This window comes from Aeoliella sp., from assembly GCF_965227375.1.
Classification (GTDB): domain Bacteria; phylum Planctomycetota; class Planctomycetia; order Pirellulales; family Lacipirellulaceae; genus Aeoliella.
The window spans coordinates 2,357,455-2,414,222 of sequence record NZ_CBDDFX010000001.1 but is presented as its reverse complement, the minus strand read 5'-3'; the positions used below and the strand labels follow the sequence as shown (position 1 = coordinate 2,414,222).

Sequence of the window (56,768 nt, the reverse complement as noted above, 5' to 3'; positions counted from 1 at the left end):
GAGGCCGCGAATGCGGTACGGCGAGGTGAGCCACTTTCGCGCCTCGCCCACGCGGCCCAGGCTCACCAGGTCGCGGACCCGCGAGCTGCTGATCATCGAGCCGTCGGTTTCAATCGGTTCGACGATGTCGAGCGTCATCCCTTCGCTGGCGGCGAACTCCGCCAGCGTGTCGACGTTGCCCGCGCGATTCTTGCCGAAGAAGAAGTTGGGCCCCTCGACAATCGCTCTGGCGTCAAGCACTTCGACGATCACACGATCGAAGAATTCGCGCGGGGAGAGCGACAGCAGTCCCATGTCGGTGGGATAGGCCACTACCCAGTCGATACCCAGCTCGGCCAGCAGCTCCGCCTTCCGCTCCGTCCAAGTGAGCGGCAACGGGCAGGCCTCTGGCCTCAAGAGTCGCGCCGGGTGCGGATCGAACGTAAACACCACCGCCGGGCCGTTGACTTCGGCCGCGCGCTGCCGCAGTCGTTCGATCAAACACGCGTGGCCGCGATGCACCCCGTCGAAGTTGCCTATGCTCACTGCCCCACCTCGGGCGATGGGCGGCAGGTCGTGAACATGGCGGATAACGGGCACAGGCGGTTCTCGGCACTCTCGATGGTCGGGGAAACTACAGTATCGAACGCACTGCCAGGAAGGTCAACGCGGGGCGGATGCTTACTACCGGCGAAACCAGCAATTCGGTATCAAAGCTGCTCGAAAGCCACCGGCAGGAATTCGATCAGGTCGGGCGCGATCAGCGAAACCTGCCCCACTTGCTCGGCAGCCAGATCGCCCGCCAGGCCGTGGACGTGCACAGCGAGTCGCGCGGCTTGCCATGCTTCGAGCCCCTGCGCGGCGAGCGCGGCCACGATGCCGGTAAGCACGTCGCCCGTGCCGCCGGTCGCCATGCCGGGGTTGCCCGTAGAGTTCACCGCGTACTGCTGGTTGTTGGCCACCACGGTTCCCGCGCCTTTGAGCACCACGATGGTCTGCCCCGAAGGATCGCGCGTGGCGAGTTGTAGCGCGGCTTTCGATCGCGTTGATGGTCGGATGCCGACGCTATCCCCAGTTAGCCGGGCAAACTCTCCGGGGTGCGGAGTGAGGATCCGCACCGCCGGCGGCGCCGAGAGCACCGCAGGCGACTCGGCCACCGCGTTGAGTCCATCGGCGTCGACCACCATCGGCGCGGTCACTTCGCCGTACAGTCGCTTGACGATGTTCGTCACGGCCGGCGAACGCCCCAGTCCCGGCCCCAGCGCCACGACGTCTGCCTTGGAGGCCAGCTCGAGCAGCGGATCGATGGCCGGTGTGTCGAATGTGTCGTCGTTGTCCGCCAGGCCCACGGTCATGTAGGCCGGCGCGAAACTCGCCACCACCGATTGCACGCATCGCGGCGTGGCAATGGTCACCAGCCCTGCACCGGAGCGCAGCGCAGCCATCCCCGACAGCGAAATGCTGCCTGCCATGCCCCGCGAACCACCAATCAGCAGCACGCGACCATAGCTTCCCTTGTGACCATGGCGGTCGCGAGGCTCCAGCTTCGGCAGCGGTTGAGAGGAAACGTCTTGCATAGGTGCATTCTATCACATGGGGTGGGCCAAGCTGCAAGCGGCCGGCCGTTGCAACTCGACCACTGATGGTGCGATAACTAACCGTATGAACTCTCCACGTGCACTTAACCGACAGCAGTCTCGCGAAGTCGACCGCATCGCCATCGAGGAGTATGGCATGTCGGGACTGGTGTTGATGGAGAACGCCGGCCGCGGTTGCGTTGATCTCTTGGAGCGGCGCGGCGTGCGAGGTCCGGTCGCCATCGTGTGCGGCAAGGGCAACAACGGCGGCGACGGCTTCGTTATCGCCCGCCACTTGTGGATCCGTGGTTACGAGCCGCGGGTGCTGTTGGTACCGCCAGCCGAAGAACTCACCGGCGACGCGGCGGCGAATTTTGCGATCCTGCGCAAGGCGCACGCGCAGATCGTTTATCTTTCGGAGGAAGGCGGCCCCGCTTCGCTACCCGAGGCCTTGGACTTCGCCGCCGATGGCTGTAATTGGTTGGTCGATTGCCTGCTCGGCACCGGCGCAACCGGTGCGCCGCGCCCTCCGTACGATGCGATCATCGAGTGGATGAATGCGGAGAACGCCAAACGCTTGGCCATCGACGTACCGAGCGGGCTCGACTGCGACACCGGTCAGGCGTCTCCCACCACGGTCCGCGCCGACGTGACCGCCACGTTCGTCACCACCAAGATCGGCTACAAACAACCAGCTGCGCGCGACTTCGTTGGCGAAGTGGAAGTGGTCGACATCGGCATTCCGCCGGGCCTGGTAGATCGCATCGCGTAGCTTTGCTGTGCACGCAGCGTCATGCCACCGCCGGGCTGCTGATTTCCTGCAGCGGACCAAAGTACTCGTAGCGGATGCGGTCCGGGCTCACGTCGAGTTGCGTTAGCGCGGCGTGCACCTCGGTCATAAACGGAGGCGGTCCGCAAAAATAAAACTCCGCGTCGAGATACGGCGTCCACCCGCGCAGAAACTCAACGTCGACCCTACCGGTGCTGTCGCATCGCCCTCGTTCCACGTCGTCGGCGAGCGGCTCGTCGTAGCGAACATGCACGTGGAAGTTCTCTTTCGAGTCCAGCTCGCGCAGCTCATCGGCAAACGCCTGCACGCGACTGTTCCGCGCTGCGTGCAAAACATACACGGGCCGATCTGCATCCTGATGGGCCAGATGGCGGGCGATCGACATCAGCGGCGTGGCGCCAATGCCGCCGGCCAGCAGCACCACGGGACGCGCCGCGTCGGGCGAACCGCCCAGCGTGAACTCGCCGCACGGCGGTCCCGCTTCGATCTTGTCGCCCTCTTGCACGCTGTCGTGCAGGTAGTTGGAGATCAAACCGTCCGGTGCATCGGCTGTGGCGCTCGACTCGCGCTTCACGCTAATGCGGTAGTAGCCCGCGCCAGGGCGATCCGACAGGCTGTAGTTGCGCGGCGAGGTGGGCGTGGTCGGATGGTCGACGCGCACCGTAATATACTGCCCTGGCTGGTAGTCGGGCAGAGGTCGATCGTCGCTGGGCCGCAGGTAGAACGAAGTCACCAACTCGCTCTCCGGCACTTTGCGATCCACCACCAACTCGCGGTAACCATTCCAGCCGCCAGGCGCATCGCGCTGCTCTTGGTAAATGGCCGCTTCGCGGTCGATCAGCACCCCGGCCAGCACCTGATAGGCGTCCAGCACGGCGTCTTCCACCTCCGGCGTGACCGCATCGCCCAGCACCTCTTTGATGGCCGCCAACAGGTGCTTGCCGACAATGGGATAGTGCTCCGGCTGGATGCCGAGCGAGCAATGCTTCTGAGCGATCAACTCCACCGCGCCGGCGAGCTCGCCAAGATTGTCGATGTTGCTGAAGTAAGCGCAAATCGCACCTGCCAGGGCCCGCTGCTGACCGCCGGCGTGCTGATGGGCCGCATTGAAATACGCCTGAACTTCCGGGTTCTCCCGAAACATCCGCGTGTAGAACGCCTTGGTAATCGTCTCGGCCAACGGCGCGACTGCGGGGGTAATCTGCTTGACGATCTCGATGGTGGTTGGTTGAAGCATGAATTCCTCGCAACTTGGTGAGCTTTGGAAGTAGCCGGCCCTGGGCAAAATCGTGTACAATAAGGTACAGGATACATCCTGCACGTCAAGGTGCAGAATAGCCCTCGCACACGAGAAACGCGACCATGCTATCCAAAACTGCCGAGTACGCCCTGCGGGCAATGGCCTACATGGCGGCTGAGTCCGGCCAGCCTGCATCGGCCGACCTGCTGGCCAAGAAAACCCAAGTGCCGCGCCGATACTTGCATCGTGTGTTGCAAGACCTGGTGGCCGCCGAGTTGGTGCGTTCGCGTTCCGGCCCCGGTGGCGGCTACGAACTGGCCCTGCCGACCAACAAAGTGACGATTCTCGACATCGTCAACGCTGTCTCGCCCATCGAACGAATCCGCCAATGCCCGCTGGGCCTCGAATCGCACACCCAGCTCTGCCCGCTACACAAAGAACTGGACCGCGCCTACGCGGCCACCGAGGCCTCCTTCGGCCGCGTGACGCTGAAGAAGCTGTTGAGTTCGACTAGTCCGATCAAGCCGTTGTGCGAGGTGGAGTAACGGACCGACGAGGCGTAGCTCGTCGGCTATAGTCCCCAACGGGCTTACCCCGCGTTGAGTTCCACCTCGGGATTGTCGGCCACGTTCACCCAGCAGTGGACGTGCGGTGCGCCGCGGAAGTGCCAGACGAACGCAGGGCCTTCGAGTCGCCAGTTGTCCCATACGCGGTCTTTGCCCAGGTCGTCCTCTTCGTAGAACGCCAAATGGCACGCGTCGAGGCCGCCGAACTTGTCGAGGCACGCCACGACTTCGTCCTGGTCGCTTTGGCGGTAGGGCTCGATCAGCTTCTTCAGCACCTTCTGCATGTGCTCTTTCTGATCACTCGCCAGCTGCGCGATGGGAATGCCCTGCAGCTCCTTCGCGGCTTTCTCTCCCGTGCCCTCGAAGTACACATCGTCCTCGGCGGGCATTTTGGGGTTCCGCACCAGCGCGGCCTCTTGCTGCTCGCCGTCGAGCATTTGGTACAGCTTGTTGGCTGCCTTGGCTTGCGGCCAGAAGACGTTGCCCGGATGGTCCGGCTTCTCGTCAAAGCCCTGCGCGGCGTGGCCGTAGAAGATCGGTCCGCCGAACGCCACGTGCGGCGTGGTGTTGCCGTCGGCCCGCAAGGTCATGTGCCGGCCGGTGAGCACCAACTCGCACTTGTCCGAGCCCGGCTCGCCGAAGATGGCGATGCTGTTCTGCTTGCCGAACCCGCCTGAGTCGTCCTTCAGTTGCTTATAGATCCGCTCGTGCCACTCGGGCTGGATGATGCCTTCGAGAATGTGCCGCACGATCTCGCGCTGGTCGTCGGTGTAGAAGTCGCTGGCCAAGTACTGCTCGGTAATGTCCCAGTTGGCCGACACGTGCGTGCGGAGCAGCCCGCGACCGTCTTCGTGATCCCAATCGAAGCAAACCGCCTCGCGCTGCTTGGGCGAAAGCGACTCGTACAGCACCTTGGTAAGCGACTCGGGTGTCGACTCTTTCTGCTTGGCCTCCGCGCCGAGCAACCGCACGTTGGGCAACGTGGCAGCGAGCCCCGCCCCAAGGGCTAATTTGCCGGTTTGGCTAAGAAACTCGCGACGATTGGCATTCCGCCCGTTTGGCAGCAGCATGGCTCGACTCCTGGAGAGAGGAAGGTGGGACGCGAGGCATTGTACCAAACCGCACAACGGAATTCATTCGCTTTGCCCCGTAGTAACGGAAATTATTCCGTTAGGCAGCCGCCCATCAAATCATTGGGCTACGAATTGAATAGCCACGAAAAGGCACGAAGATGCACAGAGAGGAGAAGCCGGAACCCTGGGCGACTATTCAACCCTACTACTTTTCGTGACTTTTCTTCCTCTTCGTGGCTATCTTTGGCAACGGAATGAATTCCGTTCTACGTCGGTCGCTTGCGTTGACAAGCCGCGCAGAAGAACGTCGACCGCTGCGCCTGCACAATGCGCTTGATCGCCGCGCCGCATTGTGGGCAGGGTAAGCCTTCGCGGCCGTACACGCGGTGCAGGTTCTGGTAGCCGCCATCTTGATTGAGCGCGTTGCGGTAGGTTCCGTCGCCCAGGGTGGAGCCTTCGTAGCGGATGGCTTCTTCGAGCACCGCCACCGCGGCGTCGGCCATACGCCGCCACTGGTCGCGCGTGAGTCGGTGACACGCCTTCTCGGGATGGATCCCGGCGACGTGCAATAGCTCGGCCGCGTACAAATTGCCAATGCCCGCGACGACCTTCTGATCGAGCAGCGCGACTTTGATCGCGCGTTTACTCTTGCTAAGTCGCGCGCGATATTCTTCGGCGGTCATTACCAGGGCGTCGGGGCCGAGTTTCTCGGGGCCCAACTCTTTGGCAAACTCCGCAGGTGAGTATAAGCGAACTTTCCCCAGCCCGCGACGGTCCCAGTAGTAGAACGACTTATAGCGCTTCCCCGACACGTCGAACCGCAGCCGCAAGTACATCGGGTCGGGCGGATCGGCCACGAGCACGAGCCCCGTCATGCGGGGCTCGATCACCAACCGGTCGCCGCTCGCCAGGACCACCACCACACGCTTGCCCACGCGGTCAATCGCTTCAATCGTCTGCCCTACCATCCGGCGGCGTAAGCGATCGATGCGCGGCGTCACCGCAATCGGCTTCCGCGGGCAGGGCAGCTTCAACACGTCGACCACCTGCCGGCCCACGATGGGCAGCAGCCCGCGACGCATGGTTTCGACTTCAGGAAGTTCAGGCATGGCTAGGTTGGAAGACTTCTGTAGATGCGATACCCGGCCCAGCGCAACACGGCGGCAGCCACGACGACGCCTAATAGGGCTCCTAGAGATATCAGCAGGAAGGGAATATACATCTCCTCCCAAAAAAATCGCACCATCGTTTGCTGCGCCAAGACTGCAGCGGCCACCAGCCCGGTGATGGGGGCCGACAAGAAGGGGATGGCCACGCCCAGCGGTCGCGGACGTTCGAGTCGCAACAAATAGCCCGTCAACAGAACAGGTGGCAGCAACAGCACCAGGAAAGCGAACATCCAGGTGGCGATCCCGTCGAGGCTTTGCGACCAATCCTGGGCGCCGAAAGCCATCATCTTTCCCATACCCGCCAACAACGCTGCTACCGAAGTCCACAGAAACAGGTAACGCATGCCGTACGAGGTTGACTGCCCGCCTTCAAGGCAAGCGTGAGCCGCGGTGCCTAGACGAATTCTGAACTTCCACCGAACCACCGCCAGCACCGCAAGGAACATCAGGTGCATCACCAACATGCCCACCAATGGCCCGAGCACGTCGCCGTCGCCACCCATGGCCAATACCAGGAAGATGCTGACGGCAACACCTGCCGGAATCCGCCACACCCAAGCCTGAGCCCCCAACGCGCCCCACACGGCGCAGAGCGCCGGTTGCACCCACATGGTGCCGACGACAATAAACATCCAATAGGATTGCCAAAGATCTTCGTCAATCACACTGCCCAGCGGCGAAACCAAAAGGTTCCAGAACCCTCCAGCAAACACCAACCCCAACGGCGCCCACCGCTCGCGCAGCTTTCGAGAGTCGACTTCGTCATCCGGCGGCGGGGTTTCAGTCGATTCGGACATAGACAATACCGGAAGGAAGTGGGGGCGCTAGACTACCAATAAACCGCACCGGCGCGGCCGGTTCCACCCCTGAGGGCCCGAATCCTGAATCCTGCCTTCTTCTGCTCGCCCTTGAACCCTCGCCGCTGGCAGCCGACAATCAAAGGTCAAAGGAAACCAATCACCATGAGCAATACCCCCACCACTACCGCTGTGCCCGACGCTGCCGGGCGGTTTGGCACGTTTGGCGGCCGCTACGTGCCCGAGACGCTGGTCAAAGCGCTCGATCAGTTGACCGACGAATACGCCAAGGCGAAGGCCGACACCGCGTTTCAAGAAGAGTTGACACACTTGCTGCGCGACTTCGTGGGCCGCCCTTCTCCGCTGTACTACGCCAAGCGGCTGAGCCAGCAGTGCGGCGGCGCGCAGATTTATTTCAAACGCGAAGACGTCAATCACACCGGCGCGCACAAAATCAACAACACCATCGGCCAATGCCTGTTGACCATCCGCATGGGTAAGGGCCGCGTGATCGCCGAAACCGGCGCGGGGCAGCATGGTGTGGCCACGGCCACCGCGTGTGCCCACTTCGGCCTGCCGTGCGTGGTGTACATGGGCGAGGAAGACATTCGCCGCCAAAAGCCGAACGTGTTTTCGATGAAACTGCTCGGCGCCGAGGTCCGCCCGGTAACCAGCGGTTCACGCACTCTGCGCGACGCAATCAACGAGGCGATGCGCGACTGGATGAGTTCGGTGGACGACACGCATTACATCCTCGGCTCGGTCGTCGGCCCGCACCCGTTCCCGCAAATCGTCCGCGACTTCCAATCGGTGATCGGCCGCGAGACGATCGATCAGTGCCAAGAGCGACTCGAGCGACTGCCCGACGTGGTGGTCGCTTGCGTGGGTGGCGGCTCGAACGCGGCCGGCATGTTCTTTCCGTTCATCGAGCACACTGAAGTCGAATTGGTGGGCGTCGAAGCGGGCGGGCGGAGCGATAAGCCGGGCGACCACGCCTCGCCGCTCACGTACGGTCAGCCGGGCGTGCTGCATGGGTCGTTCAGCTACGTGATGCAGGACGAAGACGGCCAGACTTGCGACGTCCACTCGATGAGCGCCGGACTCGACTACCCAGGCGTCGGCCCCGAGCACAGCTATTGGAAAGACACCGGCCGCGTGCAGTACACCAGTTGCGGCGACACGACCGCGATGGACGCATTCGACGCCACGGCCGCCAGCGAAGGCATCATGCCGGCGCTCGAGTCGTCGCACGCGGTCGCCAAAGCAATGGAGATCGCCAAAGAGCGCAAGCCCGACGAAGTGGTGGTGGTCTGCCTCTCCGGGCGCGGCGACAAAGACGCCATGGAAATCGCACGGCTCAAGGGCGTGGACTTTGGGTAGTCCGACCTCGTCACCCAGGCGCCCGCATTGGACCCGGTTCAGTCTCCGCACCGTGTTGGTGGCGACGACGATTGCCTGCGTGTGGCTCGGCTACCGCGTGCATTTGGCCGGCGTCCAGCGAGCCGCCAGGGCGATGGTCGAACAACTCGGCGGCCGACTAACCTACGACTACGAAGTCGAACCCGGCGATCCCACCTTTACGCTGAAAAACAGCAACCCGCCTGGCCCTGCATGGCTCCGCGACACTCTGGGCGACGAGTACTTCACCAGTATCGTGCTGGTCAACATCGTGGAGAAGCCGCCGGCGGATCACGAGTCGCAGCAACTGTTCGCACGACTCGCTCGGCTGCCTTCGCTTCATTCGCTGGACCTCGACTGTGCCCATACCGAAGCCGAGACGCTCAAACAGGTCGGAAACCTGTCGGGCCTGCAGCGTCTGACGCTCTATCAAGTCAACGCCGAAGCAGAAAACCTGGCGCCGCTTGGCCAGTTGCGAGAGCTTCGCGAGTTAGATCTCCGTGGAAACATCGATGGCGATCCGGTAGCCCACCTCACTCAACTCAAGCATCTCGACTATCTCCGTCTCGATGGCGACTGGGTGGATGGGCGGGTACTCGCGTCGGTTGCTCAGTGCGAGAGCCTCACCCGACTTGCCATCGAGTGCGACGCGCTCTCCGATGAGCCGCTGACGGCAATCGGAGTGATGTCCGGATTGCAGTTCCTCTCGATCGAATCGACGGGAATCTCCAACGCGGCACTACAGCCACTGCAGGGTCTCGAGAATCTCACACGACTGGTGCTGGTCACGTCTGAAACCCGAGAGGATGGCAGCTCGAGACCAACCAACACCATCTCCGGCGACGGGTTTGTCCACCTCCGCAAGTTGCCGAAGTTGGAAAGTATGGAGCTACGGGGATTCGAAGTCGGCGCGCAGGCACTCTCGCATCTCCGACAGATCCCCAGCCTGACAAACCTCAGCATTCCCCTGGGCGACTTGCAGCTTGGTCCTGAGGAATTGCAGGAGCTGGAACGGTTCTCGCAACTCCAATTCCTCGAAGCCCCCATGGATGCGGCAACCGAGACGCAAATCCTCCAACACATCCCTAAGTTGTTCATCTATAATCCGTGAAAGCCAACTCAACAGGGCGTAGGCTGGCATTCGTTCAAGAATCTCGAAACCAGCCTCGCATTCGGCGTCGGGCTGGGCCATCCGCCGGCCAACCTGCGCAACGTAGCGTTCCACCCACATCGGCGAGTCCGAAAGCGACTCCCAGTCGCTGACCGGTGCGAAGCTGTCGCTACTGCTTTCGGACGAACTAGTGGACCTCGACCAAGCAGTCGAAATCGAGGTGAATGGCCGGCCGGTTGCGACGGTAACGCCGAGCCGCTCGGCGGCTACGATCGTCGCGTCGCTCGCCGCCCGACCCGATCCCGCGATGGCTGCTAGCTGCCGTGTGGAGGTCGAAGTTCCGTAGAGCGCGGCGGCCAGATTCTGATATACTCGGCGGAACGTCTGGCGACCTGCCAGACGACTCCAAGACCCACCTCCGCCACGGCGTCACGATGACCATTGGATTTGGTGAACTCGCAATCCTCGCCATGCTCGTCTGCGGAGTGTGCTGGATTCCCGCGCCAGCGTTTCTTTGGCATCACTCGGGCCGGTGGTTCGTGTTCAGCACGTCGCTCGCAGTGATGCTGTTCTGCCTGGTCGCACACGTCGCGCATTGGTGTTGGCGGTCGTCGGTCGTCAAGCCGCTACGGACCGCGGCCAACTTTCGCGGGTAATCAACAAAGGACTGTGGACTCGTCATGATCTGGCAGAAGCAAACGGACGTGGCGAGCACCAACGAAGTCCCTCGTCGACCAAAGCGAAGACACTGGCTCCAGTATGGCCTGCGAACGTTTCTGGTAGTGGTCACCCTGCTCTGCATCGCCGTGGGCACGCTGGCCGTTAAAGCGCGGCGGCAACGACAGTTGACTGCGGCTGTGACCAGTGTGGGTGGCGAGCTGCGCTTCGATTGGCAACCGAGTTATGCGGATAGGGTAGCTCAATTTGAGCAGTGGCGTCGAGCGATGAGGTCAGGAACTCCTCCTAAGGATCCCGAGCACCCGGAAGGTCCAACGTGGCTGAGGACGACTCTGGGCGACGAGTACTTTCAGGAGATTGAAGAGGTCAAACTCAGCTCGCCGCGCTGGTCTCGCTTCGAAGGAGGGAAGAAGCGATTGCTCCACCTCGTAGCCAACTCTCCTCATCTCACGGAGCTTTACATCTCCCGTTCCGATCTGAACGACGACGACCTTACTGTGCTAAGCAGGCTCGACTCGCTTCGCCGGCTGAGCATCAGCCAGTCGGAAATCTCCGATGACGGGCTACCGTTGCTCTACGGGATGAAGAATCTGGAATCGCTGGTTGTAACCGGTCCTAACATGACATTCGAAGGCGTAGTGGAACTATCGGCTCGGCTTCCGAAATGCCATGTGACGGGCCCCATCGAAGAGATCCATCTCCTCGCTGGCGAACTCCGTGGAGAACTAGGCGTCTTTGTGTTTCCCAACACTGTGACCATGGAACCATTTACGAAGTAAGTGCTTCTCGACATATCGGCCCGCTGGTGCAACGCTGGCTGGTTGCCTATCCTGTATCTTGACACTGCTTGCCCAAAGACTCCAATACTCCGCCATTGCGTCCCGCTACCATGTCCGCCATCGACGACCTGTTCACCCGCCTCCGCTCCGAAAACAAGAAGGCGCTGATGCCGTTCGTCACTGCGGGCGATCCCGACGTGGAGTTCACCGCGGCGGCGCTCGAGGAAATGGTCGGCCGTGGCGCGCACCTGTTCGAAGTGGGCATTCCCTACAGCGATCCCATCGCCGATGGCCCGGTGGTGCAGGCCAGCTACACGCGGGCGCTGGAGAAGAAGGTGAAGCTCGCGTCCATCCTCGAGATGCTCGGCCGAGTGACGCCCAAGCTCACCGCGCCTGTCGTGACGATGGTCAGCTACGCGATCATTTACCGCCACGGGCTCGAGCAGTACTGCGACGACGTAAAGGCCGCCGGAGTGCAAGGGCTGATCGTGCCCGACTTGCCGGTGGAGGAGTCGCCGCAACTGGCCAAGATCTGCGGCGCGCGCGACCTGTCGCTCATTCAACTGGTCACCCCCACCACGCCCCGCGAGCGGGCGCTAAAGATCTGCGAAACCTCCAGCGGCTTCGTCTACTACGTCTCGGTGACCGGCATCACCGGCGAACGAACCGAGCTGCCGCCGGAACTGGTGGAGAACGTGAGCTGGCTGCGAAGCCAAACCCCGCTGCCAATCTGCATCGGCTTCGGCATCAACAAGCCAGAGCACGTCAAGCTACTCGCGCCGGTGGCCGATGGACTGATCGTCGGCTCGGCCGTAGTGCGCCGGGTGGCCGAAGCCGCCCAGCGTCCCCGCGACGAAGTGCTCAAGGAAGTGGGCGACTACGTGTCGGAGTTGTTGGGGGCGTTTTAAGTAGCCTCGCTGGTGTCCACGTTCCTCTACTAGCCGGACCTCCACGAGGTCCGTAAGGTCGCGGAGGCAAGTGTGCCTCCGGCTGTGGGTTTCTGTTCGCAACGAATCTGTTCGGCTCGACTTGACCGCAAATCGCTGTTTTCCCACGCTTTAGCGTGCTGGAACCCGAATCCTCTTGTGCGAAAAGTTTGACCTCCCCAGTGGCCGCAAACTACTATTGATATAGTCGGCGACTATTTGATAAATGGTCGCTTGGCTAACCGTGTGTCCACAGGCGCGAGCTTGACGTTCAAGCTCATTAGCTTTCGTGAGGAGGCCTTTCGACATGCACGAGCATCGCCGCGGCGAACAGGTCCGTCGCTTTTTTGCCGGAGTTACCGAGTACGTCTTTCAAACTCGTCTTGGGGTCGCCGACCCTCCGCTAGTGGACTATATCAGCGAGCTGCTGGCTCGGTTCCTGCGGTCCGAAGACGTGTACGCGGTTCGCAGTCCGCGCGGGCAGCGGCTGACTCAAGTGGCCGACATGCTCGAAGAAGCCATGCATCGCCAGGGCCCCGCCAAGCGGCAACTGCATCGCCACATCGGCGACTTCACTTTGTTCTGGACCGGCGTCTACCCCGAGGTGGCCGATCGCATGCAGCGGACTGGCGGCAAGGACATGCTGCTGGACTACCGCGACCAGGGCAAACGCAACTACCTGATCGCCAGCAGCATTCCGGTCGAGCGCGAACAAGCCCCCAGCGAAGTGCTGCAACGGCTCAGCGACTGCTTCGACATCTGCACCTACGGCCTGCAAGAAGTCCGCAAGGCCTGGGAAGAAGAAGACGGCATCGCCGGACCAATCCTGCTGGATTGATCGATTCGACCAAGAACCGTCACTCCCCCAGTCGCTCGTGCGCTTCTTCCGCCCACGGGCTTTCCGGCGCGAGGTGCAGGAACGATTGCCAGTGCTCGCGGGCTTCGTCGGCGTGGCCCAGGCGCTCGAGCGTCGTGGCCAGGTGGTAGTGGGCGTCGGCCAGGTCGGGGTTGGCGGCCAGGGCGCCGCGGAAGGCAGCCGTGGCGTGTTCCACTTCGCCTAGTTCCAACAGCACGCAGCCCAGGTTCACGCGGGCTTCGTCGTATTCGTCGTCCAATTCGATGGCCATGAAGTATCGCTCGCGGGCGGCGGCCAGGTCGCCCATTTGGTAGAGCAAGTCGGCCACCAGGAAGTGATCCTCGGCGTCCGCTTCGCCGGAGAGCAACACGCCGCGATACAGCTCAAGCGCGGCGGCCGGCTCACCGCCGTCGGCCAGTTCCATGGCCGCGTCGCGCAGCTCGTCACTCGTCGGCGGCGCGTCGGCCATACCGGGGTTGGCTACTTCGGGCGGAGGTGCAACATCGCTGGGTGCGTCGAAGTCGATCAGCAACTGGCCGCTGGGCTCAGTGAGCTCGCTGCCGCGCCGCAAAAAGATCTTGCCTCCTTCGACCACGATCGACAGATCGGCCAACGGTCGCGCGACGTCCGGCGCGAGCCGCGCCAGCTCGGCCATCTGGCGGTCGATGCTCACCAGCGACACGCCGGCGTGCACCAACTCGGCCAGGCGGCGGGCAACACGCACCTCGGCGAAGTCGAAGTACGGCAGTTTGCGAACCTCGCACGCGGGGAGCAGGTAGCCGCGACGATGCCAGCGATGGATGGTCCGCGAGTCGACCTTCACCATCTCGGCGAGCAGCGCCGGCGTGTAGAGTCGGCTCACACCAACTTCTTCGTCCACCAGCCCGACGCGCCGCCAGAGCTGCGTCTCGTCGACCAGCGTCACCCGCCCGCTGGCGAGCAACTGCTGCACCACCTCCGCGAGCTCGGCCGCCACGTCGGCCATCGGCACTTCGTCGCCCTTGACCACCAGCGTGGTCGATTCATCCGCCTTTGATTGCAGCACTCCGCCATGCGCGGCGACCACCTTCACGGCCTCGGCCCGCGACATACTAGCCAGCCGCCCCGCCAGCGCAATCCGCTCGCCGGCGAGTTTCGGTTCGGTGGTGGTGGCGGGGGAATCGTCCATGACGTGCAGTGTAACAGCCGGCGGTAGGCGATGGGCAGGGGCAGCGCTGCTACCAAACCAAAGCCCCGAAGGGGCGAAATATGTTAGCCCGGGGCAAGCGCCGGCGAGGTACGAGCCAAGTGCCGCCCCGGGGCGAAGGAGCAAATAGTATCGCGGTCGAGGAGTAGATTCGCTATCAGCCGGAGCGCGACCGAGACCGCAATCGGGCCGCAGCGTGAATACTGAGTGTCCGTGCTTCATCGGTGTCTATCCGTGGCTGAAACTAGATACAGCGCTAACCTCCAACCAGGAACCAGAGCAAAAGCCACGAAGAGGACTACAAGGCGAAAAGACCACCAAGGTTCTATGTGGCAAACGTCGGTCCGATTGCGGTCTCGATCATTCTCCGACTAGTGGACAACGTACTGCTCGACCGCGATTAGGTTTGCCCTCAACACCCGGGGCGGCGCTTGGCTCGTTCCTCGCCGCTTGCCCCGGGCTAACATGTTGGGCCCCTTCGGGGCTGCTTTGGCGCGTCGAATCGCTCACTCTGATCCGCGAGCATCCGCCCAAATCCGCGCCGATCCGCGACTAATTCTCTCGTCCACCCAACAACCGCGTGAGCTTCTCGAGCTTCTCGGCCTCCGCGCGGCGGCCGAGTTTCATGAGCAATTCGATTCGCGCTCGCCGGGCGCGGTGCCAGCGGTCGGTGCCGCGGCGCGTAGCGGATTCGATCAGCGCGTACCGCGCGAGCGCGGCTTCGCGGTCGGCTACCATGTCGCTCTCGGCCAGCAGCTCGGCGTATTCTTCCTGGATGTCGCCGCGCTTGGGCAGCGTGGTGGTGAGCGACTCGTAGAGCTGCCGGGCTTCGGCCTGGTTGGCCACGGCGGCCAGCGCAGCTGCGCGGTAGCGGTCGGCGGGGAGTTTCCAGTTCGAGGAGCTGTCGCCGGCTGCTTTCAGTACCTCCAACAGCAGTTGCCCGAGCGCGGCCCGTTCGGTGCGGCGGGGCGTGGGGCTGCGGGCGTAGGTGGTGAGCTGCGCAGTGAGCCGATCGGCGAGCGGCTCGAGCGACGCACTCGCGCCGCCGCCGCGCAACAGGTCCATCGCCTCGGCCGTCTTGCCACCGGCCACCAGTGCCATGGCCAGCACCGGCGTCGCGCTGTCCTTGTACTCAGGCGGCGGCTCGGGAGGGTCGCTCAACGCTTTGCTCAGCAGCTTCTCGGCATTGCTCGCGTCGCCTGCGTCGAGCATCAACCTGGCGAGCTCCAGCGCGATGGTGCGCTGCGACTCGGTCCACGCGGTGGGCCAGCGCGTGGTGGAGCCTTGACCGACGATGGCCGGCAGCAGCCTGGTCCACGCGGTGCGGACCATCTGTTGCCGCTGGCTGTTGTCCGATAGCTGGCCAACTCGCTCGCGGTACGCGGTGGAGAGCAGCGCGGTCGCCGGCTCGTAGTAGGGCGACGAGCTGTCGACTTCTTCCAGCACGTCCAAGGTCGCCTGCCACTGCCCGCGAGCCGCCAGTGCGCTGGCGAGCCACCAACGCACTTCGGCGGCCGTTTGTCCGGAGGACCAATGACGCAGGTGCTCGCGGCACAGCTCCAGGTAGTTGGCCATCGCCTGATCGGCCTCGTCGCCCGACGCCTGGCGAGCGACTTCGGCGAGCGACAGGATGGCTTCGCGGTGATCGATGGAAGAGTCCTCGCGATCGACCGACGCCAGGGCGAGTCGGCGGAACCGAGTGGCCGCTTCGTCGAACACGCGTTGCCGCTGCATCACCGCGGCGGCCGCACGCTCGGCGGCGAACGCCCGCTCGCGATTTGCCTGCCTGCGGTACATCTCGGCCGCCTGATCGTACGCGGCGACAGCCGCGGTATAGTTGCCCGCGCGGTAGAAATGCTCGGCGGCCAGCACCTTGCCGCCGGCGGTGGTCATGTCGGCCGCGGACGCGAATTGCTCACCCACCATCGCTTCGGCCTGGCGGACGTACCGTGGCGCGTGGTTCGCGCGAACCACGCCCAACAGCGACTCGACGGTCGCCGCGTCGCGCTGGTCGGCGGACAATAGCAGTTCCAGCCGCGCCAGGTCCACCGCGGCCGAACCACCAGGAGGGGGCGTTGCGAGCTTCGCCAGCGCTTCGTCCGCGCGTCCGGCGGCCGCCAGCAACCGTGCTTCGGCGGCCAGCATCTCGCCGGCGAACTCGGCAGGCACGGTTTCGGTTTGCCAACTGGTAAGTAGCGCGAGGCCTTGCTCCGTTTGATTCAGTTCCGCCAGCGCGCGGGCCAGCGCCACGCGGGCGCGCCACACCAGCGCGTCGGCCGGAGTGCCTGCGGCCAAGCGGGTGAGCGACTCGGACGTCTGCTGCAGCGCGTTCACTCGATCGTCGGAGCCCGGCGGGTAGGTCAGCCCCTGCAACCGGTACGCGCGGGCGAGTTCGATGGCGATGCTCCGCGCGAGTCCTGCGAGTTCCGACTCGGTAAACTCGGCCGCCGTGCGCGACTGCCCCAGCGCCCGCTCGCGGCGGCGGCGCTCGAGTTCGTCGGCCACGCTGCGCAATAGGTCAATCGACTGCCGCAGCCGGGCTTGCAGTTGTTGGCGCTCGGTTGGGTCGTTGCGACCAGTGAGCTCCAAGTGCTCGAGCTCCGCTTCATCCAGCAGGTTCAATGCGTCCTGCAACTCGGCCAACAAACTGAAAGGCTGCTTCGCGGCGACCCACGGAGCAATCGCCTGGTGCGCGGCTTGCCAATGTCCCTTTCGCTCGACCGAAGGAACGTCGTACGCCCGAGCCACCTCCACCAGCGACAGCTCGATGGCCATCTCGACCTCGCCGCGGGGATCCAACTCGCCCGAGCCCAGCCGCCCGCGCGCGTAAACCTCCGCCAGGCGATACATCTGCCGCGCGCGCAGGTAGTCCATGTACCGCTGATCCGACGAAGCCGCGCGGGCGACGCCACCAGCGAGTAGTGCGAGCAACAACAGCAGGTGGAAGGTGGGATATTTCACAGCGTGTATCAGGGGAACGTTTCCCCCACTGTCGCCCGTAGAGGTGCCTCGTGTCCAGGGCAACCGCGCGGTTTGCAGGCCGAATTCGTAGGGTGGGTGGTTCCATCGGCGGTGCTGGAGTGAACCGGCAGGGCAATTGTATCGCCGATGGGTTCACCCACCATCCACGACCGCTCGGAACGGTGGGTGAACCTGCCGGTGGTGAGGGCACGCGAATGGCAAAGCGTCGTGCCGGCAGAACCACCCACCCTACTACTTGCCAACCAGCGCGCTCACTTTGTTGCGTCCTTACCACGTCCGCGCTCTTAGCTTGGGTAAGATGGGACGTTCTTGAGAGCCGCGAGCAAGCGAATCACGTGCCGCAAAGGGTGGAAAGCCGAGATACTGCTTGACTTTTGACCCCTGTGCGCGACAATGTCGCCAACGAGAGAGATGAACCTCTCCCTGCCCTGGTGCATTTTTGGTGACGGCTTCTATTTGGTATTGCATGCGATCGGCCCCGCGTCGATCGGCCACCGGGGCGACGACGCGACGAGATGACTGTCGGCCCTGCTGGGTTCTGGCCGAACTCCTCTTGGGTGGTGGCGAAGGGACTTGCGGATGCGGACACATCGCCACCATGCGCCTGCAATGAGAATCGTATCACTATGGCTAGGAAAGCCGCTTCTACCAACGTCTACCGGCAACTAGGAACCTACGAACGGCTTCGTCGCCGTTTGCTGGACTCGCCCGACGATGGGCGGCTGGATAAACAACTCTCCTACTGGGTGTTGCCGACCGACCGACGGCTGCCCATCGCTTTTCTGGATCGCGATCTGCGGTCGCTGCTCGAAAAATCGTTCGACCAACTCCTCAAGACGCCCGGCGTGGGGCAGAAAAAGATCGAGGGCTTCTTCGCCCTGTTACGCCGCGCGGCTGACTTCGAGTCGTCGCAGCAGCCGTTCGGGTTGGAAGAAACCACGCCCACCGAGCAAGTGATCACCTCGGCCGGCTTCGATCCCACGCAGGTCTCCGAATCGCTGTGGAGCACCTGGTGCGAAACGGTCCGCCAGCACGGATTCACCAGCCACTCGCTGGGCCGGCTGGCGCCCTCGCTGCAAACGCTGCCCACGGTGATCTGGCACACGCCGCTGGGCGAGTACGCCGATCGAACGTTGGCGCAGATTCGTCGCCTCCGCACGCATGGCGAAAAGCGGGTGCACGCCATCCTCGAAGTGTTCGCCACCGTGCACGAAGCGGTGTCGACGTCCGCTCAGAGCGAAACATTGGAGCTGGATCTGGTACCGCGATTCATCCCGCCGGTCACACGGTGGTTGAACCTCACGCTGGTGACCGAAAAGCCACCCACGCTGGCCGAGGTGCGCCGCAACCTGGTGCAGCGGATGGTCGATCAGATCGAACTCGACCTGGGCGAGCAAGTCGCCGAGTTGGCCGCCGAGCGACTCGGCCTCGAAGGCGCGAGCGTCAGCGTCAAGGAACAAGCCGAACACCTCGGCGTGACCCGCGCCCGGGTATACCAGCTGTTCGAAGACTGCGGCAAGGTAATGGAAGTCCGCTGGCCCGAAGGCCGCTGGCTAATCCTGCCGCTACAAGCCAAATGCCAAACGGCCACCCCCGCCACCCGCCGCCTGCTGGCAGCGACGCGCGATCTGTTCTACCCCGAACTCGAGGGGCAAGTGGTGGTGGAGTATTCGGCAGAGGGGGCTTAGCGAGCTCTCCTCGTTCCCACGCTCCGCGTGGGAACAGACTACCCGACCGCTCCGCGGTCATTCATCTGCCGACGCGCCTTCATCAACCGTGCCATTCAGCACCTGTCCGCTGCGCGAAAAAGCAATCCCCTGAGCACCATTCGTGCCTACCATCACCGCCTCGATGATTGGTTCGTTGATGGAGTCCGTTGAGAACCACTCGACGAGGAAGTTGGCTCCCGATCCGCCGGTGGTGTCGTGGGCTTTGACGAGGAACTCGATGGTTTCCAGCGGCCCGAGCCGGATTGGCTGGTCGACGTAGGTCTTGGCCAGCTCGCCTCTCGTGTCGTAGTAGCGGACCGAGCGAACATACACAGCGTTGCGCAGGTCGGTGTTGCGGATACTGAGCGTGGCTTCCAGAAGGTAGGGCCGGCCCTGGTTGTAATAGACATGGGAGTAAATGGGAACGTACACGAGCCGCTGGGTGACGATGGAATCGGGGTCGACGTTTTCCGCCAGGAGAGCTTTCAGGTCGGGCGGCTCGTAGTTGCGCGGCGGTTGGTAGGTTACCTTCTCCTCGATCCCGCTCAGTCGCTGGTCGAAGTACACCGCTAGTCCGCACACGACGGCCATGAGGATCAACAAGATCACGATCGATCCCACGAAACCCCGTTCCCAGATCCAGAGGAACCAGCTGGGAAAGCGCTCTGATTTCTTTGCCATTCGACCCTCTCCAACCTTGCGGCTCGCTAGCTACTGCGGAAACTCTTGACCTTACGCGATTCTAATGAGATAGGTTCCCCATAGCGAGACGCCGCGCTAGGGAGTGCACTCTGGGTGCAAACCGAACTCACTTGGCCTACACTAACGGAGGTGAGTGGCACCCTGACGCTGAACGGAGCAAGGCAATATGAATTGGTGGAAGTTGAAGATCGTTCCGATCCTCGCCACACTTTTGATCGCAGCTGTCACGCCCGCCCAAGCCGAACTCTGGTTGGCCGTCACCACGGCGGAACTGGCGCCTGGGCTTAAGCCGCTCGTCGAGCATCGAAAGCAGGATGGACTCGAAGTTGCCCTGTTTGTGGGGCAGCCGGCCGAGGCGCTGAAGCAGCATCCTGCGCCGGACTATCTGCTCTTGGTGGGCGATGTGGCGAGTGAGGGAGAACAGCCCGACCCTGCGTGGCAGGTCGATGCGCGGGTGTGTTCGCTGTATCGGTGGATTGCCTCGCAGCGGGAAGAGTTTTACTCCGACGCGATGCATGGTGACCTCGACGGCGATGGTGCGCCGGAGGTGCCGGTGGGTCGATTGCCGGCGCGGTCGCTTGAGGAACTCGACGTGATGACGCGGAAGATCATCGCTTACGAGCGCCGGCCGTGGACCACCGACGACCTGCGAATGCCCGCCTGGATGGGACACCCGCTGGCCACGCCGATGGTCAATCGCATGGCGACCGGGCTGGCGGTGAGCCAGCTTCGCACGCGGCTGCCGGCGTGGGGCGAGGTCTCGTTAATCTCCGGCGATCCCGCATCGGCGTTTTGCGGCTGGCCCGACGATCAGGCGGCCACGTTCCACCAGTGGCTCGCGCGGGGCGGAGTGCTGGCCACCGTCGGCGCGCACGGATCGGAGTACTCCTGGGTGTCGGTCGCCGGAATCGGGCGACGCACCTTTTACGACGTCCGCCGGCACGCAGGCGCGCTCGCCGAAGGCGAACCGGCGTGCCCGCTGTTGTTATTCACGTGCGACTCGGGCAACTTCACCGCGCGTGAGAGGTGCGTCTCCGAGCGAATGGTCCTGGCGCCCGGCGGCCCGGTGGCCGCGGTCGGCGCGACCACGCAGTCGCACCCGCTCCCCAACTGCTTGACGATCGCCGGCATGCAGCAGATGCTCGAACCAACCGCCGAAGGGACTCTACCCGACCGCTTGGGCGACCTGTGGCTCGGTTCGCAACTCGCAGGCCACGCGCTCCGCGACCTGATGCTCGAAACGCTGTTGAAGGACCTGGAAGGCAGCCTCGAACAGCCGATCAACACCACGAACCTTCGCCGCGACCAACTCCGCATGTACGCCATGATGGGCGACCCGGCCACCCGCATCCGCCTGCCGCGCGAATTGACCGCGACCATCGAGAAAACCGACAACGGCTGGCAGTGGAAAGTCGAACGCCCCGCAGGCGCTACGAAACTGCACGTCCACTTCCGCCCCGCCGGAATCGAACTACCTCTCCGCCCCAACGACGTCGACCAGGACGAAGCGGGCGAGTTGCTCACCAAAGCCAACCGCTTGTTCACCTACGAACCGCGCGGAGCGCTCCACGTCGAAGTGGAGTGGACCGGCACGGTCACCGAGGCGGGCGAGGTTCGCCTGGTAGCGGAGGCTCCGGAGGGGTGGTATGCGGCGGTTTTGGAGGTGGACAGCGAGTCGGGTGGAGAGGAGTAAGCCCAGTGCAGTCGACCTTCACGAACAAGTTTCGCATGATGATGAAGCACTGCCTGCGAATCATGGTAGGCTGCGCTGTAAACTACACTACGCAGTTGAAGAACGTAGTCCGTTTCACTGATTGGGCGGAATCGCTGGCAGAGGCCGACCGGCAAGGGCTGCTGCAAGCGAACGAGCTTAGTGTATTGGAACGCGTGTACGAAGAACTGCAGAAACTCGATGACATGGAAGAAGTTATCTATGCGGACAGGCACTCACGAATGGCAACCGACGCTTGCAGCGGCGCAGAAAGCACTAGATCTAATGGAGGCCAACGACTGTAGTCACTCCGGATAAATCCACTCGCCCGTAAAAGGGTTCTTGATCGGCTTGTTTGCGGGAGGAAGTCCGCCGAATGGCACAACGTCAAGGGTGTAACCAATTCCAACGACTGCATCTTTCTCTACGAGCACTCCGACCCCGTGTTCTTCCTCCCAGTCGCCATGGCAACATAGCTCAACGAGTGGAGAATCGTCCGGCGCGAATCGAGCTTCCAGCCTTTGAAGTTCAAAGTAGATGATCAGGTCCTTGGCCCCCGTCGGTGGGTCACCGACAAAGGCATTAATTTCTCCACTATCGAGCTTTCCATACCACCAATTCCCAGTTTCGGGTCCGGTGCCATTCAGGTCTTGCCAAAGTGCTTGCAGCACGCGATCGGCCAACACGGCTTCCGATTCCACAACGGCCACCACAGCGTCGACCAACCCTTTGTCCGGGTGCGGCTCTTCGGTGCTCTCAACCAAGTTCAGGTCATAACGACCCACCGGCAGCGGCGAATCGAAACGGGCGAACGACGGCAACTCAATCCGCCCTTCCCAATCGATAACGCCCAACTTCAGTTCGCCCAGTTTGGGATGCGTCCAGATTCGTTCTTCCCTGGATGACATAACAAATCACCTGCGAGTACTTGTATTTGGTCACTCCCCGCAGCATAGCATACTTACGCACGCCCAGAGCAAACCCATCGATAGCAGCTGGCAAGGTAACTTGCACCTTCACCCCCGCCCCCCTTCGCAGCAGGTTTCCAAAATCGTGTGGCATCGCGCGCATTGGAGTTTGGCGCGGATCTCGATCAGCTGGCCGCCGCACACCGGGCACACGCGCTGGCACGTTGGGGTCTCTTCGGGCGGTTGCTCGTTCTGCATGGTGGCGATTCCGCTGGGGTGATGTTGGCAATGCTTGTAGCTTGCGAAGTGGTAGCGGAATCGGCAAGGGGTGGTCAGCGGCGAATTGCTTCCAAGGCACTCGGCCACGAACGACGGGGCTGAGCTTACCTAGCTTCGCTACCCAACGTTCGTGGCGTTCCACTGTGGTGGCTCGCTGACAATTTCTCCGTCGTCGATCATCGAGCCCGGGGTTGGGGTGTTGGGCGCTTGGATGACGACGAAGTGCAGGTCGGTGGTGCCGGTGTTGCGCCAGGAGCGTTTCACGGCGGGAGCGCACCGGACACAGGTGCCATCGACGATGGGAAACAACTGCGCATCCGCCTGGAACTCGCCGGTGCCGCTCAAGAACAAGTAGAGTTCTTCGTTCTCGCGGTGGCGGTGCAGAAACGGCATCTGATCGCCGGGGCCCAGCACATTCAGCGAGACTTCCATGCCAGACATCCCGAGCCGGTCCTTGAGAAAGCCCTTCGCCGTGGCCGGCAGTCCGGGTATCTGGAAGCGAAAGTCCTTCCAATGGGACATGGGGCCCGACTCGAACACGGTGGTGGGTTGATCGTGCATTCTCGGATCTCCTGTGGTATATTAGGTTGCATATTGCAAGGCGTTTTCCGGATTGTATCGAATGCCTTGCATCTTGCAAGGGGAATTTCCGTGGCGAAACGAAATCAACTCGACCAACGTCGCAGCGACTGCCCAATCGCCTGCGCCCTGGACATTGTCGGCGACCGTTGGACGCTGCTGGTGATCAGAGACCTGGTGCTGGGCACACGGCAGTTCGAAGAATTCCTCGCCTCGCCCGAGGGCATCGCCTCGAACATCCTGGCCGCGCGGTTGAAGATGCTCGAATCGATGGGCTACGTGAAGAAGAGCAAGGATGCCGACGATCGCCGAAAGTCGGTGTACGAGTTAACCGAAGCCGGACAGCCACTGCGGAAGCTGGTGAAGCAGGTCGCGAAGTGGGGGCTGGAGAACATTGCCGAGACCGAGCTGTTACCCGAGGCACAAAAGCGCATGCGGTGACCGCGGTCTCGGTGGGAAATGGATAGTCGCTTTCAAGTCGCCTCGGCCGCAAACGTCCGCAGCGCTGGGGCAAATCTCTCGTCGTGTCTTCCGCAATTGCTCTTTGCTTGACGCGATGGCCCAGCGGACTTAGTCTGGCCATAACTATTGAGTTGCATCCCTGACCGATTGCTTGTGTGCGGAATCTATGAAGACCACCTTGTCGCTTTGCCTGGTCGCGATCGCTTTTCTTGCCTCAAAGACGTCTCAGGCGGTGGATGTCGTGTGGGATTTCGCAGGTGCAAACCCGCTCGAGTCGACGGACGGATCGCGCTTCGTCACCTACTACGATCCGCTGAGCACGGGTTGGGGACCTGTCGAAACCAGCTTTGGCGATATTCAGCAGTTCTCGCTAACCGCGTTTCCCGACGGCGGGGCCGGTCGTGTGATGCAATTCCCCGCTACCACACCGAGCGAAGGATACCGCATCGAAGCGAATGCCGGATTGACCGAAGCGTACACGATGATCTGGGACTACTACTCGCCCTCTAGTTCGGATGGCCAGTGGCGGGCGCTGCTGCAGACCAATACGTCGAACTCCAACGACGGCGACTTCTTCATCCGCAACCAATCCAGCGGAGGCATCGGGATCAGCGGCAACTACAGCGGAGCGGTGATCCCCGACGCGTGGAATCGCATCGCCATGACGCGGCAAGCCAACGGCGTGATGAACAAGTACATCAATGGATCGTTGGTTGGCACGCAGGACGCTTCCAGCTCTCGGTTTGCGCTCGATTCGCACTTCTACATTCTCACCGATGAGAACAACGAAACTCAGCCGGGCTTCCTGGGCAGTTATCGCTTTGCGGATCGAGCCTTGAGTTCCGAAGAGATTCGCCAACTGGGCAACGTCTCTTCGATGGGAGCCGCAACGCCGGGGCCGACGATTCCGGATCCCCCTGGCCCTCCCTCCGATCCGCTGTTTGGCCGCACGCTCGTCGTCGCTCACCGGGGCGGCGGCTTTCTGGCGCCGGAGAATACCCTGGCCGCGATCGAAAAGGGGTTCGAGGCCGGCGCGGACCACATGGAGATCGATATTCAGCTTACTGCCGATGGCCACGCGGTAGTGTTTCACGACAGCACCTTGGATCGCACCACCAACGGCACAGGGCCAATCGCCAACTTGACGCTGGCCGAAGTGAAACAACTCGATGCAGGCAGTTGGTTTGGATCGGAGTTCGCTGGCGAAAAGGTGCCGACGCTCACCGAGGCGCTGGAGTACATCGACGGAAGATGCCGGTTGCTGCTCGACGTCAAAGTGTCGGCCAGTCAAGCTTTGCGGGATGCGATCGCCACCTCGCTGACAGAATCCGGCGCGTCCGTGGAGGACATCTGGGTGTGGCCCCCGAGTAACAACTACACGAACGACCCACGTTTTGGCAATGCGGAGATTCAGCTATTGAGTTCCGTGCCAAGCGACCTCAGCGACTCGAACCTCCAAGCCCTCAAAGCGCAAGGCATCGATGGACTATCGGTGACGCATGGCTCGATATCGCAACAGGCGATCGACGCGTTTCATCGCAACGACATGTACGTGGATGTCTACACGGTGAATGATACCGCGCGGATGCAGCAACTGATCGCGATGGGGGTCGACTCCATTGAAACCGACCGCCCCGACTTGATGTCGGAACTGCTGTTCGCCGGCGACTACAACGGCGATGGCGGTGTGAATATCGCCGACTACACGGTTTGGCGAAACTCACTTGGGAGCACTGTCCCACCGGGAACGGGCGCCGATGGCAACGCCTCCGGCCGAGTCGATCAGCTAGACTACGACAACTGGCGGCGCAATTTCGGCAAGTCGCTGAGCGAGTTCTCGTCCGAAACGGAGGCCCTCCGGATTCCCGAGCCCGCTACGGTGGCCCTGTTGCTCACCACGCTGGTATGGGGCTGTGCACGCCGGTTCCGGACCAGGTTGTAGCGTAGCGACTGAGTCCATTCGGAAGTCTTTGCATTTCCATTTTCTTGGCCGCGGCTGTGTATTTTTCTTACACGCAGCGCGGTAGTGTAAGGGTCGACCGGTAGGTTCGTAGCTGCCGTCGCCAGATGGCGGACGACTGGGCGCGGGCGATTCGTGTTTTCGCACGTGTTGGTGAGGTGGTGCGCGCCTTGGTGCTTGTAGCTACGAAGTTCGTTCGGCGAAGCGAATGGCCACTATCGAGTTTTGGGCCAACTCATGACATGCGGGGAACAACGCGATGGGTTTTGTCGCACTCCCTGAGTGGTTTGGCCGAGAAAACTAGAGGTTTGCCAACCGACTCCTGGGCGGAACGCTTGGGGTTTTGGGCCAATGGATCGAGTGTTGGGGCAAAACGGACAGAACGGGGACAAAGTCCCTCGTGCGATCTCGGGCGGTCTGGGTTGACAAAACGTCGCAGAAAGTGTAAATTCGTACACATACCCTGCCGAGTTGTCCGCACTCTGGGAATTTGTCGATGTCCATCGCTGCACCGATTGCCGCCCCGCAGCCGGCGACCGCCCGGGTGGTGGCGCACAATCTGCGGCGGCTGATGGCGCTGTACTCTCTGACGTACGACGAAGTGGTCGACGCTGCGGGGCTCGACCACCGCACGGTCCGCGCCATCGCCCGAGCCGAAAAAAACGCCCACGCTCGCACGCTGCGGCAGTTGGCCGAGGGGCTCGGGGTGGCGGTCGAGGAGTTGTTCGTCGACGCGGGCTCGATCGCCGCGGCAGGTTTCGACGAGGCCACCAATCCCATCGTCAGCCAGGTAATCGAGAGCCACGCACCGCTGTTCGAAGGCTGGTCGGCCGCCGACTTCGCCGAACTACACAGCCGCTTCGGCCACGGCGGCGAACTGAACGAACAAGGCACTGTTAAAGCCGCTGAGGAGATGAACCGCAAACGCGAAGTGATCAACCAAGCTCGCGTGGTGCTGGAAAGCAGCGACCGAGCGCTGTTGGAGGAGTTTGTAAGGATGCTGTACGAGCGCGTGCGGAAGACGAGTTAGCGGATTCGCTTGTTGCTGGTTGAGACGTCGATGCGTCGCTAGGGGGAATTCGCAATAGCAAGCTGCAATAGCCGACGACCTACGTGTCGTCGGAACAAGCGATTTCGAGGGGGGAGCTTGGACATGCCATGCTATCTTTTCACATTTCACACGTATGGATCATGGCTCCCGGATCGTTCTCGAGGTTTTGTTCGACGGCATCAGGGGATTCTTCCCCAAGACAAGGAACTTGCCGCTAGCTATCGCAGCTTAATGAAGCAAGACTCCGTTTCTATGGCGGACGAAGTACAACTGACAGTGATCGAAACACTGCTTGAAGCGGGCCCACACGTCGAATGCCGAGTGCACGCTGTGGCAACAGACGATCAGCATATCCACCTGCTAGTGAGTTGGCACAACCGACAACGGGAGTGGAAGCAGACACGCGCGAGCTTCAAGAAGTCACTCACGCTGCGACTCAAAGAATCGCGCTGTGATCAGAAGTGGCTCTCGCGCGATGCTTCACGAAAACGCGTCGGAGACCGTTCCCACTTTGACCACCTAGCGAATTCGTACCTCCCCAACCATCGTGGCTGGAAGTGGGACGAACGCGTGGGGTACTTTTTGAGTAGGAGAGAATTACTCAGTGGGCTTTCCGACGAGGCGTAGCTCGTCGGCTATTGTGGTCATAATATCACACTCACTACTGCTTCCAACTTCCGCGAAACAACCAACTACTGCTCGACCGTTTCGCTAAGCTTGCTCATATCGATCACGCGTTCGTAGCTTTGCGCTGGGAGGACCAGGATTTTGCCGTCGCCCATGCGACCGGTGCGGGCGACTTCGACCACTCGGCGGACCACTTCCTCGCAGCGGGAGTCGTCGACCCATAGCACGATTTCGACCTTCGGCAGGAACGCCTGGCTGTACTCGCTGTCGGTGTACTGGTCGAGGTAGCTTTTCTGCTTGCCGAAACCCTTCACCTCACGGACTTCGACCGCCTCGAGGGGGGCTCGGCGGAGATTGTCGAGAATCGTCTCGACGAGAAACGGTTTGACGATCGCAATGACTTGTTTCACGGGAGGGGTCGGGGGACAGATGGGAGAGCCTGAAGTGAAAACCAGCCGCCGAACATTCATTCTAATGACGAAATGCGCTAGTTGGCAAACGGACCATCGGAAAGCCGCCAAGTGGGTGTGTTGCTCGTTACAAACTACCAATTTTTGCAGCCCCTACGATGAGCCTGGGATTTAACGCCCCCGCCCGCTAGAATCGACCACCTGACCTTACCATCCTTCCGACATCCAAGCGTGCAGCATGGCGAAAGAATATTCCAAGTACCAACAGAACATCATCAAACGCTACTACGACAACCGCGAAGCGGTGTCGCTGCAGCGACTCAGCGAACTGGTAACCGAACTGTACCTGGCCGAAGGCAAAGCCCGGGAGCGGCAGTGGAAGTACATCGTCGGCGCGCTGGAAAAGCTCGAAATCCCCCAATCCCGCATCGACCACCTCCGCGAGCAAGACGACCCGCAGTTGTTGGCGAAGCTGGTGGAGGAACTGATGGCGGCGGGAAAATGACGTCTTCAAGTACCCAATGAAGAAATACCCAAACACCCAAGTACCCAATGACTGATGACAAAGCACTTGATGTCGAGCGGGTTGGCACTAATGGGAGTGTTTCGGACGAGGTTGTGGGTCGGGCTACCGAAAGAGTTTACGATCTGGATGAGCGGACGGCCAGATTTGGGAAAATGGTTATCGACTTTGCCAAGAAGGTTCCATTCGGTCCGCTGACAAATCGACTCATCGATCAGCTCATTGGCGCGGGTACAAGCGTCGGGGCAAACTACTGCGAGGCCGACGATGCGGTCTCGACGAAAGACTTCAAACATCGAATCAGCTACTGCAAGACAGAAGCTCGAGAGTCGAAGTCCTTCATCCGCATGATTGTTCGCGCAGTCCCAGAACTCCGAGAATCCGCCAAACCAGTCTGGCAAGAAGCCAAAGAACTCCATTTGATTTTTGCCAAGATCTACCTCAACCGTTAGTAGTGCCCGTCAATTGGGTATTTGGGTACTTCGTCATTCGTCATTATTCCAAATGCATCAGTACTTGAATCTTCTCGATCGCGTTCTCACCACCGGCACCGAAAAGTCGGATCGCACTGGCACGGGGACGCGGAGCGTGTTTGGGCATCAGATGCGGTTTGATCTGGCCGAGGGGTTTCCGTTGGTCACGACCAAGAAGCTGCACACGCGGTCGATTATTCATGAGCTGCTGTGGTTCGTCGCGGGCGATACGAACATTGCGTACTTGAACGAAAACGGTGTGTCGATCTGGAACGAGTGGGCCGACGAGTCGGGTGAGCTAGGCCCCGTGTACGGCAAGCAGTGGCGCAGTTGGCAGGCGGCCGATGGGCGAGTGATCGATCAGTTGACCGACGTGGTCGAGCAGATCAAGACCAACCCGGATTCGCGGCGGCTGATCGTCACCGCGTGGAACCCGGCCGACATCGGGCAGATGGCGCTCCCGCCGTGTCACTTGTTGTTCCAGTTCTACGTGGCCGACGGGCGATTGTCGTGCCAGTTGTACCAGCGAAGCGCCGACGTGTTTCTGGGCGTTCCGTTCAACATTGCTTCGTACGCGCTGTTGTTGATGATGGTCGCGCAAGTGACCGGCCTCGAGTCGGGCGAGTTCGTGCACACGCTGGGCGACGCTCACTTGTACGACAACCACCTGGAGCAAGCCAAGACGCAACTCGCTCGCGAGCCGCGGCCGCTGCCGACCATGACCCTCGATCCAGCGGTCGATTCGCTATTCGATTTCCGCTACGAGCACTTTAAGCTCTCGGACTACGATCCTCATCCGCACATTTCGGCGCCAGTGGCGGTGTGAGGCGGTGCTACTTGACTGACAACCAAAAATCCAACTCGCCCAATAGTCCGCAGTTGCCCGTGCTGTCGCTCGTTGTCGCGGTCGCCGAGAACGGGGTGATCGGCAACGCGGGCGACTTGCCGTGGCGGATGTCGGGCGACTTGAAACGATTCAAGCAGCTGACCATGGGCCATGCGATGGTGATGGGCCGCAAGACTTACGATTCGATCGGCCGCCCCCTGCCAGGGCGAGTGACGATTGTGCTGACCAAGCAGCGCGACTACGACCCGCAACACGGTGAAGTACGAGTGGCTCATTCGCTGGAGGAGGCCACTCAGCAGCTCGTGCAAACCGAGATGCAGCAGGACCAGCTCTTCGTCGTCGGCGGCGCGGAGATCTATCGACTCGCGCTACCACACGCCGGGCGGATCTACCGCACGGTCGTCCACGCAACCCCCGAGGGCGACACGCGGTTTGCGGAACTTGACGCGCACGAATGGCGAGTTGTCGAACAAACCGAGTATGCGGCCGACGAGAAGAACGAGTTTGCTTGCACGTGGGAAGTGCTGGAGCGAATGGAGTAACACGCGCAATCTCAGCAACTTCACATTGCGCAATAGCCGACGAGCTACGTCTCGTCGGTAACCCCGTGCTTTACGAGCAACCCAGTGAGTGAGGACTACTCCCCATCCATCCCCAGACGCATCTTCAATTCTTCGAACTGGTCGACGAATCGTTCGTTGCTGGAGTGAACGTGCTCGGCTTCGGTGATGAATCGCATCTGCTCGCGGCAGGGAAGCTTGTGCTCGTCGAGGATCTGCTCGTACGATTGCAGGTTCGCTCCGTAGGCGATCAGCAGCTTGTGCTCGTCGAGTTGCACCTCTTGCGGCACCGAAGGATTGAGCACCGCCACGCCGGTGCAACCGTCGTTGGTCAAGAGGTCCTCGAAATCCCACAGGATGCTCTGCAAGATCGGCATGTCGATCTGCTCGCGGTACAGGTCGGTGTGGTGACCGGCGCGGTGACCGTGGCTAGTCTCGAGCACCACGTCGACGCTCTCGCCGAGTTGCTCGATCAGCTCCATGAAGATGTCGAGCAAGCGCTCCTTCGAGGCAGCCGCCATCAGCACGGGCACGTCGGCGCGGTTCTCTTCGTCGCGGTACACATCATGCCGATAGCCGGCCGAGGGAACCACTTCGAGGTTGTACGAAGGGCGCACCGCGTCGGTCAGCGTGAAGTCGCCGTACTGGGCCACCTGCAGGTGCGCTTCCAGTTGACCTTCGGTCAGCTGCTCGAAGCTGCTGGTCGGCGGAGCGGCCATCGCGGTCGGGCGTTCGTCGGCGAACACGTCGTCGAAAAAGTTCTTCAAAAATCCCATCTCAAATTACTCGCAAACAAATGGGTGTGGTTTTTCTATGTCATGCCGAACCACGAATGGCTAGCAGGACTGGCGGGGAGGGATGGGGGAGTTGTTCCGGGTAGCTGCCGCGCCGCTATACCGGGGGCAGTGCGTTGGCCAAACGAATGGCCACCGCTCAAATCTAGGTTACCCCAGTACGGCGACGAGGAATCCGTCGGATGCGGTCTGGATTTCGCCCAAACTTACCGGCGGCATATTCATTACGACCGGCAACCAGCATTGGGTCGCTCGGACAACCACAGTGAGCGGCGACACGTGAGCGATATCCTGCGTATTTTGCAGAATTGAACAGATGTGGCGCCATGCCGACGCTTATTGGGCCTGGTGCCTCGGTGGGGTATGATGAGCGAAAGATGGCCAGCAAGGCCCCGACTCCAAACGACACTTCAATCACTCCATGAAGATCTACACCAAGACCGGCGACCAGGGTGAGACCTCACTGTATGGTGGTGGGCGTGTCGCCAAGGACCACCTGCGTATCGATACATTTGGAACGGTTGACGAGCTCAATGCGACGCTAGGCATGGTGCGGAGCGAGCTTGCGCGGCTGCCGGAAGCGTATGCCGAAATCGATGAGTTGCTGAGCCAAGTGCAGAACCATCTGTTCGACCTGGGCTCGGAGCTGGCGACGCCCGACGCGGCGCAAAAAGGCGCACAGCTGTTGAATTCTGCAGCAGTTTCGATTTTAGAGTCGGCAATCGACCATTGGGATGGCAAACTGCCGCCGCTCAAGCAGTTCATCCTGCCCGCCGGCACCGAACTGGCCGCCCGACTGCACGTGGCCCGAGGCGTCTGCCGCCGGGGGGAACGGGCGCTGGTAACCCTGGCGAGGGAGGAAACCGTGCGGCCGGAGGTTGGCATCTACCTCAACCGGCTCAGCGACCTGCTGTTCGTGCTGGCCCGGGCGGGCAACCATCTGGCTGGCGTGGCGGACGTCGCCTGGAGAAAAGCCGACAACTAGCGAAGCCAGGGGGCCTTTTGCACGAAGGGGGCGAAGTCGGATATCTTGAGTTTCTTGGCTGCATTCGCGCACGAGTTGGGCCTTGATCGGCGCGGATTGCGGAGACTCGCTGCGCGGAATCGTCGTGGCGATTCGGGGCGGCGGCAGGTGACTTTTACACCAAGGCAAGGTACAATAGAGGGCTTGACGGGAAGAAGACCCAGGCGGTCGCATCTTTCTGGTGACTACCTGGAATGAAGATCGACGTTCTGCGGCAATACCTGGACGAGCCGGCTGCTGCCAAGTCGTGGCTGGACGAGTCCCTCCGTCTCCGTGAAACCAACACGGGTCACGGCAATCTGCGCCGTATGGCCGAGGCAGGTGTAACGCTCGACCTGCTGGCCGACATCTGCGATCAATTCGCCGAAGCGGCTCCGCGCTTGGCCGACGCCGACATGGCGTGGAACAACCTCGAGCGGTTCATCGTCGCGTCGCGCAACCCGCTCGCCACTTGCGCGTTGTTCGAGCGCGATCGCCAGGCGCTGCCGCGACTGTTGGCGCTGCTGTCGACCAGCCAGTACCTGAGCGATTTGCTGGTGGTCGACAACGAGGCCTACGATCTGCTTCGCATGACCGAAGGCCAACCAGTGGCCCGCGATCTGTTGGTCGAGGAACTGGTGGGCGAGATCCTCACGGTCACACACCCCAGCGAGGCGATGCGGATCCTGCGGAACTTCAAACGCCGCGAGACCCTTCGCATCGCCTACGGCGACATCGTTCGCGAGCAACCGATCGCCACCGTGGCGCGGCAGATCTCGTTCGTCGCCGACGCAGCCGTGGAAGCCGCCTTGCGATTCGCCCGGCGAGCCTTGGAAGAAAAGATGGGCGTGCCCATGTATCAAGGTCGCGCGGGGAAGTTCGTTGTGCTGGCCATGGGAAAGCTGGGCGGGTTGGAACTCAACTACTCCAGCGACATCGACCTAATCCTCGTCAGCGAAGGCGATGGCAAGACCAATGGCAACCGCCAGACCAGCAACCAGGAGTTCTTCGAGCGTTTGACCCGCGACATGGTCAAGCTGCTCACCGAGCCCACCGAACTGGGCACCACCTATCGAGTGGATCTGCGGCTGCGGCCCGAAGGGTCGCGCGGCTCGGCCGCGATTTCCTACGAAAGGGCGCTGGCCTACTACGACAACAAGGGGCGCACCTGGGAACGGCAGGCGATGATCAAAGCCCGCCCGATCGCTGGCGACATAGACCTCGGCAAAGCGCTGCTCGCCGAACTCGAACCGTGGATCTACACGCGTTACTTAAGCCTGGCCGACATCACCGGCATCAAGACGCTCAAACGACAAATCGAACAACGCACCACCGCGCACGGCACGCATCAACTCGACGTGAAGACCGGCGTGGGCGGCATCCGCGATATCGAGTTCGTCATTCAGTTCCTGCAACTGCTGAACGGCGGCTTGCTGCCTGAGGTCCGTACAGGCAACACGCTCGAGGCGATCGATCAACTGGAAAAGGCCGGCTGCCTGCGGATCCAAGAGCGGACCATTCTGGAAGAGAACTACTGCGAACTGCGGAAGCTCGAGCATCGTTTGCAGATCCTGTACGACTTGCAGACGCACACGCTGCCTGAGAATCCAGAGGAACTTCGCAAGCTGGCCGTGCGCATGGGGTATTATCCGTCGCTCGAGCGGTCGGCCACCGCGGCGTTTGAGGAGGATCACCGCGAGCGAACCGAGCTGAACCGCAAGATTCTCAATCACCTGCTGCACAATGCCTTCGGCGACGATGCCCAGCTGGAGCCCGAAGTCGACCTGGTGAACAACCCCGCGCCCACGCCCGAAGAGATAGGCGAGGTGCTCGGCAAGTACCCGTTCGAGGACGTGCAGGGGGCTTACCACAACTTGATGGCGCTGGCGAACGAGAAAATTCGATTCCTCTCCACGCGGCGATGCCGTCACTTCCTGGCATCGATCGCGCCGCGGTTGCTCGAAGCCATCGCGGCCACGCCCGAGCCCGACACCACGCTGGTGAATCTGAGCCGAGTGAGCGATTCGCTGGGCGGCAAAGCGGCGTTGTGGGAGCTGTTCCGCACCAACCGGCCTTCGCTCGAACTGTACGTCACGCTGTGCGCGGTCTGCCCTTACCTGTCGAGCATCCTCACGTCGAACCCTGGCATGATCGACGAGTTGATGGACAGCCTGCTGGTAGAAGGGCTGCCGTCGCACGAGATGCTCGTCGCGACACTGGCCGAATTGACGCGCGGCGCCGAAGACATCGATCCGATCCTGCACAGCTTTAAGAACGCCCAGCATTTACGAATCGGCGTTCGCGACATCATTCACCGCGACGACGTCGAACGCACGCACGCCGCGCTGGCCGACGTGGCCGAAGTTTGCCTGACGCAGATCGCCAAGAGCGAACAAAAGAAGCTCGACAGCAAGTTCGGCACGCCCACGATTCCCTCGTTCGAACACAACGAGCAGGCGAGCGACGAGGTGCGCGAGCGATTTGCCGGTCGCGAGGGCGAGGCCTGCGAGTTGGTGATCCTGGCGCTGGGCAAACTTGGCGGAAGCGAGCCCAACTATCACAGCGACCTGGACGTGGTGTTCCTGTACGAAACCGAGGGGCGCACGTTCCACACCGACTACACCGGCAGCAAAGTCACCAGCGCCACCACGACCAGCAACAACCATTACTTCAGCGAACTGGGTCAACGAATCATCACCCGCGCCAGCCGCATTGGCCCGTACGGACGACTGTACGAAGTCGATGCCCGCTTGCGACCGACCGGCAAGAGCGGCTCGCTGGCCGTGCCGATCGACGCGTTCGCCCACTACTTCGCTTCCGGCACCGCCGACCTGTGGGAACGCCAGGCGTTGTGCAAGGCCCGGGTGATCTACGGCTCACCCACCGCGGCGGGGTACGCCATGCAAGCGGTGAACACGGCCGCGTTTTCGCCCGCCTGGTCGCCAGCCAATGCGGCCGAGATTCGCTCGATGCGGCACCGCCTGGAAGAAACCGCCACCGGTCGCAACCTGAAGCGTGGCCGCGGTGGCACCGTGGATACGGAGTTCTTGGTGCAGATGCTGCAACTCAAGCACGGCGGCGCCGATCCCTCGGTCCGCGTGCCCGGCACGTTGGGCGCGCTCGAAGCGCTCAAGACGGGAGGCTACTTGTCGGAGGACGATGCCGAGTTCTTCCGCCAGAGCTATCGCTTCCAGCGAACCGTCGAGTCGGCCATCCGCCTGATGGACACCACCGGCCGCCACGAACTGCCCACCGACCACCACGAATTGGCGAAGCTGGCCTACCTGATGGGCTACAGCGATGCGCCGGCGCTGGAGAGAAAAGCGCTCGAACTATTCGACGCGACCCGAGAACGGTTCGACAAGATCTTTGACGCCGAGCGGTGAGGGGCTGGTGGTGTTTTTCAATTGAACCAGTTGGTCCCAATCTCTGGACCACCTAATGCACCCAGCGCAATTGTTAGCCCCGTCGTTTACGGCGGGTGATTGAAGCGCAATCTACCCGCGGTCGAGTGACTGCTTTCAACTAGTCGGAGTGTGGCCGAGACCGCAACCAGCCCGCGGTCCGCCATGGAGTGAAACTTCGAAGGCTGTGAAGAGCGGCTAACTCAAATGGCCGCGGGAGAATTAGCCACGGATTTGCACCGATGAAACACGGAACAGAGAACTTGAGCCCCGGCTGCATTGCGGTCTCGGTTGCGCTCCGACTCGTGGAGGATTTCACGACTCGACCGCCGAAATGCCTCTTGTTGTCCCAACCCGGCGTAAACGCCGGGCTTAAGTCGGTGCACCCACTGTCGAAACTCGATAGCTCACGCTACCGCGAAGCACCCGCGGCGCCGCTGGCGACGCGGTTCGAGAGGTCTGCTTCGGTAACGCTGAACTCTGCCCACACGGGCAGGTGATCGGAGACCTGCTTCACCTGATCGAGCGAGAGACCGTGAATCGACTGAATGTCGTACACTCCGCCCCGGCCGGTGAACTCAGCCGTGCTGGGGCGGTGAAACAGGATGTTGTCGTGCAGCATCGACTTCACGACGTTGGTCGGTTGATTCTGAATCACAGGATAGATGTCGGTGATCCGCCCCAGTCCGGCCAGATCGTTGAGTGTGAGCGGCCGACTCGAACGGCCGACGGAACCGCTCGGTGCGTTGGGCACTTTGGTGTTGAAGTCGCCCAGCAGGATGATGTCGTCTTCAGTGCGGCGATCCTGACCAATCGGATATCGGCGCAGCACCGAGTAGACCTGCGCCAGGGCGTCCATCTCCTCCTTGGCGACATCGGGGTCGGTGTGCACGTTGACCAGCATGAAGGTGAAACGCTCGTTGAGGTTCGGAATGCCCCGGGTGGCGAAGAACGCGTAGAACGGTTCGCGGTGCATCAGGTTATCGGGGTCGCTGATGGTCCGCACCAGCTGCGGGTGAACCTCGATTCTCTGCGTGTCGAAGACAAATGCGTACTGCTCGGTACTCCGCGTGTTGCCCAGTCGTTCCCCGACACGAAAGTCGTACTGGCGTCCCGAGAGTTGATTGAGTCGGTGCACGAACTTCTGGACAAACAGATCGTCCTGCGTGCGAATCTCCTGAATTGCGACAACGTCGAAGTTGCTGATGATCTGACAAATCGTGTCGATCACGTACGGCTTCCCCGCCTTGGCGTCGCCGAAGACTTGGATGTTGAACGAGGCGATCTTGATCGTCGCCCCAGGTGGAGGATTCCAGGAAGGAATGTTCGACACAGGCGAGGCGCCGATCGCGGGGCCGCCGCCGCCAGAGTTGGAGGAACCGGTGACGAGGATTTGCTTAACGTCTTCGAGGTGCAGCCCCTTGAAGAACATCCAGCCGCCACCGCCGAGGATGGCCACCATCAATGCTGTAGAAAAAAGCCGCTGCACCGCAGTCACCCCTCCATGGGCTACCGGGACTTCCGTGTCGAGAACGATCGCGAACGTAGCTTAGGCGACTAGCACAATTGGGGCTAGGCGAGTTTCCGTGGTGCTAGCATCGGGGATTGGCCGAATTGCGAAGGACGCAGGATGCCTGGTTTGCCCTCCCCCGCGTGATCCTACTCATCGGCCATCCAGCTTGTCCGACACTCGAAAAAGTTCTCCCAGCAGACTGACCACAACACCAATCTGGATAGCCACCAGCACGGACCGCGCGGTCCATAGGGCGTCGGGGCTTGAAAAGAACAGCGGAAACAGCCGCGATTGGATCGGCCAGTTCAGCAGGGTGATCGCCAGCGTCAACCACACGAGCGAGCGAAACTCCAACAGCAGTTGCAGAGGCAACACGGCCCAGAAAGCACAGAGAAACAAGATGCTATTGTCGCTGTGGGTCCGCGTCGACATCGCGTAGAGAATCCAGACCGCATTCTCAAAGACGAGCAGATAGAACCACGTCCGAATGCCCGTGCGTTTCAGCCACGGACCGGTCTGCAAGCGACGTTGCCATGAGGTTGCCATCGTGCAGTTTTGCCCCCACCCACGAAGTTGCGTGTCTCCCAGCGCGGGGTAGCAGCTAAGCGGCCGCCTTGGAGGTGACTTCCATCATTCGCTCGTAGATGCCGTGCAGGCGTTCGTGGCCGTCGGGTTTGGAGCCGTCGCGCTCGCAGACATAGAACACGTCGACCACTTGGTCGAGGTGTGTGCTGATCTTAGCAAAGCGGATGTTGAGACCCAGTTCGTGGATCGTGCGGGCCAGCTCGTATAACAGGCCGATGCGGTCGAAGGCGAACACCTCGATGATCAGGTTGTCGGCCGAGATCTCCGTATTGAGTCGCACCTCCATCGCCATGTCCGACAGCTTGGCGGTGTCGGCGTCCGGTTCCTTGCCCCAGATGCGGCGGAACTTCGGTGGCTGGTCCGAGTCGATCGAGGCGACCATCTCCCGGGAGATCTGATCGAGCCGTTCTTGTGCGGGCGTGCCCTGCGACTCGGTGTCGATCGCACAGTACCGCAGCAGCAGGATGTCGCCGTTGAGAACGGCAGTTTCGGCGGCCAGGATTCGCATGCCGCGGGAGCTGAGCACGCCGGCCATCGCAGAGAAGATACCACGTCCCACGCCCCGGCTCACGCCGGCGGAGAACTCCACGGTCTTCGACTTCTCGTAGTACCGCCCGCTGGCCGTGCCCGCGCCGTCTTTCAGGTGCTGCAGACTGCGGAGGGTCTCGACCACTTCGCTGGCGTTCACCTTGGTGACGAACGTCTCGGGCAGGGCGCGAAAGTACTGCTCGAACCACAAGTCGTTGCGTTCCTCGTCGGTGAGCAACTTCCACACTCTCTGCTTGGCGGCCACGCGACGCGGTAGCTGCTCGTTGTCGGGCACGGGCGACAGCAGGGCCTTGGTGCGTTTGAACAAGTCGCTCAGCACGCCGGCCTTCCAGTCGTTCAGCACGCCGGGGCCAACGGCCGCAATGTCGGCGCAGCTCAGCACGTACAGCATCTGCAGTTCTTCGACGCTGTCGAACTTCTCCGCAAACTGACGAACGTAAGCCGGGTCGGTCGTATCGTGTCGCAGCGCCGCGTGCGGCATCCAGAGGTGCTTCTGGATCAGGCTGGCGAGCAAGTCGATGTCGGCCTGATCCAGGCCAAGCCGCGCGCCAACCTGGCGTGCAATCTCGGCGCCCAGCACGCTGTGGTCGCCATCGCGTCCTTTGCCCAGGTCGTGGATCAACAGCGCCAGGTGCAACAGCCACTTGCGGCCAAGTTTCCGATAGGTGTCGCCCACCACGTCGTCGCGGTCGCCCAGTCGCGTGGCTTCGACCACCGAACGGATGCAATGTTCGTCAACCGTGTATTTGTGGTAACGGTTGAACTGCAGCAAGCAGCGGGCGTGGGTGTAGTCGGGGATGATCTTTTCCAGCACGCCCAGTTCGTGCATCCGCCGCAACGCTTCGCCCAGCAACAGCGGCGTGGCGAGCATGTCCAGGAAACGCGAGATGCTCGCGTCGGAAAGCTCCATCGAGTAGCTCGGTGCGGAGCGGTAGACGTGATACCAGGTTTCCTGCGAGATCCGCTTGTCGTACAGCCGCGCGAGGTCGACCAGCCGCACTGCATCTTCCAGGTTCTTGCCCAGTTTGGTGGTGCCGAGCTGCGTGGCGCTGATCTCCCATGGACTCAAGCGGAACTCGGCCGACAGGCTCTGGCTCAGCACCGGCTGCAACATCCGCGACACCACCGGCGGCGGGCAAACCAGGTCGCTCATCCGCGTGGCCAGGAACGACACGTGGCTGGTGTGCCGGAAGTACTCTCGCATGAACTGCTCGACCGGCAGCATGCCGCTACGGGCGCGGAAGTGCAGTGCTTCGGCGATGCGTTTCTGCTCGCCGCGGTTCAGCACGTCACTACCGTTCTCGCCGCCGAAGTGCATCTCGTTGCGGACCTGCAGCAGGAAGCTTTGCGACGACATCAACCGGCGATGGTCGAAGTTGGAGATCACGCCCTTCTGCAACAGGCGATTGGGATCCGACTCGCCGCTCTTGGCGAACCACAGCCAACGCAGCAAGTGAATGTCGCGCAACCCGCCCGGCGAGCGCTTAATGTTCGGTTCCAACAGGAACACCGTCTCGCCGAACTTGTGCCGCTCCTGCTTGCGGGCGGCGATGAACTCGCGGCAGAACGCCGTGGAGCGTCGCTCTACCATTTGGCAGAACGCCTTGCGGAAGTCTTCGAACAGCTTGGCCGAGCCGATAATCAACCGCGACTCGATCAGCGAGGTGCAAATCACCGTATCGGTGCGGGCCAGGCGCACTGCGTCGCTGGTGTTCCGCAAGCTGTGGCCCGGCTTCAAGCCGGCGTCGTACAGATCCTGCGTCAGCCGCGAGGTGAAGTTCTTGACGTTTTCGTCCAGCGCTCCGGAGTACAAGATCATCAGATCGACGTCCGAGCAGGGCGCTTGCTGGCGTCGACCGTACCCGCCAATGGCCACCAGGGCCAAGCGGCTGCGGAGTTTCTCGGTCTGATCGGCGGGGGCCTTCGCGAGCGTGGACTCGAACAGCTTGACCAGCACCTGGTCGATGACCGACGAAATGCGTGCGCACACCTGGACACTCGCCATGCCGCTTTGGTGCAGCCGCTTCACTTCCTCCAGCCCGGTTTGCACCTGCTCGCGGGCGACGAGGACATCGTAGCGTAGGCGCAGGGAGGAACTCATGGGGAAGCGTTTAAAGGGAATCGACGGTTTGTAGCGGCGTGTCGGGCCGACCTACGCAACACTGCGCAGCACCACACGCGGTACCGCAGGGGTGGCGCGGGCGCCCCCCGATCGGCTTAACCCATTATAGGGCCTCGCTACCGGTTTCGCCCGTCCGGATTCGGATGGTATCGAGAAGTTCGGAGACAAAAATCTTTCCGTCACCGATTTGTCCGGTTTGTGCCGAGCGGACAACCGTATCGACGGCCGCCTGCAAGCGGTCGTCGTCGACGACGATCTCGATTTTGACCTTGGGTACAAAATCGACCGCGTATTCGGTGCCGCGGTACATCTCGGTGTGGCCTTTCTGGCGGCCAAACCCGCGGACCTCGGTAATGGTCATGCCGACCACGCCCATTTCGGCCAGTGCGTTCTTTACATCCTCGAGTTTATAGTGGCGAACAATCGCCTCGATTTTCTTCATGTGTCCGCTACTCCTACAAGACGGGGATGCACGCCCCACCGGGGGCGTCTTCGGTTCCTATTCTAGCAGAAACTGCCGGATGGTCCCAACAGCTACCTGGCGGAAGTGCTTTTGCCAGGGAGACTATCGGGTGCCGGCACAACACCGCTAGAACAAAATGTACCCTTCCTCTTCGTGTTGGCTGACATCCAGGCCCGCCCGCTCGTCGGCTTCGTTCACGCGAAGGCCGATCGCCATATCCACAATCTTCAGCAGCACAAACGTCACGACGATGCTGTACACCCACGTGACGATCACGGCCACGATCTGACCGACGAAAATGCGCGACTCGCCTTCGATCAGCCCCAGGGGCAGCCCGTTGTCGATGTCCCAGCAAGCTCGCGTGGCGAACACGCCGGTTAGCACCGCGCCGAGGGTGCCGCCGATGCCGTGCACGCCGAATGCGTCGAGCGAATCGTCGTAGCCGAACTTGGCCTTGAGCGACCCACACGCGTACGCACATACCACACCGGCGATGGCGCCCATCGCCAGGGCGGGCATCGGGTTCACGAAGCCTGCCGCGGGAGTGATGCATACCAAGCCGGCTACCGCACCGGAGGCCGTGCCCAACACGCTTGGCTTGCCGCGCGTGATCCACTCGTACAAGGCCCAAGCGACCGCGCCAGCGGCGGCCGAGAAGTGTGTCACGCAGAACGCGCTTTGCGTCAAGTCGTCGCTTAACAATTCACTGCCTGCGTTGAAACCAAACCAGCCGACCCACAGCATGGCTGCGCCCAGCGCTGTGTAGGTCAGGTTATGGGGCCGCATGTCGTCTTGTCCCCAGCCGATTCGGCGTCCGAGGAGGATCGCACAGATGAGCGCCGAAATGCCCGAGCTGATATGCACCACCGTACCGCCGGCGAAGTCGAGCGCGCCGCCGCCCCAGGACGTTCCCTCCCCTGCCTCAATCTTCTCGGTGGTATTGAACGCCAGAATGCCGCCATCCCATACCCAGTGGCACAGCGGACAGTACACCACCGTGCCCCACAGCACGAGGAACACGACCATCGCGCTGAACTTCATCCGCTCGGCGAACGCACCGCAAATCAGCGCCGGAGTGATGATGAAGAACATGCCTTGGAACAGCATGTGCGTCATCGTGGGAATGGGAATGTCCGGATCGAACATCGGCGTGTAAGGCTCGCCGGCCTCTTCGTTCCACTCGCGCTGCACGCCGTCCATGAACAAGTATTCGCCGTTACCGACGTACAGCCCGTCGCCACCGAACGAAAGCGAGTAGCCGTAGAGCGCCCACAACACGGTCATCAGGCCCATCAGGAACAAGCACTGCATCATTACGCTCAGTACGTTCTTCTTTCGCACTAGGCCGCCGTAGAACATGGCCAGGCCCGGCGCGGTCATGAACAGCACCAGCGCACAACTGGTCAGCATCCACGCGTTGTTGCCAGCCAAGGCGGCTTCTTCGGCCGTGGCGTGAGCCGCATCGATTCTTTCGGACAGTTCGGGGTTGGCGGGTTCCTGGCCGATGGCCGCAGAACTTACCAACAGGGTGCAAAGTAGGGCCAAAACCAACTGGCTTCCCCCAACCAACTGGCAGCGCTGCCGAGCCAGAGTGCTCATCGCCCGTTTCCTCCGAATAGCGTTTGACACTTCAAAAAATCTGAAAAGGAGTGTGGAAAAGCCCGCGTCGGCCAGCGTAGCGCCGCCTGCCATTTCTATCGCGAGTTCCCACGTGCCCTAACATACTCGCCCTACGGGGGGAACGTAAAGCCGGTGCCGACGCGCTGTGGGAAGCCCTGCAGTTTTCCCGTTTGCGGCGATCGACAACAATGGAGACTGAACGGAACTCGTCCAGCTCACCCCGAATCCGAGACGAAGCATGTCGCTATGGAATGCCTTGCCGTTGGTGGCCGTTCAGGGCGGGAATCTCGCCGTGCTCGTGATGGTGGTCGTCATGCTGCTGGTGATGGTGGTGGTGGCCGCGACGGCGCTCAGCCTGATGCGCCCGTGGCTAATGGCGATGATGGCGGGTTGCTCGCTCCCGGTGATGAAGATCGTGGGAATGCGACTGCGGCGCACCAACGTGGCGGAGGTCGTTCGTTGTGGGGTGATGTGCAACCAGGCGGGCTGTCCCATCGGCTGGAACGATTTGGAGCGCGCCGCCCTGACTGGTGCGGACCTCGAGCGGGTGACGCTGGCCTACATCAAGTCGCAACAAGAGGAGCTCGGTTACTCGTTTAGCGATCTCGTGGATGCCGATCGCAACCAACGGCTGGCCAGGTTGCTGGAAGAAGGTCGGTGAGGCGAACCACCAGGTCACTGCGCCCCAGGCGTTACTCAGCCCGCAGAGCTCTGGCGTTGACGTAGCCGTACTGTCCGCCAGTCCTATCGGCCAAGGCTTTCAGAAAGTTGTACCGCTGCGGATCGGGCCCGCGGCCAAACTCGATGGTGCAAATCGTCGCGTTGTATCGCCGGTTCTCGCTGGCGATCTTCCGTAGCTCCTCCTCCGTCATGGGCGAGTCGACGTCGGTCAGAAAGAAGATCACATCGGGTCCCAACCGCAACGCCGCAACGAGGGCGTTGAGCCGATCGGTGCTGCTGTAAGCGGTCACGCCGCGCAGCTGTCGTTCGGCCATGCGTTTGTTCTGGTCGGTGGCGAAAGCAATTCGTTGTCGGCCATCGATGGTAAACGGTTGCGCGCTGGCGTTAAAGAAGATGATCTGAAACTGATGCACGTCGTCGAGCGATTGAAGGCTTTCGACCATCTGTGCCTTGGCGGCTGCCAGCGGAGCACCGTCCATGCTGGCCGAGCGATCGACGAGGTACACGAACTTGGTGCCGGTGCCCTGCACGCCAAAGTACTCGACATTAGCCTCCTCACCCAACTCGCCCGGCGCCCCGCCGCGGGTGCCACCTGCGTCGGCCATCCTCGACGCACCTCCACCAATCTCGGCGCGGGGCCCAACCGCTGAGGTCGCAGGCAGCGCATCCGCCGAGTTGGAATTCTCGGCCAGCGTGGGCAACGCCTCGCTCGGCTCGGCCGGCGTGGGGTTCGGCGTGTCGACGTCGGCCGTCTTGTCGGCCGGTGTGTCCTCCTCGCCTTCGAACTTCACCCCGTCGGAAGTCGATCGCTTGAGCACGATGCCAACGTCGCGCGCGGTCTCCTCGGCCGTGCCCTGGGGAACCTGCGTGGCCCACAACAACACGAGCACCACCAGACTGGCATGCACCACCATCGAGGTGATCCAAGCGGGCAGCTTCGCACGGTCTTCGGGTGACGAGGAACTCATGAAGAGAAGTTCTCAGCAGTCGGCGGTTGGTAGTTTCGCGCGAGGGATTCTAGGGCACCGAAGAAGTTTGGTCAACTTGAACGGTAAACGTGTGCTGCAGGGACTGAATAGCCACGAAGAGGCACGAAGAAACACCAAAGGGGAAGATTGCGACCACTTGCTCTTTATGCCTTTTCTTCCTCTTCGTGGCTATTCTTCGCACGAATTCTACCTCGGCCACCTGGTGGGTTGGTTTACAATCTCAACTCTCCACTCAACTCGTCCCACCGAAAGCAAACTTATGGACAGTTTCACCGAACTTCGCCGCCGGCACGTTGAAGACGTTCGGCGGTTCACGCCCGAAGCGGTGGCGCGGCTCGATTGGACACGGGAGCAGGTCCGCGCGCATCAGACCAAGCGGCTTCGCGAGGTGGTATCCCACGCGGTGCAGCACTCGCCCTATTATGCCGAGCGGTTGGGGCACTTGGACGCCAGGGCGCTTGAACTCGACGACTTGCCGTCCATTCCGCCAATGACCAAGGCGGATGTGATGACACATTGGGACCAGATCGTCACCGACCCGGAGCTACACCTCGACGACGTAGTCGAGCACCTCGAAGCGCTGCACGCCGGCAAGCACCAGAACTACTACTACCTGGGCAAGTACTACGCGGCCGCTACCGGTGGCACGTCGGGTCAGCGGGGCGTGTTCCTGTGGGACTGGGAAACGTTCATCGCCACGGCCAACGCGACCTATCGCATGGAGGTCCGCGACGACCAACTCCATCCGCCCGACGGACCGCGACGCACCGCGGTCATTTGTGCGGGCTCGTTCGTGCACGCCAGCCGGTTGTTGTTTCCCACGATGCTCGATCCGCAGCGCGACACCCTCGTACTATCGGCCGGAACGCCGATCGGCCAGATGGTCGAGCAACTCAACGACTACCAGCCTGATCGGCTGGTGGGGTACGCGTCGATTGTCGAAGAGCTGTGCGCCGAAGCGCTCGACGGACGGCTTGCGATCCAGCCGCAGCGGATTCTGACCAACTCCGAGCCGCTGCTGCCCGAAGCGCGGAACATGGCACTGGAGGCTTGGGGCATCAACATTCACAACAGTTGGGGCTCGGTGGAAATTGGCCTGGTCGCCACCGAAGGCGATTCGTTCGCTGGCAGCACACTGGCCGAAGACATGGTGATCGTCGAACCGGTCGACGTCGAACATCGAGTGGTTGCCGATCCTGCCCAAGCCGACCACGTGCTGGTGACCAAGCTGTGCGGAACCGTGATGCCGCTGGTGCGGTACGTGATGACCGACACGTTGGTGCTCGACAACGGACCCAACCCCGACGCGCCCGGCTATCGCCGCATCGTGGACATCAAAGGCCGTTCCGATGCATGGTTCGTCTACGCGGGCGACATCAAGATCCACCCCATGGTGTTCCGTAGTGTGCTAGGGCAGGATCGTCACATCAGCGAGTATCAGGTGCAACAAACCGAACGCGGCGCCAAGGTGCTGGCTATCACGCACGGTGATTTCGAACCGTCGCGCCCCACCGCGGCGCTGCAGCAAGCGCTAGCCGATGCGGGACTCGGGAACGCCCAAGTATCGATCGAAAGCGTCGCCGAACTACCGCGCCATCCGCAGACCAACAAGCTCAAGCGCTTCGTACCGCTAGCGAAGTAGTTGAAGAAGAACGCCAAGCTGACTCAGGTTACCAACCCCTTGGTAACCATCATGAACACGTCCTCCAAAGTCGGTTCCTTGTCGGCGAAGGAGAGCAGCCCGACGTCGGCGCCGGCGAGTTGGCGCATGAGGCGTTGGACGTCGGAATCCTCGCCGCCCATTTCGACCACGCAGTTGCGGCTATTGACCTGCACGCTGCGGACGTGAGGATCGCTGCGAATGAGGCTGACGCCAGCTTCCTGGTCGCCGCTGAAGCGGACTTCGATGTGGCGGTTGCTTTGAATCTGCCGGTAGACTTTGTCGATCGGCCCGTGCAGAAGCAGCTGCCCGCGCTCGATGATGCCAATCGAGGTGCAGCAGTCGGCCAGTTCGGTGAGGATGTGGCTAGAGATTAGGATGGTCTTGCCCATCCGCCGCAATTCCTTGAGCAGCGCTTTAACTTCCAGTCGGGCGCGGGGGTCAAGTCCGCTGGCGGGCTCGTCGAGGATTAGCACTGGCGGATCGTGCACGAGCGTCTTGGCCAAGCACAGCCGCTGCTTCATGCCGCGCGACAGGCCATTCACGTAGTCGTCGCGTTTGTGAGTCAGGTCCAACAGCTCGAGCACGTCGCCGATCACGCCTTTGCGACGGCTCTTAGGAATTTGGTACGCGACCGCGAAGAAGTCCAAGAACTCCCACACCTTCATGCCGTCGTACACGCCGAACGTGTCGGGCATGTACCCCACGCTCTGCCGCACCTTGAGCGGCTCCTTGGTTACGCTAAACCCATTGACGGTCGCCTCGCCATGCGTGGCGCGCAAGAGCGTGGCCAGAAAACGAATCGTGGTGCTCTTGCCGGCGCCGTTAGGGCCGATGAACCCAAACATCTCGCCAGCGTCGATGTCGAGATCCAAATTCTCCACGGCCACAAAGTCGCCGTAGGTCTTGCCGAAGTTGCGTATGGTGATCATGCGGGAGAGGGGTAAGGATTCAGGGGTCGGGGGTCAGGGAGCGAAGCGAGCGTTGACTAGTTTGGTGGGCCGAACAGATCGTTTATACCCGCGTCGGGGCCTTCATTGTCCGGATCTAAGTACGGGTTGCTAAAGTCTTCGCCGCCCAGGTCGTCGACGCGGTCGATGACGTCGCGGGGGCTGTTCTTGTCGGGTTTGGGTTTGCCGAGGGGGGCTCGGGACAGGTGGGCTACCACCATCGCAGCGCCGCGGAGTTGTGCGGCCGCTGGATTGACCTCGACGCCGGGAAGCACTGTGTCGAGGCGCCCCACGAGGCGGACCTCGCCGGGATCCATGTGCAAGGGGTCGAGCGCCAAACGGAATATCGGTTCGAGGTCCAAGCGTTTCTCGTCCTTGCTGGCTTCCTTGGCTCGCTCGCCGGCGAACAGGTCCTCGCCCACCGGGGCGAAGCTGACCGACGTGCCGCGATTAGGCTCCAGATCGCCAATCCAACAGCCGTAGAGTTGCGGGCTGCCTTCGGCGTCGTCCTCGCGGCGGACGACGGCCACGCTGCCGAGCTTGAATTGCGTTCGATTGATCACCTTGGGCGCAGCACCCTGCTCCTTTTGGAACAGCAAAGGTCCGTCGAGCGCGTACATCTGTTCGCTGTGCACCATGTCGGTCGTGGCACTGGAGACTTGCAGCCCCGCGAGATGCACGTTCTTGGCCTGCGTGAGCTCCACATTCGTACGCGACTGTCCCAACAACATCCGGAACTCTCCTGGCGGGCTGTTGGGGAACGGCGCGGCCACGGCGGTGGGATCGTCGAACTGCGTGTCGTAGCTGGTCGACAGCGACGTGTAGAGCGCGGTGTAGCGGGATAGATGCGCTCGAGGGTAATCGCCTTGAACTTCGAGCAGGGCGATTTCGGTTTGGGCGCGGACGAAACCGATGTCGAGCTGCGCCTGATGCACCACGGCGGCGGTGCCCAACAGAGCGATGATCGGCGCCGCGATCCAGGCGTACTCCACGCGGCCCAAGGCCTTGAAGAACAGCCAGTTCACCGGCACCAAGACCACCAGGTACAGGCCAAGCGACCACACCACGAACGACGCATCGGGCACCTGCACGCCGGCCGCCTGGCGAAGTGCCTCCCGCGCGGCGTTGCTGGTGGCGTTGTAGTCGTTCCAGGCGCCAATGCCGCCCACCTTCTCAGCTGGCTCGATTTCGGTGGTCCGATTGTCTGCCTCGACGAATCCATCGTCGTCGAACGTGTCGCGCGGCACATTGTTCGTGGCGTTGGCATCGGCGTGTACGTCGCGGGAAAACAGTCGCAAATGGGTGACGTACTGGGCGTCGCGGATGGCGCCCCGCTTGCCGTCCCATTCGGCGTGAAGCTCCCCAGCGTCAAAGGAGTTGTCGCCTTTGCTCCACTCGCGCGGCAATCGGCGCATGATGCCCGCATTAAATAGGTCGTCGTAGTGGGGCGACCAGGTCAGCAGGTCGCGTTCAGCGAGTTGCATTCGCGACACAACAATCCGCCCGCGGCCCACTTGGCGCTCGACCAACAGTCCGCCGGTGGACGCAGCCAGTCCGCTGTTCTCGTCGACTCCCTCGGCCAGATTCAGGTTGATGCCCGACCAGTCGCGGGTGAGCTTGAGTTCCTTGGGGGGATTAGCACTGCGCCCGACGGGTTTCTTCTTGCTCCAGTACTCGGCCATGGTGCGGACATCGTCTTGCGTGATATCCACGGCGCCGGCGTCGGTAGCTGGCAGGTAGGGCGCCAAGAAGCTCCCCTCGAGCAGCTTGAGCGAGTTGGGCCCGTTGATGATGAGTTGTCCGCCCCAGTGCAGCCAATCGACCAGCGCTTCGCGGCGTTGGCGGTCGAGTTGATCGGGGTCGACCTCGTCCCACAAAATGTAGGCGATCGTGGTCCAGCACATCGGATTGTCGGGCAGTGGCACCTGCTTCGAGATATCGGGTAGCAGCACCTGATAGTGCGCCAGGTCTTTGCCGCCACCGAAGGAGTAGTCGATACTATCCTGGGGCACCAGCACCCCGTTGAGCGACTTCACGTAGTTGTAACGACTCGGCTCCTTGGCCAGCACCACGAAAAAGTACTGGTACGATTCCATGGTCGATAGCAGCGTGCCCTTGGGATTGCCGCCGACCACCGCGCCGTAGTTCCGACCGCGGAGCGTACACTTCACACTGGCCATGCCCGACACATTGGGCGCGAGGAACACGTTCTCCACCTGCCGCGGGCGTCCCTTGGCCAGTTGCACCGGGCGCGAGCTGCTGAGCGTGAACGGCGTTTGGTCGATGGGCACCGGTCGTTGCCGGTTGTCGATCACCTGCAGCGTGGTAACGCCGCCCCAATCTTCGTAGTTGGACTTCATCAACTGGGTGACGGTCATCCAATGGCCCGGCTTGACGCGCGAGACGGTCAGGTCGGTGTCGCTCGGCTTGGAGATGGGCGCATCGACAATGAATGGTTGTTTCTTCTTTTCCTCTTCCGCTTTCTTCTTGGCTTCCTCTTCCTTCTTCTTTTTCTCCTCGGCTTCCTTGGCGAGCCGCGCCTGCCGCTCCTGCGGCGTCTCACTGCGACACCCGCCACAACCGGTGGTGCCGAGCATCACGCTAAGCAGCAGTAGCCAGACGATGGAGCGCATCGCCTTGCCGCAAGAAGTTTGTTGAGAGTTTTCGATCGAAGCCATGATCGTTCTGTTCACTCGGTAAGCGAAAGGGTTCTTGCTTTATAGTCAATCGTCAAGACACGGTCGGCCAGCAACATCGTGCCCAGCAGTGGCCAGCAGCGGCCATTCACCATCGCCTTCTACCACTTGAGTTCGATAGGTTTCACCAAACCATTCCAGGTACACGACGTAGGTTGCGAATTCTACCAAACTTCCGTCGGTCAAGTACGCTTCGGTGGTACTGGAAGGTTTGAGACCCAACCGGGCGACATCGCGTCGTGGCAGTACAAGCCCACCATTGAAGGCCGTGTCGACCCAAGCGTCGATATTGTGCTGTTCCCCGGCGCGCGTAGCGGCAAGCTTGACCGTGAGCAGCGCCCGTTGATTGCTGTCGACCCCCCCGTTCACTGCTGGCAAACTCCTAGGTGCAGAGCCGCTCGATGACCAATGTGGATCGTGTGGGTGATCTGGTCGGGCAACTCGTCGAGCGCGGCGTTCACGGCCTCGTCGAACGTGTCTCCCAGGAAGTACCGCTCCGAATCGGGATCGATCGCCACATACCGCCCCCTGTGCTCGGCTTCGAGTTGCGCCTGCAATTTCTCCGCGTAGAGTCTCTTCGCTCGAGAAATGATTGACTTGGAATGTTCCGACCGCATTCTCAGATTCCTCAGGGGTTGCACGATTATACCCGCCCGGTGTGCTCGCGTCTCCCATAGCCGACGAGCCACACCGCCGCGGCGGCCACGAGCGAGACCGTCGCCAGCAGCACTAGCGACATGGCCGAAACGCGATCCTCCACGCCGTAGTGCAATAGCCCGAACAGGCGGATCGTGAGCGTCGGCGGCCCTGGCGGCATCACCAGCACGCTGGCCGACAGTTCGCCTGCCGACAGGGCAAATGTGGCCAGCCAGGTGGACAGCACCTGCGGCAGGACCTGCAGCAGGCCGATTCGCCAGAACCTTGCGAACCAGCCCGCGCCGTCGGTTTGGGCTGCGTCGATCAGCGATCGCGGTACGCTGGCGAACCCTGCGGCCATAATGAGCGCGGCCACCGGCGTGAAGCGAATCGTTTGCACCAGCCACGGCGCGAGCAGCGTTCGATCGTACGCCCAAGTGAGCCACGCCAGCGGCGAATCGAGTGGATGGTTCAACAGCTTGATGGCCACCAATCCTAAGATCGGTCCCGGAATGCTCATCGCCAGCGCGAACAGCGCGAGCATCGCCCATGGAGTACCGCGGCAAATTCGCAGGCGCCAACCGAACAACGCCCCGACGATCGTGGCCGTGGTGGCAACGGCTGCGCCGAGGCCCAAGGTCTGCAGTAACTCGCGCCAGTGATGTCCCGCCGCGCCGGTGAGCTCGGTGGTGAGCTTGCCCAATTGCCACACGCGCTGCCAACCATCGCTCGTCTCCACAGCGCCGAGCCCCGCTTTGTAAACCAGCGCGGCGATGGGCAGCGCGGCCACCAACAACAGCACACTCGCCGGCACGATCGCCAGTAGCCAGCGCCCGCCACGAAGTCGCCATCGCCACAATCGCTCTGTGGACGCATCGGCGTGCGCTGCGAAACTCGACACGACCGGCGCGAGTACCCACAGCATCAACACCGCCAGCAGCACCACGCCACCGATCAAACCGGCGTAGTGGTTCCAGGCGGTGGCGGCTTCGTCGAGCAAGGTGTCCTTGCCGTCGACCTGATCGGTCGGAAAAGCTCCCGAGGCGGCCGTGGTGTAGACCTCTTCGGCGAAGGTGCGGATCTGAAAGAAGTCGGTCACGGTCATTTCGGCCGCCACGCTCACGGCTGTCCATACCGCGGCAATGGCGATGCCCGGCAAGGCGGCGCGGAGCGTGACCGTCCGCAACACCCGCCAGGCGGGCATCGACAGCAGCGCTGTTTCTTCCAACTCGGCTGGCACCCGCACCAGCGCCGCGCTCACGATGCATACCACCCACGGCACGGCGGCCATCGCGTGCACCCAGATGGCGCCCGGCCAGCCGTCGATCCACGGGCGTGTCTGTCCCGATTCATCGGTTGGCACTAACCATCCACCCACACCCAAAGCGCCCATCCACCCGCCGGCGTGCACAAACAGCGGCACGAACAACAGCACGGCGAAGGCCGCCAGCATCCACCGCCGCAGCGGGCAATTGGTCTTGGTGAGCACCACCGCGGCCAGCACACCGGGCACCATGGCCAGCGCGGTTGCCGCGCCAGCCAGGTAGAACGTCGCCAGGGCGATACCGCGGACTCGCGGACCCATCGCCAGCAGGCACGCCAGGGCAATCACGGCCAGCGGCAGGGTCCACCAGATTGTGCTGTTTCTGCTATTCAAAGCGTTGCATTCCGCAATCGGAGCGAGTTCTGGAGTTCGGCATGGTCAATCGGGCAGCCGGGGACCGCCCCCGCGCGGGTTTTTATTGATTCGGACCGCCGCAAACGATATGCTACGGATAGGTGGAGCTTTTCTATAATACCCCTGCTGCCGCAGGTGCGTGCGACGGGGGAACAGCTTGCTGGCACGAACCGCCGCAGGCCGCTGGTGGAAGGAGTGCAGGATATGGGCATTCAGGTCAGGTGTCCGCACGGGCACGTCTTTAAAGTGAAAGACAAGTACGCCGGTAAGCGCGGGCTGTGCCCTCACTGCACCGAGCAGGTTGTCGTCCAGGTGCCCGCCGCCGATAGTTCCGACGCGATGACCAAAGCATATCGCAAAGCGGTGACCGACGAGCATCGCGCATCGCATGCAGTGGATACTGGTAGTTCCTCCATTTTCGACGACGTTCCGCAGGACCCCGATCCCAGCACGAGCGCCAGCTTGCTCGGTTCGAGCGTCATACGGCACAACGTGCGATGCAGTTTTTGCAACCAGTCGGTCCCCATGTGGTACGCCAAGTGCCCCTCATGCGGCCACTTCATGGACCAGTAACGCAAGGTGCATGAGCCGCGAGTGCGCTCACTCTTCGAGTGCTTCGTCGATAATCTTCTGGATATCGAAGGCTCCCTCTTCGATGGAATCGAAGATCGACTCGTGGACGGTCTTCGCATCGTACTCGGCCACCTTGGCCAGGATCTTGTCGATCTCGTCGATGGAGTGTCCCTGGTTCTCGAGCCAGGCAACCAACTGGGCGTGACGCGTATCGTGCGACATGGTCTGTTCGGTCGGGGGTTGGTGTGGGTGCTAGCAATTCGCGCTGCGGGACAAAAAGTGGCGTAGCCCCTCGGGCGGAGCTTTGCTAAGGTTCGCCGCCCCGACTTCCTGCGCGATGGTCGTGGGAATGGAATTGTCAACCTTTTCGATGCTTCTAATCTAGCATGAATTCACGTCTTTCGCTGCTTCTCGCCTCGCTGACTTTGCTCACAGGGTGTCAAACCACGCCCTGGCCGATGCGAATGTTCCAGCGACCAGAGCGAACCACCTACCGGACCGCCGAAATGCGGATGGACGCCGTGCGCGACTTCCGCACTCAATCCACTGGTGTCGATACGCCCGAGCAGCGCGAGATCGTCAACCAACTGGCACGACAAATCCAGGTGGAACCCGATCCGCTGGTTCGCGAAGCAATTGTCGACACCATCGCCGAGTTCCGCACTCCGCTGGCATCGCAAGTATTGGAAGCAGGGCTTAGCGACGCCGATGCCGATGTGCGACGCCACTGCTGCATGGCGCTGGGCAAGCGGGGCGACCCCGCGGCCGTGCCCGTACTGGCGCGAGCCATCAACGGCGAGCAAGATTTGCAGGTTCGCATCGCGGCGGTCGAGGCCCTGGGATCGATTCACTCGCCCGACGCCTACACCGCGCTGGCAGTTGCCATGGAAGATCGCGACCCGGCGCTGCAGTATGCTGGCGTTGAAAGCATGAGGGAAATCAGCGGCAAAGACCTCGGCAACGACGTCTCCGCCTGGCTGCAGTACGCCCGCGGCGAAACGCCTACAGCCAGTTCGGAAGAGGAAGTCTCGATCGCCCGCCGCCTGCGTGGTCTCACGCCCTTCTAGCGCTTGCGGCGTCTGTTTTTGCGAGTTACCGCCATGGATGCCGCTCGCCTGTGCAGCGCGCCCTAAGCATGCACGCCCCCCGATAGCGCTATGCTCCTTTTCATGCAGGGATTTCGGGAATCCCTTGAGGTGTTTTCCTTGCGCCACATTGCTTGAGTTTTGACCGGTATCGCCCGATACAGTCATCAGTGAGGGGTCTGCTACGTTCTCCAATGGCCATCGCCTTCGTGCGATGCTAGCAGGCTGGTTGACTGTTGATGTTTGCGACTGGGGGGTACGGTGCCGTTTAACCAACCAACATGGCTGGCTCTGCGCGGAGTGGGAGTTCGGCTGGGTGTGGCCGCCCTGACTCTGGCTTTCGTTGGTTCCTGTGTAGCCGTGGCGCAGCAACTTTCCGCACCGCGCGCGGACGATATCAATGCGCCGACCACGCTGCGCGCCACGATCGACAAGTCGGGCCGCGCCGCTCTGCCGATCGAGTCGCTGCCAGCGGTGCATGGATTGGATCTCGCCGAGCCGCCCAAGACCAAGCTGCGCTTGTCGCGTCGTCCGCAGGCGAAACCGCAGCCGGTTCCAGCAGCGAGCAAAGGTCCCATGCTGACCATGCCGGGACTGGTCGAGCCCATCGATGCACCACTGGCGACAAGCCAGCCCAAAGCCCAATCGGAAACCAAGTCGGACGACGCGCCGCCCACCGCGCCCAATGAGTTCAAGCCCGAGTGGCGTCCCACTGGCAAGGTAGCGTCGACCAAAAAGGCAACCGACAAGCCCGAACCGCTTGTTGCTGACGCCGAAGTAACCGACGAAGCACCCAAGGCCGAGCCCGAGAAGGTTGCCCAGCAGGAAAAGTCCGACGCCGACCAGGCCGAGCCCGCCGACGAATCCGCCCTGGCGGCCGACGATACCAAGCCCGAGCCAGCGGAGATCGAGCCCGCCGAACCGCTGAAGCCGCTCACTCGCAACCAGATCTACCTGCGCAACAAGATGCGCAAGGTGCTCAGCTACTACTACCGCAAGCCGCTCAACAGCCGCGACCACGATACGTGGGAGGCGATGCACATGATGCTCGCTTATGGGCTGCATAGCCGCATCAAGTCGGGCGGGCCGCGGGGCGAGTCGATGACCGCCATCGGTTGGTTGTGTTACAACAATCCCTGCAAGCACAAGCAGTTGATGATCCTCAACGACGAAGGCGAGATCCGCGCCCAGTACGGCGTCGGACTGCAAGGACACATGGGGCAGTTCCTGGCCATGCTCGCCCAGTGCAACGTCGATCCCGACTATCCGATCCGCGTGGAAGGCAAAGAGTTCACCATCCACGACTTGATCGAAGCCGAGAAGAAGACCTGCTATCCGAACACCGAGCTGACGTTCAAGCTCATCGCGCTGATGCACTACTTGCCGTCCGACAGCCAGTGGGTGAACGACCGCGGCGAAACGTGGAGCATCGAGCGGCTGATCGAGGAAGAGCTCAAGCAGCCCATCCGCGGCGCCGCTTGTGGCGGAACTCACCGACTCGGTGGGCTCAGCCTGGCGGTTCGCAAGCGCGAAAAACGCGGCGAGCCGGTCGAAGGTGTCTGGTTGCAGGCGAAACAGTTTACCAACAAGTACGAGCAGTACCTCTACCGCCTGCAGAACAACGACGGCAGCTTTAGCACCGAGTGGTTCCGTGGGCCGGGCCGCGAGTCGGATATTAACCGTCGCTGCCGCACCAGCGGCCACCTGCTGGAGTGGGCGTTGTACCATGCCGAGGATGAGAAACTCACCTCCTATCGCATTGTGAAAGCAACCAACTATCTGACCAACCTGCTCTACAGCAACTCGGACAACGAGTGGGAAATCGGCCCCCAGGCCCACGCCCTGCACGCCCTGTCGCTGTACGACCAACGCGTGTTCCAACCTCACGACAAGGTTGATAAGACCGCCAAGGCCGATACGAAGTCCTCCACACAAAGCCAGCAGACCAACCAGCGATCGCAGACCACCCGCCGCAGCAACAGCTCGGCCAGTCGATCCAGCAACAATCGGTCGAGTAACAGCTGGTGGTGGAACCGATAACTCGCCAGGCCGAATTGTCGCTGCTTACTCGATGAGCTAAACTACAGTACCGTCGCCTTGTCGCGCGGCGTCCTGTCCTATGGTCTCTTACGGTTTGTGGTGCAAGTGAATGGCGAAGTTTAGCGATCAATTCCAAGCGTTTTGCGATATCGCACTCGGACTGAAGAACGCTCAAAAAGCCGACGCCATCCTGCTGCTGCTCGAGCGACCCACCGACTTCAAGCAGCTCGAAAAAGCCCTCCCCACCGATCTGGTCGTCGTCGCTGGCGATACCGAAGCGGCCCTCGAAGGCTTCGAAGAGTCCGACTACGACACCATCCTGCTCAACATGCCGGACGAAGCACCCGTGTACGAGCGGCTCACCCAGGCGCTGCTCGAAGCGGTGGCCGACGAGTACTTTGCCGAAGGCGCCTCGGTCGTGGCTGCCTACAGCGGCTTCGAGGCGGGTGTGATCGACTCGCTCAGCCTCATCAAGCTCGATGAGCACCTCGGCCGACTCACGGTCCGCGACCTCCGCCAACTGAAGACCAAGATCCCGGTCGAGACCATCAAACAGGTCGTCGACCTGGCCGTGGAGATCGGCCGCGAAGGTCGCGAAGGCAAGCCGGTCGGGTCGTTGTTCGTGGTGGGCGATCATCGTAAGGTCATGAGCTACTGCCATCCGATGGGATTTGATCCCGTGAAGGGCTATACCAAGGCCGAGCGTCAGCTCACCGACTCGAGCGTCCGCGACAACGTAAAGGAAATCGCTCAAATGGACGGCGCGTTCGTCGTGTCGGCCGACGCCACGGTGGTTGCCTCCGCGCAACACCTCAGCGCACCGAACGTGCCCGAACTCAGCCTGCCCAAAGGCATGGGCGCTCGCCACTGGGCGGCCGGCGAAATCACCGCCGCGACCGGCGCGATCGCCATCACGATCAGCGAGTCGAACGGCACCGTGCGCGTCTTCCAAAACGGCGAAATCAAACTCCGCATCGAACCGTTCCGCCGCGCGATGAAGTGGAAAGCGTTCGACACCGACAGCCCTTCGTAGCAGCTTGCCCAACCGAGCACTCTTCCCACGCTCTACGTGGGAACTTTGCGCGACCGCTCCGCGGACATTCGTCTTCTCTATCAACCTCATTGTTTCATCCCAGGTTTGTCCCAACTCACGATCCATGGGCCCAAAACCGGGGGTTTTGTCCCAACATACGATCCATGGGCCCAAAACCCCAAGCGTTTTGGACCACCTCTGTTTGAAAAGCCCCCTAGTTTTCTCGAACAAACCATTCGGGGGGTGCGACAAAACGCCCCACGTTGTTCCCCGCATGTTTTCGGGTGGGGCAAAACCCCGACGGGGCCCAAATCCGATAGTGGCGATTCGCTCCGCGAACGAGCGTCGACACCACCCTCGGGCGACGAGCACTTCCGCGAAGGGCAAGCAAGTGCACGACTCACCTGCGGCTTGCGCCGTTGGCTCATGGGTGCGACAATTTTACGTCGATAGACAATTCCCCCGATTCATTAGATCACACCGATACGCCAGTTCAACCGCGATTTGTTGACACTCGCGACATTCAGTACGACGGCCGTCGCGGCCGTTGGTCGAGACCAATTCTCAGCCAAACGCACGATGGGAAAAATACTTGTCCCCCACCCAAAATAAGGTAGACTGAGCTGGAAGGTGAGCCATCTTTACGGAACAAGAATCTCTGCCCCACGGTCGTAGCAGGGGGTGTGGCTCACAGCTAATCAGCGCATTCTGGAATGGGAGAGTTCACCATGTATCGCTTCTCGTTAGCCGCCACGCTGTGCGCGCTGCTCTCTGTGGTGAGCACGG

The 56,768-nt window shown here is 61.8% G+C and carries 53 protein-coding genes (2 of these 53 only partly in view); 28 read left to right on the top strand and 25 right to left on the bottom strand.

The window, feature by feature from the left end; translation table 11 throughout:
* Together ACQK2L_RS09930 and ACQK2L_RS09925 are read right to left on the bottom strand one after the other, a co-directional pair.
* A protein-coding gene (locus ACQK2L_RS09930; RefSeq protein WP_425396800.1) for a bifunctional riboflavin kinase/FAD synthetase crosses the window boundary here: on the bottom strand, window positions 1-579 show its 5' portion. It extends 381 nt beyond the left edge of the window; the window shows 579 of its 960 coding nt (coding positions 1-579); its start codon is at window positions 577-579; its stop codon lies off the left edge, out of view.
* Window positions 580-689: 110 nt separating this feature from the next.
* A complete protein-coding gene (locus ACQK2L_RS09925) occupies window positions 690-1,556 on the bottom strand; it encodes an NAD(P)H-hydrate dehydratase (RefSeq protein ID WP_425396799.1) in 867 nt (288 codons plus the stop codon).
* A gap of 85 nt (window positions 1,557-1,641) precedes the next feature.
* On the opposite strand from ACQK2L_RS09925, the gene ACQK2L_RS09920 reads away from it, so the two are divergent.
* Window positions 1,642-2,328 carry an NAD(P)H-hydrate epimerase gene (locus tag ACQK2L_RS09920; RefSeq protein WP_425396798.1) on the top strand — a complete coding sequence of 229 codons (687 nt, stop codon included), beginning with the start codon at window positions 1,642-1,644 and terminating at the stop codon, window positions 2,326-2,328.
* A gap of 19 nt (window positions 2,329-2,347) precedes the next feature.
* Here ACQK2L_RS09920 and hmpA read toward each other — a convergent pair whose 3' ends face one another.
* Window positions 2,348-3,583, bottom strand: a complete 1,236-nt coding sequence (gene hmpA / locus ACQK2L_RS09915; protein ID WP_425396797.1) for an NO-inducible flavohemoprotein — start codon at window positions 3,581-3,583, stop codon at window positions 2,348-2,350.
* A gap of 125 nt (window positions 3,584-3,708) precedes the next feature.
* On the opposite strand from hmpA, the gene ACQK2L_RS09910 reads away from it, so the two are divergent.
* Window positions 3,709-4,131 carry an RrF2 family transcriptional regulator gene (locus ACQK2L_RS09910; RefSeq protein WP_425396796.1) on the top strand — a complete coding sequence of 141 codons (423 nt, stop codon included), beginning with the start codon at window positions 3,709-3,711 and terminating at the stop codon, window positions 4,129-4,131.
* A 44-nt stretch (window positions 4,132-4,175) separates the two neighbouring features.
* Here ACQK2L_RS09910 and ACQK2L_RS09905 read toward each other — a convergent pair whose 3' ends face one another.
* From ACQK2L_RS09905 to ACQK2L_RS09895, 3 genes are all read right to left on the bottom strand, one after another.
* A complete protein-coding gene (locus tag ACQK2L_RS09905; protein ID WP_425396795.1) occupies window positions 4,176-5,222 on the bottom strand; it encodes a DUF3500 domain-containing protein in 1,047 nt (348 codons plus the stop codon).
* Between the two features lie 269 nt (window positions 5,223-5,491).
* Window positions 5,492-6,334, bottom strand: a complete 843-nt coding sequence (gene mutM, locus ACQK2L_RS09900; protein WP_425396794.1) for a bifunctional DNA-formamidopyrimidine glycosylase/DNA-(apurinic or apyrimidinic site) lyase — start codon at window positions 6,332-6,334, stop codon at window positions 5,492-5,494.
* A 2-nt stretch (window positions 6,335-6,336) separates the two neighbouring features.
* Window positions 6,337-7,191, bottom strand: coding sequence for a hypothetical protein (locus ACQK2L_RS09895; RefSeq protein ID WP_425396793.1), 855 nt, complete (start codon window positions 7,189-7,191; stop codon window positions 6,337-6,339).
* 165 nt (window positions 7,192-7,356) lie between these two features.
* Here ACQK2L_RS09895 and trpB point away from each other — a divergent pair, with 165 nt between their 5' ends.
* The 7 genes from trpB to ACQK2L_RS09860 all read left to right on the top strand — a co-directional run bounded on the left by trpB (window position 7,357) and on the right by ACQK2L_RS09860 (window position 12,921).
* Window positions 7,357-8,571: a tryptophan synthase subunit beta gene (trpB, locus tag ACQK2L_RS09890; protein WP_425396792.1), complete on the top strand. Its 1,215-nt coding sequence runs from the start codon at window positions 7,357-7,359 to the stop codon at window positions 8,569-8,571.
* A gap of 58 nt (window positions 8,572-8,629) precedes the next feature.
* Window positions 8,630-9,700 carry a leucine-rich repeat domain-containing protein gene (locus ACQK2L_RS09885; protein ID WP_425396791.1) on the top strand — a complete coding sequence of 357 codons (1,071 nt, stop codon included), beginning with the start codon at window positions 8,630-8,632 and terminating at the stop codon, window positions 9,698-9,700.
* Between the two features lie 190 nt (window positions 9,701-9,890).
* Window positions 9,891-10,046 (top strand): hypothetical protein, encoded by a 156-nt coding sequence (locus ACQK2L_RS09880; protein WP_425396790.1) that lies wholly within the window; start codon window positions 9,891-9,893, stop codon window positions 10,044-10,046.
* Between the two features lie 88 nt (window positions 10,047-10,134).
* Window positions 10,135-10,356, top strand: a complete 222-nt coding sequence (locus ACQK2L_RS09875; protein WP_425396789.1) for a hypothetical protein — start codon at window positions 10,135-10,137, stop codon at window positions 10,354-10,356.
* 24 nt (window positions 10,357-10,380) lie between these two features.
* A complete protein-coding gene (locus tag ACQK2L_RS09870; RefSeq protein ID WP_425396788.1) occupies window positions 10,381-11,157 on the top strand; it encodes a hypothetical protein in 777 nt (258 codons plus the stop codon).
* Window positions 11,158-11,267: 110 nt separating this feature from the next.
* Entirely contained in the window at window positions 11,268-12,065 is a 798-nt protein-coding gene (trpA, locus tag ACQK2L_RS09865) for a tryptophan synthase subunit alpha (protein ID WP_425396787.1), read from the top strand.
* A 325-nt stretch (window positions 12,066-12,390) separates the two neighbouring features.
* Entirely contained in the window at window positions 12,391-12,921 is a 531-nt protein-coding gene (locus ACQK2L_RS09860) for a hypothetical protein (RefSeq protein ID WP_425396786.1), read from the top strand.
* 19 nt (window positions 12,922-12,940) lie between these two features.
* Here the strand turns inward: ACQK2L_RS09860 and ACQK2L_RS09855 are convergent, their stop codons facing one another.
* On the bottom strand, window positions 12,941-14,107 hold the full coding sequence (locus tag ACQK2L_RS09855; RefSeq protein ID WP_425396785.1) for a tetratricopeptide repeat protein: 1,167 nt from the start codon (window positions 14,105-14,107) through the stop codon (window positions 12,941-12,943).
* 570 nt (window positions 14,108-14,677) lie between these two features.
* Window positions 14,678-17,086, bottom strand: a complete 2,409-nt coding sequence (locus ACQK2L_RS09850) for a hypothetical protein (protein ID WP_425396784.1) — start codon at window positions 17,084-17,086, stop codon at window positions 14,678-14,680.
* A gap of 647 nt (window positions 17,087-17,733) precedes the next feature.
* Between ACQK2L_RS09850 and ACQK2L_RS09845 the strand changes: the two genes are divergently transcribed.
* Window positions 17,734-18,795 (top strand): hypothetical protein, encoded by a 1,062-nt coding sequence (locus ACQK2L_RS09845; RefSeq protein WP_425396783.1) that lies wholly within the window; start codon window positions 17,734-17,736, stop codon window positions 18,793-18,795.
* Between the two features lie 57 nt (window positions 18,796-18,852).
* Here ACQK2L_RS09845 and ACQK2L_RS09840 read toward each other — a convergent pair whose 3' ends face one another.
* A complete protein-coding gene (locus ACQK2L_RS09840; RefSeq protein WP_425396782.1) occupies window positions 18,853-19,497 on the bottom strand; it encodes a DUF3124 domain-containing protein in 645 nt (214 codons plus the stop codon).
* A gap of 187 nt (window positions 19,498-19,684) precedes the next feature.
* Between ACQK2L_RS09840 and ACQK2L_RS09835 the strand changes: the two genes are divergently transcribed.
* Window positions 19,685-21,211: a C25 family cysteine peptidase gene (locus ACQK2L_RS09835; RefSeq protein WP_425396781.1), complete on the top strand. Its 1,527-nt coding sequence runs from the start codon at window positions 19,685-19,687 to the stop codon at window positions 21,209-21,211.
* A gap of 5 nt (window positions 21,212-21,216) precedes the next feature.
* A complete protein-coding gene (locus tag ACQK2L_RS09830; protein WP_425396780.1) occupies window positions 21,217-21,534 on the top strand; it encodes a hypothetical protein in 318 nt (105 codons plus the stop codon).
* Here ACQK2L_RS09830 and ACQK2L_RS09825 read toward each other — a convergent pair whose 3' ends face one another.
* Together ACQK2L_RS09825 and ACQK2L_RS09820 are read right to left on the bottom strand one after the other, a co-directional pair.
* Window positions 21,535-22,137, bottom strand: coding sequence for a DUF6985 domain-containing protein (locus tag ACQK2L_RS09825; protein ID WP_425396779.1), 603 nt, complete (start codon window positions 22,135-22,137; stop codon window positions 21,535-21,537).
* Window positions 22,138-22,533: 396 nt separating this feature from the next.
* Window positions 22,534-22,977 carry a cupin domain-containing protein gene (locus tag ACQK2L_RS09820; protein ID WP_425396778.1) on the bottom strand — a complete coding sequence of 148 codons (444 nt, stop codon included), beginning with the start codon at window positions 22,975-22,977 and terminating at the stop codon, window positions 22,534-22,536.
* Between the two features lie 90 nt (window positions 22,978-23,067).
* Here ACQK2L_RS09820 and ACQK2L_RS09815 point away from each other — a divergent pair, with 90 nt between their 5' ends.
* The 3 genes from ACQK2L_RS09815 (at window position 23,068) to ACQK2L_RS09805 (ending at window position 26,447) form a co-directional block, all read left to right on the top strand.
* Window positions 23,068-23,436, top strand: a complete 369-nt coding sequence (locus tag ACQK2L_RS09815; RefSeq protein ID WP_425396777.1) for a winged helix-turn-helix transcriptional regulator — start codon at window positions 23,068-23,070, stop codon at window positions 23,434-23,436.
* Window positions 23,437-23,623: 187 nt separating this feature from the next.
* On the top strand, window positions 23,624-25,399 hold the full coding sequence (locus tag ACQK2L_RS09810) for a glycerophosphodiester phosphodiesterase family protein (protein ID WP_425396776.1): 1,776 nt from the start codon (window positions 23,624-23,626) through the stop codon (window positions 25,397-25,399).
* 514 nt (window positions 25,400-25,913) lie between these two features.
* Window positions 25,914-26,447 (top strand): helix-turn-helix domain-containing protein, encoded by a 534-nt coding sequence (locus ACQK2L_RS09805; protein WP_425396775.1) that lies wholly within the window; start codon window positions 25,914-25,916, stop codon window positions 26,445-26,447.
* Window positions 26,448-27,160: 713 nt separating this feature from the next.
* On the opposite strand, the gene ACQK2L_RS09800 is transcribed toward ACQK2L_RS09805, so the two are convergent.
* Window positions 27,161-27,505 carry a P-II family nitrogen regulator gene (locus tag ACQK2L_RS09800; protein ID WP_425396774.1) on the bottom strand — a complete coding sequence of 115 codons (345 nt, stop codon included), beginning with the start codon at window positions 27,503-27,505 and terminating at the stop codon, window positions 27,161-27,163.
* A gap of 238 nt (window positions 27,506-27,743) precedes the next feature.
* Between ACQK2L_RS09800 and ACQK2L_RS09795 the strand changes: the two genes are divergently transcribed.
* The 4 genes from ACQK2L_RS09795 to ACQK2L_RS09780 are packed head-to-tail and all read left to right on the top strand — an operon-like array spanning window position 27,744 to window position 29,890.
* A complete protein-coding gene (locus ACQK2L_RS09795) occupies window positions 27,744-28,010 on the top strand; it encodes a hypothetical protein (RefSeq protein WP_425396773.1) in 267 nt (88 codons plus the stop codon).
* 47 nt (window positions 28,011-28,057) lie between these two features.
* Window positions 28,058-28,480 (top strand): four helix bundle protein, encoded by a 423-nt coding sequence (locus tag ACQK2L_RS09790; protein WP_425396772.1) that lies wholly within the window; start codon window positions 28,058-28,060, stop codon window positions 28,478-28,480.
* Between the two features lie 52 nt (window positions 28,481-28,532).
* Window positions 28,533-29,327, top strand: coding sequence for a thymidylate synthase (locus tag ACQK2L_RS09785; RefSeq protein ID WP_425396771.1), 795 nt, complete (start codon window positions 28,533-28,535; stop codon window positions 29,325-29,327).
* A gap of 11 nt (window positions 29,328-29,338) precedes the next feature.
* Window positions 29,339-29,890, top strand: a complete 552-nt coding sequence (locus ACQK2L_RS09780) for a dihydrofolate reductase (protein WP_425396770.1) — start codon at window positions 29,339-29,341, stop codon at window positions 29,888-29,890.
* Window positions 29,891-29,985: 95 nt separating this feature from the next.
* Here the strand turns inward: ACQK2L_RS09780 and ACQK2L_RS09775 are convergent, their stop codons facing one another.
* A complete protein-coding gene (locus ACQK2L_RS09775; RefSeq protein WP_425396769.1) occupies window positions 29,986-30,684 on the bottom strand; it encodes a hypothetical protein in 699 nt (232 codons plus the stop codon).
* A 439-nt stretch (window positions 30,685-31,123) separates the two neighbouring features.
* Between ACQK2L_RS09775 and ACQK2L_RS09770 the strand changes: the two genes are divergently transcribed.
* Complete coding sequence (locus ACQK2L_RS09770) at window positions 31,124-31,687, top strand: cob(I)yrinic acid a,c-diamide adenosyltransferase (RefSeq protein ID WP_425396768.1); 564 nt, start codon at window positions 31,124-31,126, stop codon at window positions 31,685-31,687.
* A 233-nt stretch (window positions 31,688-31,920) separates the two neighbouring features.
* Window positions 31,921-35,091, top strand: coding sequence for a bifunctional [glutamate--ammonia ligase]-adenylyl-L-tyrosine phosphorylase/[glutamate--ammonia-ligase] adenylyltransferase (gene glnE / locus ACQK2L_RS09765; RefSeq protein WP_425396767.1), 3,171 nt, complete (start codon window positions 31,921-31,923; stop codon window positions 35,089-35,091).
* 430 nt (window positions 35,092-35,521) lie between these two features.
* Here the strand turns inward: glnE and ACQK2L_RS09760 are convergent, their stop codons facing one another.
* The 5 genes from ACQK2L_RS09760 to ACQK2L_RS09740 form a co-directional block, all read right to left on the bottom strand.
* Complete coding sequence (locus ACQK2L_RS09760; RefSeq protein ID WP_425396766.1) at window positions 35,522-36,598, bottom strand: endonuclease/exonuclease/phosphatase family protein; 1,077 nt, start codon at window positions 36,596-36,598, stop codon at window positions 35,522-35,524.
* Window positions 36,599-36,772: 174 nt separating this feature from the next.
* Window positions 36,773-37,168, bottom strand: coding sequence for a hypothetical protein (locus ACQK2L_RS09755; protein ID WP_425396765.1), 396 nt, complete (start codon window positions 37,166-37,168; stop codon window positions 36,773-36,775).
* A 55-nt stretch (window positions 37,169-37,223) separates the two neighbouring features.
* Window positions 37,224-39,857, bottom strand: coding sequence for a [protein-PII] uridylyltransferase (glnD, locus tag ACQK2L_RS09750; protein WP_425396764.1), 2,634 nt, complete (start codon window positions 39,855-39,857; stop codon window positions 37,224-37,226).
* A 124-nt stretch (window positions 39,858-39,981) separates the two neighbouring features.
* Entirely contained in the window at window positions 39,982-40,320 is a 339-nt protein-coding gene (locus tag ACQK2L_RS09745; RefSeq protein WP_425396763.1) for a P-II family nitrogen regulator, read from the bottom strand.
* Window positions 40,321-40,467: 147 nt separating this feature from the next.
* Window positions 40,468-41,940, bottom strand: coding sequence for an ammonium transporter (locus ACQK2L_RS09740; RefSeq protein WP_425396762.1), 1,473 nt, complete (start codon window positions 41,938-41,940; stop codon window positions 40,468-40,470).
* 259 nt (window positions 41,941-42,199) lie between these two features.
* Here ACQK2L_RS09740 and ACQK2L_RS09735 point away from each other — a divergent pair, with 259 nt between their 5' ends.
* On the top strand, window positions 42,200-42,622 hold the full coding sequence (locus ACQK2L_RS09735) for a flotillin-like FloA family protein (protein ID WP_425396761.1): 423 nt from the start codon (window positions 42,200-42,202) through the stop codon (window positions 42,620-42,622).
* A 31-nt stretch (window positions 42,623-42,653) separates the two neighbouring features.
* On the opposite strand, the gene ACQK2L_RS09730 is transcribed toward ACQK2L_RS09735, so the two are convergent.
* Window positions 42,654-43,610, bottom strand: a complete 957-nt coding sequence (locus tag ACQK2L_RS09730) for a hypothetical protein (RefSeq protein WP_425396760.1) — start codon at window positions 43,608-43,610, stop codon at window positions 42,654-42,656.
* A 280-nt stretch (window positions 43,611-43,890) separates the two neighbouring features.
* On the opposite strand from ACQK2L_RS09730, the gene ACQK2L_RS09725 reads away from it, so the two are divergent.
* Window positions 43,891-45,273 carry a phenylacetate--CoA ligase family protein gene (locus ACQK2L_RS09725; protein WP_425396759.1) on the top strand — a complete coding sequence of 461 codons (1,383 nt, stop codon included), beginning with the start codon at window positions 43,891-43,893 and terminating at the stop codon, window positions 45,271-45,273.
* Between the two features lie 23 nt (window positions 45,274-45,296).
* On the opposite strand, the gene ACQK2L_RS09720 is transcribed toward ACQK2L_RS09725, so the two are convergent.
* From ACQK2L_RS09720 to ACQK2L_RS09700, 5 genes are read right to left on the bottom strand one after another with little or no spacing between them, the layout of a single operon-like run.
* A complete protein-coding gene (locus ACQK2L_RS09720) occupies window positions 45,297-46,223 on the bottom strand; it encodes an ATP-binding cassette domain-containing protein (protein WP_425396758.1) in 927 nt (308 codons plus the stop codon).
* Window positions 46,224-46,279: 56 nt separating this feature from the next.
* Entirely contained in the window at window positions 46,280-48,919 is a 2,640-nt protein-coding gene (locus tag ACQK2L_RS09715; RefSeq protein ID WP_425396757.1) for a hypothetical protein, read from the bottom strand.
* A gap of 45 nt (window positions 48,920-48,964) precedes the next feature.
* Window positions 48,965-49,306 carry a hypothetical protein gene (locus ACQK2L_RS09710; RefSeq protein WP_425396756.1) on the bottom strand — a complete coding sequence of 114 codons (342 nt, stop codon included), beginning with the start codon at window positions 49,304-49,306 and terminating at the stop codon, window positions 48,965-48,967.
* Complete coding sequence (locus ACQK2L_RS09705) at window positions 49,303-49,554, bottom strand: hypothetical protein (protein WP_425396755.1); 252 nt, start codon at window positions 49,552-49,554, stop codon at window positions 49,303-49,305. Before ACQK2L_RS09705 ends, ACQK2L_RS09710 begins: the two co-directional genes overlap by 4 nt.
* A gap of 26 nt (window positions 49,555-49,580) precedes the next feature.
* Complete coding sequence (locus ACQK2L_RS09700) at window positions 49,581-51,230, bottom strand: ABC transporter permease (RefSeq protein WP_425396754.1); 1,650 nt, start codon at window positions 51,228-51,230, stop codon at window positions 49,581-49,583.
* A 156-nt stretch (window positions 51,231-51,386) separates the two neighbouring features.
* Between ACQK2L_RS09700 and ACQK2L_RS09695 the strand changes: the two genes are divergently transcribed.
* A complete protein-coding gene (locus tag ACQK2L_RS09695; RefSeq protein ID WP_425396753.1) occupies window positions 51,387-51,824 on the top strand; it encodes a hypothetical protein in 438 nt (145 codons plus the stop codon).
* Window positions 51,825-51,851: 27 nt separating this feature from the next.
* On the opposite strand, the gene ACQK2L_RS09690 is transcribed toward ACQK2L_RS09695, so the two are convergent.
* Window positions 51,852-52,046 carry a hypothetical protein gene (locus ACQK2L_RS09690; RefSeq protein ID WP_425396752.1) on the bottom strand — a complete coding sequence of 65 codons (195 nt, stop codon included), beginning with the start codon at window positions 52,044-52,046 and terminating at the stop codon, window positions 51,852-51,854.
* Between the two features lie 164 nt (window positions 52,047-52,210).
* On the opposite strand from ACQK2L_RS09690, the gene ACQK2L_RS09685 reads away from it, so the two are divergent.
* The 4 genes from ACQK2L_RS09685 to ACQK2L_RS09670 all read left to right on the top strand — a co-directional run.
* The gene (locus ACQK2L_RS09685) at window positions 52,211-52,891 is read left to right on the top strand and encodes a HEAT repeat domain-containing protein (RefSeq protein ID WP_425396751.1); all 681 of its coding nucleotides are present in this window, start codon (window positions 52,211-52,213) and stop codon (window positions 52,889-52,891) included.
* A gap of 378 nt (window positions 52,892-53,269) precedes the next feature.
* Window positions 53,270-54,949 carry a hypothetical protein gene (locus tag ACQK2L_RS09680; RefSeq protein ID WP_425396750.1) on the top strand — a complete coding sequence of 560 codons (1,680 nt, stop codon included), beginning with the start codon at window positions 53,270-53,272 and terminating at the stop codon, window positions 54,947-54,949.
* 109 nt (window positions 54,950-55,058) lie between these two features.
* Window positions 55,059-55,982 carry a DNA integrity scanning protein DisA nucleotide-binding domain protein gene (locus ACQK2L_RS09675; protein ID WP_425396749.1) on the top strand — a complete coding sequence of 308 codons (924 nt, stop codon included), beginning with the start codon at window positions 55,059-55,061 and terminating at the stop codon, window positions 55,980-55,982.
* Window positions 55,983-56,710: 728 nt separating this feature from the next.
* On the top strand, window positions 56,711-56,768 hold the 5' end (the start) of the coding sequence (locus ACQK2L_RS09670) for an arylsulfatase (RefSeq protein WP_425396748.1). It continues 1,499 nt past the right edge of the window; 58 of the gene's 1,557 nt are visible here — the first part of the coding sequence; the start codon lies at window positions 56,711-56,713; the stop codon falls past the right edge of the window.

What these genes read in the sequence shown, in the direction of transcription:
- ACQK2L_RS09875 (WP_425396789.1), top strand. Translation starts at nt 10,135, where the DNA reads ATGACCATTGGATTTGGTGAACTCGCAATCCTCGCCATGCTCGTCTGC.
- ACQK2L_RS09785 (WP_425396771.1), top strand. Translation starts at nt 28,533, where the DNA reads ATGCATCAGTACTTGAATCTTCTCGATCGCGTTCTCACCACCGGCACC.
- ACQK2L_RS09705 (WP_425396755.1), bottom strand. Translation starts at nt 49,554, where the DNA reads ATGCGGTCGGAACATTCCAAGTCAATCATTTCTCGAGCGAAGAGACTC.
- ACQK2L_RS09770 (WP_425396768.1), top strand. Translation starts at nt 31,124, where the DNA reads ATGAAGATCTACACCAAGACCGGCGACCAGGGTGAGACCTCACTGTAT.
- ACQK2L_RS09775 (WP_425396769.1), bottom strand. Translation starts at nt 30,684, where the DNA reads ATGGGATTTTTGAAGAACTTTTTCGACGACGTGTTCGCCGACGAACGC.
- ACQK2L_RS09920 (WP_425396798.1), top strand. Translation starts at nt 1,642, where the DNA reads ATGAACTCTCCACGTGCACTTAACCGACAGCAGTCTCGCGAAGTCGAC.
- ACQK2L_RS09905 (WP_425396795.1), bottom strand. Translation starts at nt 5,222, where the DNA reads ATGCTGCTGCCAAACGGGCGGAATGCCAATCGTCGCGAGTTTCTTAGC.
- trpA (WP_425396787.1), top strand. Translation starts at nt 11,268, where the DNA reads ATGTCCGCCATCGACGACCTGTTCACCCGCCTCCGCTCCGAAAACAAG.
- ACQK2L_RS09675 (WP_425396749.1), top strand. Translation starts at nt 55,059, where the DNA reads ATGGCGAAGTTTAGCGATCAATTCCAAGCGTTTTGCGATATCGCACTC.
- ACQK2L_RS09895 (WP_425396793.1), bottom strand. Translation starts at nt 7,191, where the DNA reads ATGTCCGAATCGACTGAAACCCCGCCGCCGGATGACGAAGTCGACTCT.
- ACQK2L_RS09720 (WP_425396758.1), bottom strand. Translation starts at nt 46,223, where the DNA reads ATGATCACCATACGCAACTTCGGCAAGACCTACGGCGACTTTGTGGCC.
- trpB (WP_425396792.1), top strand. Translation starts at nt 7,357, where the DNA reads ATGAGCAATACCCCCACCACTACCGCTGTGCCCGACGCTGCCGGGCGG.
- ACQK2L_RS09740 (WP_425396762.1), bottom strand. Translation starts at nt 41,940, where the DNA reads ATGAGCACTCTGGCTCGGCAGCGCTGCCAGTTGGTTGGGGGAAGCCAG.
- ACQK2L_RS09715 (WP_425396757.1), bottom strand. Translation starts at nt 48,919, where the DNA reads ATGGCTTCGATCGAAAACTCTCAACAAACTTCTTGCGGCAAGGCGATG.
- ACQK2L_RS09835 (WP_425396781.1), top strand. Translation starts at nt 19,685, where the DNA reads ATGAATTGGTGGAAGTTGAAGATCGTTCCGATCCTCGCCACACTTTTG.
- glnE (WP_425396767.1), top strand. Translation starts at nt 31,921, where the DNA reads ATGAAGATCGACGTTCTGCGGCAATACCTGGACGAGCCGGCTGCTGCC.
- ACQK2L_RS09820 (WP_425396778.1), bottom strand. Translation starts at nt 22,977, where the DNA reads ATGCACGATCAACCCACCACCGTGTTCGAGTCGGGCCCCATGTCCCAT.
- ACQK2L_RS09845 (WP_425396783.1), top strand. Translation starts at nt 17,734, where the DNA reads ATGGCTAGGAAAGCCGCTTCTACCAACGTCTACCGGCAACTAGGAACC.
- ACQK2L_RS09860 (WP_425396786.1), top strand. Translation starts at nt 12,391, where the DNA reads ATGCACGAGCATCGCCGCGGCGAACAGGTCCGTCGCTTTTTTGCCGGA.
- ACQK2L_RS09855 (WP_425396785.1), bottom strand. Translation starts at nt 14,107, where the DNA reads ATGGACGATTCCCCCGCCACCACCACCGAACCGAAACTCGCCGGCGAG.
- ACQK2L_RS09725 (WP_425396759.1), top strand. Translation starts at nt 43,891, where the DNA reads ATGGACAGTTTCACCGAACTTCGCCGCCGGCACGTTGAAGACGTTCGG.
- ACQK2L_RS09685 (WP_425396751.1), top strand. Translation starts at nt 52,211, where the DNA reads ATGAATTCACGTCTTTCGCTGCTTCTCGCCTCGCTGACTTTGCTCACA.
- ACQK2L_RS09745 (WP_425396763.1), bottom strand. Translation starts at nt 40,320, where the DNA reads ATGAAGAAAATCGAGGCGATTGTTCGCCACTATAAACTCGAGGATGTA.
- ACQK2L_RS09735 (WP_425396761.1), top strand. Translation starts at nt 42,200, where the DNA reads ATGTCGCTATGGAATGCCTTGCCGTTGGTGGCCGTTCAGGGCGGGAAT.
- ACQK2L_RS09730 (WP_425396760.1), bottom strand. Translation starts at nt 43,610, where the DNA reads ATGAGTTCCTCGTCACCCGAAGACCGTGCGAAGCTGCCCGCTTGGATC.
- ACQK2L_RS09840 (WP_425396782.1), bottom strand. Translation starts at nt 19,497, where the DNA reads ATGGCAAAGAAATCAGAGCGCTTTCCCAGCTGGTTCCTCTGGATCTGG.
- ACQK2L_RS09690 (WP_425396752.1), bottom strand. Translation starts at nt 52,046, where the DNA reads ATGTCGCACGATACGCGTCACGCCCAGTTGGTTGCCTGGCTCGAGAAC.
- hmpA (WP_425396797.1), bottom strand. Translation starts at nt 3,583, where the DNA reads ATGCTTCAACCAACCACCATCGAGATCGTCAAGCAGATTACCCCCGCA.
- ACQK2L_RS09790 (WP_425396772.1), top strand. Translation starts at nt 28,058, where the DNA reads ATGACTGATGACAAAGCACTTGATGTCGAGCGGGTTGGCACTAATGGG.
- ACQK2L_RS09825 (WP_425396779.1), bottom strand. Translation starts at nt 22,137, where the DNA reads ATGTCATCCAGGGAAGAACGAATCTGGACGCATCCCAAACTGGGCGAA.
- ACQK2L_RS09910 (WP_425396796.1), top strand. Translation starts at nt 3,709, where the DNA reads ATGCTATCCAAAACTGCCGAGTACGCCCTGCGGGCAATGGCCTACATG.
- ACQK2L_RS09805 (WP_425396775.1), top strand. Translation starts at nt 25,914, where the DNA reads ATGTCCATCGCTGCACCGATTGCCGCCCCGCAGCCGGCGACCGCCCGG.
- glnD (WP_425396764.1), bottom strand. Translation starts at nt 39,857, where the DNA reads ATGAGTTCCTCCCTGCGCCTACGCTACGATGTCCTCGTCGCCCGCGAG.
- ACQK2L_RS09755 (WP_425396765.1), bottom strand. Translation starts at nt 37,168, where the DNA reads ATGGCAACCTCATGGCAACGTCGCTTGCAGACCGGTCCGTGGCTGAAA.
- ACQK2L_RS09795 (WP_425396773.1), top strand. Translation starts at nt 27,744, where the DNA reads ATGGCGAAAGAATATTCCAAGTACCAACAGAACATCATCAAACGCTAC.
- ACQK2L_RS09925 (WP_425396799.1), bottom strand. Translation starts at nt 1,556, where the DNA reads ATGCAAGACGTTTCCTCTCAACCGCTGCCGAAGCTGGAGCCTCGCGAC.
- ACQK2L_RS09810 (WP_425396776.1), top strand. Translation starts at nt 23,624, where the DNA reads ATGAAGACCACCTTGTCGCTTTGCCTGGTCGCGATCGCTTTTCTTGCC.
- ACQK2L_RS09870 (WP_425396788.1), top strand. Translation starts at nt 10,381, where the DNA reads ATGATCTGGCAGAAGCAAACGGACGTGGCGAGCACCAACGAAGTCCCT.
- mutM (WP_425396794.1), bottom strand. Translation starts at nt 6,334, where the DNA reads ATGCCTGAACTTCCTGAAGTCGAAACCATGCGTCGCGGGCTGCTGCCC.